General features: G+C 68.3%; 48 protein-coding genes and 1 riboswitch. Of the genes, 15 read left to right on the forward strand and 33 right to left on the reverse strand.

The features are described 5' to 3' along the window. A partial coding sequence (locus tag WAX14_RS09235) for a DUF2397 family protein (protein ID WP_422627785.1) occupies positions 1 to 674 on the reverse strand: 674 nt, incomplete at its 3' end. Positions 675 to 871: 197 nt separating this feature from the next. On the opposite strand from WAX14_RS09235, the gene WAX14_RS09240 reads away from it, so the two are divergent. The 3 genes from WAX14_RS09240 (at position 872) to WAX14_RS09250 (ending at position 3,668) form a co-directional block, all read left to right on the forward strand. Beyond that, positions 872 to 1,324, forward strand: a complete 453-nt coding sequence (locus WAX14_RS09240; protein WP_422627786.1) for a MaoC/PaaZ C-terminal domain-containing protein — start codon at positions 872 to 874, stop codon at positions 1,322 to 1,324. Positions 1,325 to 1,387: 63 nt separating this feature from the next. Further along, on the forward strand, positions 1,388 to 1,882 hold the full coding sequence (locus WAX14_RS09245) for a MarR family winged helix-turn-helix transcriptional regulator (protein ID WP_422627830.1): 495 nt from the start codon (positions 1,388 to 1,390) through the stop codon (positions 1,880 to 1,882). Next, positions 1,875 to 3,668 (forward strand): AMP-dependent synthetase/ligase, encoded by a 1,794-nt coding sequence (locus WAX14_RS09250; RefSeq protein ID WP_422627787.1) that lies wholly within the window; start codon positions 1,875 to 1,877, stop codon positions 3,666 to 3,668. The genes WAX14_RS09245 and WAX14_RS09250 overlap by 8 nt, the downstream gene beginning before the upstream one ends. Positions 3,669 to 3,751: 83 nt before the next feature. On the opposite strand, the gene malQ is transcribed toward WAX14_RS09250, so the two are convergent. Next, positions 3,752 to 5,872: a 4-alpha-glucanotransferase gene (gene malQ, locus WAX14_RS09255; RefSeq protein WP_422627831.1), complete on the reverse strand. Its 2,121-nt coding sequence runs from the start codon at positions 5,870 to 5,872 to the stop codon at positions 3,752 to 3,754. Positions 5,873 to 5,925: 53 nt separating this feature from the next. On the opposite strand from malQ, the gene WAX14_RS09260 reads away from it, so the two are divergent. Then, on the forward strand, positions 5,926 to 6,456 hold the full coding sequence (locus WAX14_RS09260) for an O-acetyl-ADP-ribose deacetylase (RefSeq protein WP_422627788.1): 531 nt from the start codon (positions 5,926 to 5,928) through the stop codon (positions 6,454 to 6,456). Between the two features lie 385 nt (positions 6,457 to 6,841). Further along, positions 6,842 to 7,834, forward strand: coding sequence for an alpha/beta hydrolase (locus WAX14_RS09265; protein ID WP_422627789.1), 993 nt, complete (start codon positions 6,842 to 6,844; stop codon positions 7,832 to 7,834). Positions 7,835 to 7,907: 73 nt separating this feature from the next. On the opposite strand, the gene WAX14_RS09270 is transcribed toward WAX14_RS09265, so the two are convergent. From WAX14_RS09270 to WAX14_RS09280, 3 genes are all read right to left on the reverse strand, one after another. Next, entirely contained in the window at positions 7,908 to 9,305 is a 1,398-nt protein-coding gene (locus WAX14_RS09270; protein ID WP_422627790.1) for a T3SS (YopN, CesT) and YbjN peptide-binding chaperone 1, read from the reverse strand. A 186-nt stretch (positions 9,306 to 9,491) separates the two neighbouring features. After that, positions 9,492 to 10,052: a LysM peptidoglycan-binding domain-containing protein gene (locus tag WAX14_RS09275; protein ID WP_422627791.1), complete on the reverse strand. Its 561-nt coding sequence runs from the start codon at positions 10,050 to 10,052 to the stop codon at positions 9,492 to 9,494. 196 nt (positions 10,053 to 10,248) lie between these two features. Continuing rightward, entirely contained in the window at positions 10,249 to 11,259 is a 1,011-nt protein-coding gene (locus tag WAX14_RS09280; protein WP_422627832.1) for an alpha/beta hydrolase, read from the reverse strand. Positions 11,260 to 11,477: 218 nt separating this feature from the next. Between WAX14_RS09280 and WAX14_RS09285 the strand changes: the two genes are divergently transcribed. Then, complete coding sequence (locus WAX14_RS09285) at positions 11,478 to 12,842, forward strand: WS/DGAT/MGAT family O-acyltransferase (protein WP_422627792.1); 1,365 nt, start codon at positions 11,478 to 11,480, stop codon at positions 12,840 to 12,842. 23 nt (positions 12,843 to 12,865) lie between these two features. On the opposite strand, the gene WAX14_RS09290 is transcribed toward WAX14_RS09285, so the two are convergent. The 4 genes from WAX14_RS09290 to WAX14_RS09305 form a co-directional block, all read right to left on the reverse strand. Further along, positions 12,866 to 13,606 (reverse strand): ABC transporter ATP-binding protein, encoded by a 741-nt coding sequence (locus tag WAX14_RS09290; protein WP_422627793.1) that lies wholly within the window; start codon positions 13,604 to 13,606, stop codon positions 12,866 to 12,868. Continuing rightward, positions 13,603 to 14,394 (reverse strand): ABC transporter permease, encoded by a 792-nt coding sequence (locus WAX14_RS09295; RefSeq protein WP_422627794.1) that lies wholly within the window; start codon positions 14,392 to 14,394, stop codon positions 13,603 to 13,605. Before WAX14_RS09295 ends, WAX14_RS09290 begins: the two co-directional genes overlap by 4 nt. Further along, positions 14,375 to 15,394, reverse strand: a complete 1,020-nt coding sequence (locus tag WAX14_RS09300) for an ABC transporter substrate-binding protein (protein ID WP_422627795.1) — start codon at positions 15,392 to 15,394, stop codon at positions 14,375 to 14,377. Before WAX14_RS09300 ends, WAX14_RS09295 begins: the two co-directional genes overlap by 20 nt. Beyond that, entirely contained in the window at positions 15,379 to 16,098 is a 720-nt protein-coding gene (locus tag WAX14_RS09305) for a TenA family protein (RefSeq protein WP_422627796.1), read from the reverse strand. The genes WAX14_RS09300 and WAX14_RS09305 overlap by 16 nt, the downstream gene beginning before the upstream one ends. Beyond that, positions 16,091 to 16,187: riboswitch (TPP riboswitch) on the reverse strand. Its footprint overlaps the gene before it by 8 nt. Before the next feature lie 279 nt (positions 16,188 to 16,466). On the opposite strand from WAX14_RS09305, the gene WAX14_RS09310 reads away from it, so the two are divergent. From WAX14_RS09310 to WAX14_RS09320, 3 genes are all read left to right on the forward strand, one after another. Then, positions 16,467 to 21,830 (forward strand): amino acid adenylation domain-containing protein, encoded by a 5,364-nt coding sequence (locus WAX14_RS09310; protein WP_422627797.1) that lies wholly within the window; start codon positions 16,467 to 16,469, stop codon positions 21,828 to 21,830. Then, entirely contained in the window at positions 21,831 to 26,189 is a 4,359-nt protein-coding gene (locus WAX14_RS09315) for a non-ribosomal peptide synthetase (protein ID WP_422627798.1), read from the forward strand. It abuts the gene before it with no gap. A gap of 83 nt (positions 26,190 to 26,272) precedes the next feature. Beyond that, on the forward strand, positions 26,273 to 27,814 hold the full coding sequence (locus WAX14_RS09320; RefSeq protein WP_422627799.1) for a carboxylesterase/lipase family protein: 1,542 nt from the start codon (positions 26,273 to 26,275) through the stop codon (positions 27,812 to 27,814). Between the two features lie 8 nt (positions 27,815 to 27,822). Here the strand turns inward: WAX14_RS09320 and WAX14_RS09325 are convergent, their stop codons facing one another. From WAX14_RS09325 to WAX14_RS09350, 6 genes are all read right to left on the reverse strand, one after another. Beyond that, positions 27,823 to 28,008 carry a rubredoxin gene (locus WAX14_RS09325; RefSeq protein WP_422627800.1) on the reverse strand — a complete coding sequence of 62 codons (186 nt, stop codon included), beginning with the start codon at positions 28,006 to 28,008 and terminating at the stop codon, positions 27,823 to 27,825. A gap of 1 nt (position 28,009) precedes the next feature. Next, positions 28,010 to 28,177 (reverse strand): rubredoxin, encoded by a 168-nt coding sequence (locus tag WAX14_RS09330; RefSeq protein ID WP_422627801.1) that lies wholly within the window; start codon positions 28,175 to 28,177, stop codon positions 28,010 to 28,012. Beyond that, positions 28,177 to 29,403 (reverse strand): alkane 1-monooxygenase, encoded by a 1,227-nt coding sequence (locus WAX14_RS09335; protein WP_422627802.1) that lies wholly within the window; start codon positions 29,401 to 29,403, stop codon positions 28,177 to 28,179. The genes WAX14_RS09330 and WAX14_RS09335 overlap by 1 nt, the downstream gene beginning before the upstream one ends. A gap of 218 nt (positions 29,404 to 29,621) precedes the next feature. Next, positions 29,622 to 29,906 carry a GNAT family N-acetyltransferase gene (locus WAX14_RS09340; protein WP_422627803.1) on the reverse strand — a complete coding sequence of 95 codons (285 nt, stop codon included), beginning with the start codon at positions 29,904 to 29,906 and terminating at the stop codon, positions 29,622 to 29,624. Beyond that, entirely contained in the window at positions 29,903 to 30,562 is a 660-nt protein-coding gene (locus WAX14_RS09345; protein ID WP_422627804.1) for a CG0192-related protein, read from the reverse strand. The genes WAX14_RS09340 and WAX14_RS09345 overlap by 4 nt, the downstream gene beginning before the upstream one ends. 34 nt (positions 30,563 to 30,596) lie before the next feature. Further along, a complete protein-coding gene (locus WAX14_RS09350) occupies positions 30,597 to 31,859 on the reverse strand; it encodes a DUF4185 domain-containing protein (RefSeq protein WP_422627805.1) in 1,263 nt (420 codons plus the stop codon). A gap of 190 nt (positions 31,860 to 32,049) precedes the next feature. Here WAX14_RS09350 and WAX14_RS09355 point away from each other — a divergent pair, with 190 nt between their 5' ends. Further along, complete coding sequence (locus tag WAX14_RS09355; protein ID WP_422627806.1) at positions 32,050 to 35,337, forward strand: arabinosyltransferase domain-containing protein; 3,288 nt, start codon at positions 32,050 to 32,052, stop codon at positions 35,335 to 35,337. A gap of 24 nt (positions 35,338 to 35,361) precedes the next feature. Here WAX14_RS09355 and WAX14_RS09360 read toward each other — a convergent pair whose 3' ends face one another. Genes WAX14_RS09360 through WAX14_RS09385 form a run of 6 tightly spaced genes read right to left on the reverse strand, consistent with a single transcriptional unit; the run spans position 35,362 to position 38,381 of the window. Next, positions 35,362 to 35,877 (reverse strand): hypothetical protein, encoded by a 516-nt coding sequence (locus WAX14_RS09360; RefSeq protein WP_422627807.1) that lies wholly within the window; start codon positions 35,875 to 35,877, stop codon positions 35,362 to 35,364. A 9-nt stretch (positions 35,878 to 35,886) separates the two neighbouring features. Then, the gene (locus WAX14_RS09365; protein ID WP_422627808.1) at positions 35,887 to 36,534 is read right to left on the reverse strand and encodes a Type 1 glutamine amidotransferase-like domain-containing protein; all 648 of its coding nucleotides are present in this window, start codon (positions 36,532 to 36,534) and stop codon (positions 35,887 to 35,889) included. 6 nt (positions 36,535 to 36,540) lie between these two features. Then, complete coding sequence (locus WAX14_RS09370; protein ID WP_422627809.1) at positions 36,541 to 37,389, reverse strand: maleylpyruvate isomerase family mycothiol-dependent enzyme; 849 nt, start codon at positions 37,387 to 37,389, stop codon at positions 36,541 to 36,543. After that, positions 37,386 to 37,826: an HIT family protein gene (locus tag WAX14_RS09375; protein ID WP_422627810.1), complete on the reverse strand. Its 441-nt coding sequence runs from the start codon at positions 37,824 to 37,826 to the stop codon at positions 37,386 to 37,388. The genes WAX14_RS09370 and WAX14_RS09375 overlap by 4 nt, the downstream gene beginning before the upstream one ends. A 10-nt stretch (positions 37,827 to 37,836) precedes the next feature. After that, positions 37,837 to 38,022 carry a hypothetical protein gene (locus WAX14_RS09380; protein ID WP_422627811.1) on the reverse strand — a complete coding sequence of 62 codons (186 nt, stop codon included), beginning with the start codon at positions 38,020 to 38,022 and terminating at the stop codon, positions 37,837 to 37,839. Next, positions 38,019 to 38,381, reverse strand: a complete 363-nt coding sequence (locus WAX14_RS09385; RefSeq protein WP_422627812.1) for a DUF488 domain-containing protein — start codon at positions 38,379 to 38,381, stop codon at positions 38,019 to 38,021. Before WAX14_RS09385 ends, WAX14_RS09380 begins: the two co-directional genes overlap by 4 nt. Positions 38,382 to 38,624: 243 nt before the next feature. Here WAX14_RS09385 and WAX14_RS09390 point away from each other — a divergent pair, with 243 nt between their 5' ends. Genes WAX14_RS09390 through WAX14_RS09400 form a run of 3 tightly spaced genes read left to right on the forward strand, consistent with a single transcriptional unit; the run spans position 38,625 to position 41,512 of the window. Further along, positions 38,625 to 39,752: a Re/Si-specific NAD(P)(+) transhydrogenase subunit alpha gene (locus WAX14_RS09390; protein ID WP_422627813.1), complete on the forward strand. Its 1,128-nt coding sequence runs from the start codon at positions 38,625 to 38,627 to the stop codon at positions 39,750 to 39,752. Beyond that, complete coding sequence (locus WAX14_RS09395) at positions 39,753 to 40,085, forward strand: NAD(P) transhydrogenase subunit alpha (RefSeq protein ID WP_422627814.1); 333 nt, start codon at positions 39,753 to 39,755, stop codon at positions 40,083 to 40,085. Beyond that, on the forward strand, positions 40,085 to 41,512 hold the full coding sequence (locus WAX14_RS09400; RefSeq protein ID WP_422627815.1) for an NAD(P)(+) transhydrogenase (Re/Si-specific) subunit beta: 1,428 nt from the start codon (positions 40,085 to 40,087) through the stop codon (positions 41,510 to 41,512). The genes WAX14_RS09395 and WAX14_RS09400 overlap by 1 nt, the downstream gene beginning before the upstream one ends. A gap of 63 nt (positions 41,513 to 41,575) precedes the next feature. Here the strand turns inward: WAX14_RS09400 and WAX14_RS09405 are convergent, their stop codons facing one another. Genes WAX14_RS09405 through WAX14_RS09425 form a run of 5 tightly spaced genes read right to left on the reverse strand, consistent with a single transcriptional unit; the run spans position 41,576 to position 46,203 of the window. Next, positions 41,576 to 42,256 (reverse strand): class II aldolase/adducin family protein, encoded by a 681-nt coding sequence (locus WAX14_RS09405; RefSeq protein ID WP_422627816.1) that lies wholly within the window; start codon positions 42,254 to 42,256, stop codon positions 41,576 to 41,578. Then, positions 42,253 to 43,203: a carbohydrate kinase family protein gene (locus WAX14_RS09410; RefSeq protein ID WP_422627817.1), complete on the reverse strand. Its 951-nt coding sequence runs from the start codon at positions 43,201 to 43,203 to the stop codon at positions 42,253 to 42,255. The genes WAX14_RS09405 and WAX14_RS09410 overlap by 4 nt, the downstream gene beginning before the upstream one ends. After that, positions 43,200 to 43,724 carry an SRPBCC family protein gene (locus WAX14_RS09415; RefSeq protein WP_422627818.1) on the reverse strand — a complete coding sequence of 175 codons (525 nt, stop codon included), beginning with the start codon at positions 43,722 to 43,724 and terminating at the stop codon, positions 43,200 to 43,202. Before WAX14_RS09415 ends, WAX14_RS09410 begins: the two co-directional genes overlap by 4 nt. Continuing rightward, positions 43,721 to 45,103, reverse strand: a complete 1,383-nt coding sequence (locus tag WAX14_RS09420; RefSeq protein ID WP_422627819.1) for a flavin monoamine oxidase family protein — start codon at positions 45,101 to 45,103, stop codon at positions 43,721 to 43,723. The genes WAX14_RS09415 and WAX14_RS09420 overlap by 4 nt, the downstream gene beginning before the upstream one ends. Next, positions 45,100 to 46,203, reverse strand: a complete 1,104-nt coding sequence (locus WAX14_RS09425; protein WP_422627820.1) for an alpha/beta hydrolase — start codon at positions 46,201 to 46,203, stop codon at positions 45,100 to 45,102. Before WAX14_RS09425 ends, WAX14_RS09420 begins: the two co-directional genes overlap by 4 nt. 101 nt (positions 46,204 to 46,304) lie before the next feature. On the opposite strand from WAX14_RS09425, the gene WAX14_RS09430 reads away from it, so the two are divergent. Beyond that, on the forward strand, positions 46,305 to 46,931 hold the full coding sequence (locus WAX14_RS09430) for a TetR/AcrR family transcriptional regulator (RefSeq protein ID WP_422627821.1): 627 nt from the start codon (positions 46,305 to 46,307) through the stop codon (positions 46,929 to 46,931). Positions 46,932 to 46,944: 13 nt separating this feature from the next. On the opposite strand, the gene WAX14_RS09435 is transcribed toward WAX14_RS09430, so the two are convergent. Genes WAX14_RS09435 through pdhA form a run of 4 tightly spaced genes read right to left on the reverse strand, consistent with a single transcriptional unit; the run spans position 46,945 to position 51,540 of the window. Then, positions 46,945 to 48,120 (reverse strand): MFS transporter, encoded by a 1,176-nt coding sequence (locus WAX14_RS09435; protein ID WP_422627822.1) that lies wholly within the window; start codon positions 48,118 to 48,120, stop codon positions 46,945 to 46,947. A gap of 48 nt (positions 48,121 to 48,168) precedes the next feature. Further along, positions 48,169 to 49,443: a dihydrolipoamide acetyltransferase family protein gene (locus WAX14_RS09440; protein ID WP_422627823.1), complete on the reverse strand. Its 1,275-nt coding sequence runs from the start codon at positions 49,441 to 49,443 to the stop codon at positions 48,169 to 48,171. A 13-nt stretch (positions 49,444 to 49,456) separates the two neighbouring features. Next, positions 49,457 to 50,440, reverse strand: a complete 984-nt coding sequence (locus tag WAX14_RS09445) for an alpha-ketoacid dehydrogenase subunit beta (protein ID WP_422627824.1) — start codon at positions 50,438 to 50,440, stop codon at positions 49,457 to 49,459. Beyond that, the gene (gene pdhA / locus WAX14_RS09450) at positions 50,437 to 51,540 is read right to left on the reverse strand and encodes a pyruvate dehydrogenase (acetyl-transferring) E1 component subunit alpha (protein WP_422627825.1); all 1,104 of its coding nucleotides are present in this window, start codon (positions 51,538 to 51,540) and stop codon (positions 50,437 to 50,439) included. Before pdhA ends, WAX14_RS09445 begins: the two co-directional genes overlap by 4 nt. 167 nt (positions 51,541 to 51,707) lie before the next feature. On the opposite strand from pdhA, the gene WAX14_RS09455 reads away from it, so the two are divergent. Continuing rightward, complete coding sequence (locus tag WAX14_RS09455) at positions 51,708 to 52,178, forward strand: Lrp/AsnC family transcriptional regulator (protein ID WP_422627826.1); 471 nt, start codon at positions 51,708 to 51,710, stop codon at positions 52,176 to 52,178. A gap of 76 nt (positions 52,179 to 52,254) precedes the next feature. On the opposite strand, the gene WAX14_RS09460 is transcribed toward WAX14_RS09455, so the two are convergent. From WAX14_RS09460 to WAX14_RS09470, 3 genes are all read right to left on the reverse strand, one after another. Then, positions 52,255 to 53,427 carry a thiolase family protein gene (locus WAX14_RS09460; RefSeq protein ID WP_422627827.1) on the reverse strand — a complete coding sequence of 391 codons (1,173 nt, stop codon included), beginning with the start codon at positions 53,425 to 53,427 and terminating at the stop codon, positions 52,255 to 52,257. Positions 53,428 to 53,517: 90 nt separating this feature from the next. Beyond that, positions 53,518 to 54,003 carry an acyl-CoA thioesterase gene (locus tag WAX14_RS09465; RefSeq protein ID WP_422627828.1) on the reverse strand — a complete coding sequence of 162 codons (486 nt, stop codon included), beginning with the start codon at positions 54,001 to 54,003 and terminating at the stop codon, positions 53,518 to 53,520. 89 nt (positions 54,004 to 54,092) lie between these two features. Next, positions 54,093 to 55,008 (reverse strand): benzoate/H(+) symporter BenE family transporter (locus WAX14_RS09470; protein ID WP_422627829.1); only part of this gene is annotated, 916 nt, incomplete at its 5' end.

The following is a 55,008-nucleotide window of genomic DNA, read 5'->3' on the forward strand; positions in this document are numbered from 1 at the left end:
GCGCCGGGCAGCGCGGCGAGCAGGGGATCGAGCGGGGCGAGCAGCGTGCCGAGTCGAGCCGCGATGACGGGGGTGTGCCGGGTGACATCACCGTCGAGCAGGTCGACGTAGTCGAGCAGCATCGTCTTGAGCCGGTCGAACTCGTCCTGCGACAGATCGAGTCGGGCCAGCACGTCCGCGAGATGCGCGTAGAAATCGGCGATGCTGTCGGTGAACGTCCGATGGTGCGTGAAGACGCTGGTGACGAGACCGGCCACCGTGTCCGGGTCGGTACGGGCCGCTCCGAGTGTGTCCGCGATGCGGGCGAGATCCGCGGCGATCAGGCCGAGCACCTCGCGGGCGACCTCGCGGGCACCGTCGTGTGCGGTCAGGACCGAGGTGACGTCGCGATGCACCCGGCCACCGAAGACGGTGACCCGGAACCGGTCCCGGTCGGTGTCCGTGCCGGTAACCGCCTGCGGACCCGCCGTCAGGTTGCCCCACTCGACGAGGCTGCGGCAGCGTTGCCCGACGATCTCCGGGGTCAACGGCCGGCCGGGGATACGGTCGGCGATGTCGGCGGCGGACAGATCGGCGACGAGCGTGTCGGCGAGGCACGCCACGATCGCGAGATAGTCGTCGGCGTTGTCGTCGGTGACGTGACGGAAGAGATCGCGGCGGCGGTTTTCGCCCATGCCGTGCCTACCTCCCACCCGTGCTCCTACGTCGAACCAGGCTAGCCGGGGTCCGCGGACTCGGACCACCCGGTGCGGGAAACCGTCCAACGGACGGTCGTGACCTGGATGCGCGGCGCGCAGGCCGGTGCGGTGATCCAATGGCGGGATCGGACCGCTGCCCATCGATCCGATCCCGACCGAGGAGAGAACAGTCCGTGAGTGCACCGCAGCCCCTGTTGTACGCCGAAGACCTGGTTGTCGGCGACCGGATCGGATTGGGGGTGCATACCGTCGGGGAGGGCGAACTGGTCGACTTCGCCCGTTCCTGGGATCCACAGTGGTTCCACACCGACCGCGACGCAGCGGAGTCGGGGCCGTTCGGCAGCCTCATCGCCAGCGGGATCCACACGCTCGCGGTCGCGCAGCGGCTGACGGTCGACGCTGCCTACGGGCGGTGGGCGGTGATCGCGGGCAGGCGTCTGAGGGAGGTTCGGTTTTTGAGCCCGGTGCTGCCGGGAACCACGCTGACCGGGACCTATGTGATCGACGCCGTGACACTCGACGACCGTGGCCGCGGACTGGTCGTCGCCACCTTCACACTCGTCGACGAGGCGGGGGCGGCCGTGCTCGACGGGACCGTCGAGTCGTATGTGCGGCGCCGCGGGTAGGCCGATTCGTGCTCTGCGCCACCGGAGGCTTACAGTTGCGCCGTGCAACAGAACTACTCTGCGGTGGGCGGGGTCGGTGACCAGGACACCGGAACCGGTCCGGATGCCGTCGGCGAGGTGTACGACGAATTCGTCAGCCTCGTCCGCTACCTGACCGTGGGGGAACGCGCGCACGACGGCGCGCTCAGCCTCGCGCAGCACTCCCTGCTCGGGTACATCGCCCGGCACCCCGGATGCCGCGCGACCGATGTCTCGGATGCCTTCGGTGTGAACCGGTCCACCGTGTCCCGCCAACTGCGCAGTTGCGTCGACGCCGGCTGGGTCGCGGCGGAACCTGGACCGACCCGGCTCGGCCATCCGCTGAACCTGACCGGCCGCGGTCGGACCGTTCTCGCGGAGACGGTCGGGCGCCGACACGACGAAGTCCGTGCAGGACTCGCCGGTTGGGACCAGGATGAACTCGACCGGTTCGTCCACCTGCTGCGCCGATTCCGTCGCGGTGTGGACACGATGTCCGCCGCTACGACCGACACGAACGATGGAGATGCCCGTGCGTGAGTACTCGACCCCAGCCCAGTTCACCGTCGGCGACGACGAATCCGTCGTCCGTACGGTCTTCGTGCACGCGGAGAAGACCCCGCACCGGGTCATGTTCTCGCGTCCCGAAGGTCCCGGCGAATGGGTGGCCGTGACCGCGAAACAGTTCGCCGAGCAGGTCGCGGGCGTCGCCAAGGGCCTGATCGCCTGCGGCGTGCAACCCGGCGATCGGATCGCGTTGCTCTCGGCCACCCGCTACGAGTGGTCGCTGCTGGACTACGCGATCTGGGCGGCCGGTGCGGTGTCGGTGCCGATCTACGACTCGTCGTCCACCGACCAGATCCGGTGGATCCTCCAGGATTCGGAGGCCGTCGTCGCCGTCGTCGAGTCGGCGCGTCACGAGGCATTGTTCGTGGATATGCCCGCGACGCTGCGCCGCATCGTGCAGATCGACGGCGGCGCGGTGGACACACTCATCGCCGAGGGCTCCGGCGTCGACGACATCGAGTTGACGGCGCGCCTGGATGGGATCCGTGCCGACGACCTGGCGTCGCTGGTCTACACCTCCGGCACGACCGGGCGGCCCAAGGGCTGTATCCTCACCCACTGCAATTTTCTGTCCGAGGTCCGCGCGATCCTCACCTCCCCGGTCGGCGCGGTCGCCAAGCCGGGTAATCGCGGCCTGACCTTCCTTCCGCTCGCCCACGTTCTGGCGCGGGCGGTGGCGCTGGCGCTGTTCGAATCCGGTACCGCACAGTCGCATTGGTCGGACTTCTCCACCGTGTCCGCGCAGTTCGAGCGATACTCGCCGAACATCATCCTCGGTGTGCCGCGAGTGTTCGAGAAGGTGCGAGACGCGGCCGCGGGCAAGGCATCCGCGGGCGGGAATTTCACGGCATCGATCTTCCGGTTCGCCGAGGAAACCGCCGTCGCCTACAGCGAATCACTCGACCGGGGCGGGCCGTCGCTGACCCTGAAGGCCAAGCACGCGATGGCCGACAAGCTCGTCTATGCGAAACTGCGGGCCGCGATGGGCAACGACTGCTGGTACGCGATCTCCGGAGGTGGCGCACTCAGCCCGACACTCGGGCACTTCTTCCGCGGTGTCGGCGTGCCGATCTACGAGGGCTACGGCCTGACCGAGTCCACGGCTGCACACAGCGTCAACGCACCCGGAGCACAGAAGATCGGTTCGGTCGGTCAGCCCATGGGCGGCAACAGCACCCGCATCGCCGAGGACGGCGAGATCGAGTTGCGCGGCGGGGTGATCTTCCAGGGCTACTGGCGCAACGAGAAGGCCACCGAGGAGGTGTTCCGCGACGGTTGGTTCCGCACCGGCGACCTCGGCGAAATCGACGACGACGGCTACGTGTCCATCACCGGGCGCAAGAAAGACCTCATCATCACCGCGGGTGGCAAGAACGTGGCACCCGGCCAGCTCGAGGATCGCATGCGCTCGCACATGCTGGTTTCGCAGGCCGTGGTGGTCGGTGACGGGCGCACCTACATCACCGCGCTGGTCACGGTCGATCCCGAGGTGTTCGACAACTGGAAGTCGGAGAACGGCAAGCCCGCAACAGCGACGATCGCGCAACTGCGGCACGATCCGTCGCTGCGCGACGCGATGCAGAGCATCGTCGACGACGCCAACTCGACCGTCTCACACGCCGAAGCGATCAAGAAGTTCGTGATCCTCGACCGCGACCTGACCGAGGCGACGGGCGAACTGACACCGACGCTGAAGATCAAGCGCAACATCGTCACCGAACGTTTCGCCGCGGACATCGAAAGCATGTACACCCGCTGATCCCGTGCACCGACGCGGGTCCACCCGAATGTGGGTGGGCCCGCGGCACTGTCGGATAGTGGGACCTGCCGTTGTGAGACAGTTCAGTCACGGAGCGCGGCGACGAGCGCGGCGAATCTCTCGTTGCCGGCGAGGTCGTCGAGCAGCACCGCCCGGCCGCGACCATCGGCCAGCGGTATCCGCCAGTTCGGGTACTCGTCGTCGGTACCCGGCTGGTTCTGGCTGCGTCGCTCACCGACCGCATCGGCGAGCGACACCGCCAGCAGCGCAGACGGACTCGCCGCGATCAGCCGATGCAGGGCCTCGACGGTCCGCGGGTCGTCGACGTGTCCCGCGGCGGGACCGGCAGGCAGCAGGCCGCGGTCGCGCGCAAGGCCGAGTACCGCGTCGCGTTCCCTCGCGGCGTCGGCGAGTTCGTCGTCCGGATCACGTTCGAGCAGACCGAGTTCCGAGCGCAACCGAACGTGGTCGCCGGCGAGATAACCCGCAGTCGGCGGCAGGTCGTGCGTGGTCACCGACGTCAGGCACAACTGTCGGTAGCTTTCGGGCGGACGCGGATCGTGCCCGTCCTTCTCGAACCACAGGATCGACGTGCCCGCGATTCCGCGACCGGCCAGATAGTGCTGCACCCAGCCTTCGAACACACCCAGGTCTTCGCCGATCACCACCGCGTCGGCGCGCTGCGCCTCCAGTACCAGAATCCCGACCAGTGCCTCGTGGTCGTACTGCACATAGGTGCCTTCGTCGGGCGAGCAGCCGTCCGGAATCCACCAGGTGCGGAACAACCCGAGGATGTGGTCGACGCGGATGCCGCCGGCGTGCCGGAGCGCCGCCCGCACCACATCCCGGAACGGCCGATATCCGAGTTCGGCGAGCCGATCCGGGCGCCACGGCGGCTGATTCCAATTCTGGCCGGACCTGTTGAAATCATCGGGAGGTGCGCCGACCGTCACTCCCGCGGCCAGCGCATCGTCGAGGGTCCAGGCGTCGGCACCGTGGCGGCGCACCCCTACCGCCAGGTCGTGCACGATACCGAGGTCCATGCCTGCCGTCCGCGCGGCCTGCTGGGCTGCCGCGAGTTGCTGGTCGCACAGCCATTGCAGCCAGCAGTAGAAGTCGATGCGGTCGGCGAGCTTCACGCGCAGTCGCGCGGTGTCCGGATGGTCCGGTGTCGGCGCTCGCTGCGCCCAGCGCTGCGGGTTGTCCCGGAACTTCTCGGCGAGGGCGCACCACAACGCGAAGTCGGCGAGCGGCTGCCCACCCGCGGTGCGGAAGGCCGCGAACGCGACCTGCCGGGCCTGCGATCGCGGAACCCGGTGCACATGTTCGAGCACATCGAGTTTCGCGCGCAAGGTCGTGTCGCGGTCGAGACGTTTTCCTTTGCGGTTCACACCGGCGAACTTTGCGGCGTACTCGGTGATCCGCTTGCGGTACTTGGCCGGAAGATACGCCACCTCGGGGATGTCCTCGACGCGCAGATACAGCGGATCGGAGAATCGTCGCGACGACGGCAGATACGGCGACGGTTCGACCGGGGGACGGGGATCCCCGGCGTGCACCGGGTTGATCAGCAGGAAGTCCGCGCAGTACCGGGACCCGGTCACCGCGGCAAGGTCCGCGAGATCCGCGAAGTCGCCCACGCCCCACGAACGGCTCGAACGCACCGAATAGACCTGTGCCGCAACACCCCATCGGCGTTTGCTCGAGAGTCGGTCCGCGCTCGCGAGCCGGGCGGGTGTCACCACGAGCGTCGCGGTGGCCGCGACGTCGTTGCTGCGTGCGTGGATCGTGTGCCAGCCCGGCGGAAGGTCCGGTACCACGAAGGTAGCCCGGCCGACGAGGCGGCCGTCGACCGTGCGCGGATCGACCCACACCTCGAGTTGTTCGGCCTCGAGTTCGGTGCCGTCCTCGGTGACCACCCACACCTCGACCGGGTCGCCGTGCGGCACGTGCACCGGGAAGGTCCGGCGGGTGCCCTGCACGACGACCAGCGACGGCGGCACCAGGCAGCGCCACGGCCGGTTCGGGACGTCGTCGAGCGAGGTGGTGATCTCCTCGTCCGAGGCGGCCGGAACGTCCAGGGCCGCGAGTACCGCCTGCAGCGTGTGGTCGCCGACATAGTGTTCCTGTCCGTCCCAGCCGCGGTACGAGCAGGACACGCCGGAACGTTCGGCCAGTTCGCGGAGCTTCGCCGTCGCCGTCACACGTGGGATCATGCCAGGAAAGGATTCGTCCGTCAGCGCGGGAGGAGCGGATCATGCCTGCGGTCGACGTCGTCTCGGGTGACATCACCTTGATCGTCGCGGATGCCATTGTCAACGCCGCGAACTCCTCGCTGCTCGGTGGGGGCGGTGTGGACGGCGCGATCCATCGCGCCGGTGGTCCCGATGTTCTCGCGGCCTGTCGACAGTTGCGTGCCGTCACCCTGCCGGACGGGCTCCCCGCAGGTGATGCCGTGGCCACCACCGCGGGCCTGCTACCCGCTCGATGGGTGATCCACGCCGTCGGCCCGGTGTATTCCGACCGCGAGGACAGGTCGCCGATCCTGCGCTCGGCGTATACCCGGAGTCTGTTCGTCGCCGATGGGCTCGGCGCCCACACGGTGAGCTTCCCGCTGATCTCGTCCGGTGCCTACGGCTGGCCCGTCGACGACGCCGCCCGCCAGGCGGTCGCGGCGATCCGGGCGTCGATCACTGGGGTGGAGCGGGCCGTGATGGTCGCATTCGACGCGGTCGCGGAGGATGCGTTGCGACGCGCGGTGGCAGCGGACGGCGCGCCCCGGAGCTGAATCGACGTCGGCTGCCTCGCCGCGGTTCCGGGTATGTCGACATTCGGAATCATATTGGAGGAAAATGATATTCGGACGACGATGTTCGTCATCGAGTGCATCGTAAAGGATTACATGTCGCCGGACGGACAAGTCGTCATTCCGGCACCGCGTCCGCCGTCTGATTGAGGGGTGCGTGATGCCGAAATCAACCCAATACAAGAAACTCTCATAGAACTCTCATGATTCGGAACGCCGAGACATTCGACACAGCTTTCCTTTGCTAACGAGAGTGATCGTCGCGTCGATATCACCGACGATCGTATGACCGTGTGAATCGCATCGACACCGGTAGGGAATACCGCCCGCCGAGGTGCGGTATTTCGTGTGCAAGGGAGAATTGTCGATGCCCATCGTCCGAGAAGGAAAGAGGATTCGTCGGAATCCGGTGGCGGTCGCCCTGGTGGCGGTACTCGCGATCATGGGAGCACTGTTCGCGGTTCCGGCCGCGTCGGCCGGTCCAGCGGCTCCGCGGACGATGGCGCCCGGAGAATACGGCGAACTGTGGGTACCGTCGTCGATGGGCGAGATCAAGGTGCAAGTGCAGTGGGCGGCGCGCGGCGGGAGTGCATCGTTGTACCTGCTCGACGGTCTGCGCGCCCGCAACGACCGCAACGCGTGGAGTTTCGAAACCAATGCGATGGAACAATTCGCCCACGACAACGTCACCGTGGTCATGCCGGTCGGCGGTGAAGCGAGCTTCTACTCCGACTGGTACTTTCCGAGCAACTTCAACATGCAGCCGTTCACCTACCGGTGGGAAACCTTCCTCACCCGCGAATTGCCGGACTATCTGGCGCGCTTCGGCGTCGATCGGGCGAACACCGGGATTCTGGGGATATCGATGGGTGGTACGGCCGCGATGACGATCGCCGCGCACCACCGCGACCAGTTCCGCTTCGCGGGATCGCTGTCGGGCTACCTGAACACCACGGCCCCCGGAATGCGCGAGGCCATCCGCCTGGCCATGCTGGATGCCGGTTTGTACAACTCCGATTCCATGTGGGGATTCCCGTGGGACCCGGCGTGGCTGCGCAACGACCCGTTCGTGTCCGCTCCCCAACTGCACGGCATGTCGCTCTACGTCTCGGCGGGCAACGGTGTCCCCGGTGTGTACGACCGCCCATCGGATCTGACGGGATACTGGAACACGGCGAACGGCATGGGGCTGGAGGTCTTGTCGATGGCCACCACCCGCGCGTTCCAGGCTCGCCTCGCCACGCTCGGGGTACCAGCCCAGTTCCGATTCCACAACACGGGCACCCATTCGTGGCCGTACTGGTCGGCGGAGTTGTGGCAGGCGCGACCGCAGATTCTCGATACTCTCGGCGCGTGGTGATCGGGTCGGAGCCGAATCGCCGGCGGGAAGCAATGCTCCCGCCGGCCGGGCCGCACAGACGCTGCTACACGTCCTAGTCGAACAAGGTGGGCTCGTCCGGTTCGTCGAACAGCGCGGGCTGGTCCGGGACCGCCGGACCAGCCGGTCGGTCGGGCTTCGCGGCCGGTCGACGAGGCGCCTCCTCGCCGGAACCGTCGAGGTAGTGGAGTGCCGCGGTGAGCGAGCGGCCGGTCAGCTCCCACTCGAGGGCGCGAGCATCGGCAGCCTCCACACCGTCGTCGTCGCCGGCCGCGGCGCGCTCGAGCGCTTCACATTCCCACCCGACCTGCTGCTCGACGGACAAAGCCAGGAACCGTTGGAGTTCGTTCGATTCGTTGTCGCCGATCGCCGCGACCGTCGTCACCTGGATCTCCAGCACCCCCTGCTGGTGGAAGTCGCGCAAGGCCAGCAGCGCCAGTGGCAGATCGCCCTCCGACTCCGGTGTCCACGGCGGATTCGCCTCGTCCGGCCCGCAGACGTGGTCGGGTTCGCGCAGAAGCTCACCGCCGAGATGCGACGCGAACTCGACGTCCAGGGTCTCGAGGAACTCGGCCATCCGATCGAGACCCGACAGAAGGTGCGCGGGCACGAACGGTGTGCTCGGCAGATGCAGCGCGACCGCGACCCGATCCTCGACCAGCACGAACTTCAGGTGCGGCCAACGGCGGTTGAGATCGGCAACGACCTCTGCAGCGCGGGTGCGGCCGGTGATGGAATGCACGATCGGTGCGAACAGATCTACCGTTCCCGAACCCTGGCCGATACCGACGAACAACAACACCCCGGCCACGCGCAGCACGAGATCGCCATCGTCGTCCCAGGGCGGTGACGACCCGATTCGCCGCTGCACGGTCGACTCGACGAGCTCGCGCAGGTGGTCCTCACCGGCGGCTTCGAGGACAACCGGCAGGGGAGCGACAGCGGGCGTCTCACGCATCGGCTCGACCGGCGCGAACTCCGGGGTGTGGCCGGCTCCGAATGGTTCGATGCGCAGAAACAGCGGATGTGGAACTCCCCAGATCTCGCGCAGCGCCCGCACCGACACCACCGCCAGTTCGTCCGACCACGTGTTGGGGCGATCCATCCAATACGCGGGTGATCCGCCGTCCTCCGGGGTATCGGGGCCGCGCGTCGGCTCCTGCAGACCCAACTCGGCGAGCAGCACGCGATCGGAGGCGCTCAAGTGACGGTCGCCGTCGAGGTGCACGTCGGACGGCACCTCGCAGCGCACCTGCCCGCCGTCCCACGCATAGAACTGCACACACGGCCCGGCGGGACCCGCGGATTCCTCCGCCAACGGTTCGAGCACCAAGCCGTCACCATCGTGCATCGACGCCACGTGGTCGGCCAGGCGCACCCGGAAATCCCTCCAGGCGCGCTCGACATCGCGATCGAACCGGGTCTCGTCCCGCTCCTGTGGCGTACCCGGCATGATCCGCCTCCCTTCCGTCGGCATTGTCCGAACCTGTACGTCTTTCTTTCGAGGACGTGCCGGAAAGACTAGCGGCAGGTGCCGACACACGACGGGTGGCGCAGGCGACCGGTGACGCACAACGCTCGGCTGGGATATTCCCAGCCGAGCGTTCGTACGTGGCAGTCGCCCCGTGTGGAGCTGTGCTTACGGGATGGTGAGAACCTGGCCCGGCTGGATCAGATCCGGATTCGGGATCCCGTTCGCGTCGGCGATGCGCTGGTACTGGTTGCCGTCGCCGTAGACCTGCTCGGCGATGGCCCACAGGCTGTCGCCCGGGGCGACGGTGTGGGTGCGCGGGGCAGGCGGGGCCGGGGGAGCAGGCTCGGCCGGGGCGGGGGCAGGCTCCGCCGGAGCCGCCGGAGCCTCGGCCTGCGCGACGGCGGTATCGGTGGCCCAGACCGCTCGGTCACCGGCGTACAGCACGACGTTGCGGTCGTCCTGCACGGTCAACCGCACACCGGAGTTGCCGCTGGTCTGCGACGCCCACACCGGTTCGTTGTTCTCCTTGTAGACAACGAAGTTGCCGTCTTCCTGAACATCGGCGCGCACGGCACCGGAGCCGTTGGTCATGGCAGCCCAGACGGCCTTGCCTCCCTCGGACAGCACGAGGTTGCCGTCCTGCTGCAGCGTGAGGGTGTAAGCACCGTTGTCGGACTTGAGTTCCTGGCCTACGCCGAGGCTCTGGCCTGCGTTGAGAGAGCTCACCGCTGTCCCTTTCGGATCGATGAATCAGGGTCGGCAACCGCCGGGGACGGTTACCGAGACGAACAGTACAGAGCGGTGGGCCGCAGTGTGGATTCGACACGCATCAGGCGTGTTTCGGTGGTGTTCGTGACAGGTGGTGTTCGTGACAGGTGGTGTTCGTGACAGGTGATGTTCGGTCGGCGCCCCGGTGGGACGATCAGCTCAGGCTCCGCACGAAGGCGCCGATCTCGGCGACCGCGCGGGCCGCCTCGGGCACCAGCGCCGCCGCAGCCTGAAACACATGCACCTGCCGCTCCCAGATCTGTAGTTCGCACGGTACGCCGGCGGACCCGAGTCGCCGCGCCATCAGTTCGGCGTCGGCGAACGTCATCTCGTGCGATCCGGTCTGGATCAGGGCCGGAGGCATGCCGGTCAGATCGGCATCGACAGGGGACCCGGCGGGTGCGTGGCCGCCACCCCGGGCCGCGTCCACCCGGTCGATGAGAGCGGCCAGCGCGGGCACAGCACGCCGCGGAAACAGCGAACAGCAGCGGGAATTCGGATGATCGAGCTTTCCGGCCGGGTCCAGATCGGTCAACGGTGACAACGCGACGACCCCGGCCGGGCGACCCAGTCCCCGACGCAGCGACTCGACGGCCACCGAGAACGCGAGGAACCCGCCCGCAGAATCGCCGGCTATCACGATCCGTTCGATCGGCCGTCCCTGATCGAGGAGCCAGCGGAGCCCCGCGACCCCGTCCTCGACGGCGTGCCGGACCGGATGGCCGGGCAGCATGCGATAGCCCACATTGAGCACCGGGGCGCCGGTGGTCGCCGAAATCCGCGAAGCCAGTTGCCGGTGCGTACCCGGACCACAGCACAGGAAGGCGCCGCCGTGCAGATACAGGATCGCCGTCTGTCGGCTCGGCGCCGACATGTCGACCCCGGGTGCGGCAAGGTACTCCGCCGGACAGGACGGCAACCGCACCGGACGCCGACGGACACCGGGCACCCGCGCGAGCGGAAACGCCAAGTGCTCGACGAGGGCGGCGGGCCACGGAAACGCGGGTGCCAGGGCCCATGCGTCGATCGCGGGACGGACCGTGCGCCGCACCGAGGTGGACAGGAGTCGCGATGCGAGGCTGACGCCGTCGAACTCGCGAACACGTACCGGGAGAGCTGTGCCGGATCGAGGTGGACGCTCGCCGAACGGTCGTGCGGTACTCATCTGTGCGGTACTCATCTGTGCGGTACTCATCTGTGCAGTACCTACCAGTGCGGTACTCATCACCGGCCTCCTCGGTCGCCGTCGCTGTTCGCTCGCCCCTTCCCCAGTGGAGACGTTTGTTCGACTCAGGTTTCCCGACCGTACGTCGGTCGTACCATTGCGCGCACAGTCGTAACTGGATAGAGATCCTCGCGAAAGGGGCAATGCAGGTGGGAATCATGCCCGTTACGGATTCGATATTCCTGTTCGCCGAGTCCAGGGACCACCCGATGCATGTCGGGTCCGTCCAGTTGTACACCCCGCCTGCGGATGCCGGGCCCGACTACGTCGCCGATCTGTACGCCCGGATGGTGGCGTCGACCGACGTCGACCCACTGTTCCGCAAGCGGCCCGGTGATCCTGCCGCGACCGTGGGACACCTCTGGTGGACCGAGGACCGCGAGATCGACCTGGACTATCACGTGCGGCACTCGGCGCTGCCCGCGCCGGGCCGGTTGCGCGAACTGTTCGCGTTGGTCTCCCGGCTGCACAGCGCCCTGCTCGACCGTCGCCGGCCGCTGTGGGAGATGCACCTGATCGAGGGACTCTCGGACGGCCGGTTCGCGTGGTATTCGAAGGTGCACCACTCACTGCTCGACGGGGTGTCGGCGCTGCAAGTGCTGCAGCGCACGCTGACGGCGGACCCCGAGGACGACGAGCCGCACGTCCCGTGGCACCTGTCGCGCCGCGGTGCCCTCGCCGGAACGAGCAGCGGGTCGTCCGGGTCGCTGCTCGGATCGGCCCGGTCGCTGGCCGGTGATCTCGTCGGTGCGGTTCCGGCGGCATTGCGGATCGGGCGGCTCGCCCTCGGGCCGCACAACGTCGCGTTGCCGTATCAGGCACCCCGCACGATGTTCAACGTCCCGATCGGCGGCGCGCGCCGGTTCGCCGCGCAGTCCTGGAGCCGCGAACGCATCGAGCGAGCGCGACGCGCGGCCGGTGTGACCGGCAACGACGTCGTTCTCGCGTTGTGCGCCGGCGCGTTGCGCGCGTACCTGATCGAACGCGATGCGCTGCCCGACGATCCGCTGATCGCGATGGTGCCGGTGTCGTTGCGGCCGAAGGACCGGCCGGGCAGCGCCGGCAACAGCGTCGGGGTGACTTTGTGCAACCTCGGTACCGACCACGCCGACCCACTGGACCGGCTCGCCGCCATCGCCGGATCGATGGCCGAAGGAAAAAGCCTGTTCGGCGGTATGACGATGCTGCAGGCACTGGCCTGGTCGGGGCTGACGATCTCGCCGCTCGGACTTGCCTCGGTACCCGGATTCGTCCGTCTCACCCCGCCACCCTTCAACCTCATCATCTCGAACGTGCCAGGACCACGGGAGACGTTGTATTGGAGTGGATCCCGGCTCGACGGGATTTTCCCGACCTCGGTCGTCATGGACGGTCAGGCATTGAACATCACCGTGACCAACACCGCCGAAACAGTAGATTTCGGTGTCGTCGGCTGCCGTCGCACGGTTCCGAGTCTGCAACGGATCGTGCTGCATCTCCACGATTCCCTCTTCGAACTCGAAGCGGCGCTGCAGTTGTCGTGATCCACCCCCGCTCCAGATCGGGTTCACGCGTCGGCGTGCAACACGCCGACAAGTTCCCGTTCCACGGCGACGAAATCCGGCTCGGTCAGCGTCGCGAGAGTGCGCGGTCGGGGCAGCGGGACACGCACCTCGTGCCGGATCCGGGCCGGACGCGGCGACAGGACCAGCACCCGATCCGACAGCAGCACCGCCTCGCGCACGTCGTGAGTGATCATCAGGACGGTCCAGCGGTCGCGCATCCACACATCCTGCAACCACACCTGCATGTCGGTGCGGGTGAGGGAATCCAGCGCCCCGAACGGTTCGTCGAGCAGCAGCACATCGCGGCCCTGTACAACAGTGCGGGCCAGGGCCGCACGCTGCCGCATCCCACCCGAGAGGTCCCCGGGGCGGGCATCCTCGAACCCGGAGAGCCCGAAGGCAGGGAACAACTCGGCGGCCCGCGCCCGCGCGTCGGCCCGCGAAAGGCCCTGTACCTCCAGGCCGAGCGCGCAGTTGTCGAGGACACTGCGCCACGGGAACAACAGATCCTTCTGCGGCATCAACGCGGCGCGGCCCGGTGCGGCCGTCGCGCCGCCGACCGTGACGGTGCCGCTGTCGGCGGTGTCGAGACCGGCAACGAGACCGAAGAGCGTCGACTTCCCGGACCCGCTCGGTCCGATGACGGAAACGAATTCTCCTCCGGCCACATCGAAGTCGATACCACCCAAGACCTGGAGGCCATCGAAGGCGCGGTTGAGGGCGACGGCGGACACGGCACTCAACTGCGACTCCCGGCGGTCAGGGCCCACGGCGCGACGATCCGCTCGACCACGAAGGTGATCAGGTACAACGCCAACGACAGCGCGGCGGTGACGAGCACCGCGGCGAGCACCAGATCGGTGCGGAACGAGTTCTTCTGGATGCTCATGTAGATGCCCAGTCCGGAAGTGGCGCCGACATATTCGGCGAACACGGCGCCCACCACCGCATACGTGATGCCGATGCGCAGCGACGTGAAGAACCGGGGCAGCGCCGACGGCAACCGCACATACCGGAACACCTGGCGCCGGGACGCTCCCATACTGCGCAACAACGCCCCCGCCTCGCGGTCGGTGGCAGCGAACCCCTCGATCAACCCGATCGCCATCGGGAAGAACGTCGCCAGCGCGATCACCAGGATCTTCGGCAGCAACCCGAACCCGAACCAGATGATCATCAGCGGCGCGATCGCGATGATCGGCAGGGTCTGCGACACCACGAACAACGGCACCAGGGCGCGGCGCAGCCACGGCGAGAAATCCACCACGATCGCCAGCGTCCACGCGACCACGAGGGACACCGCGAACCCGACGAGCGTCACCTGCAGGGTCGACCACGTGTGGGCGGCCAAGTCGTCGCGGTGTTCCCAACCCTGCGCGAGGACCCGGAACGGGGAGGGCAACACCTGCGGGCGGATGCCGGAGACCGTGACATACACCTGCCAGAGCGCCACGAGCGTGAGCACGACCACCGCGGCCGGGGCGGCGGTGCGGATCCACCGGGTCGACGGATCAGGATGTGGAGTAGGCATCGGTGAAGTACGTCGACCAGTCCGGTTCCTCGGTCAACGGCGTGCCGTCGGGTCCGGCGAGCAACCCCTTCTCGTACAGGAACCGCGAGTAGCCGGTCCATCGTTCCAGGGTCTGGGCGCCGACGTTGCCGTTCTCGTCGCGCAGGTAGTCCGCCGACAGCATCCGTTGGCTCTCGTAGACGAGCGCCTCGTCCTCGAAGGCGCCGGGATTGGCATCGATCAGGGCCTTCGCCGCGCGGTCGGGATCCTCGGCGGCGATCTCGTAGCCGCGCTGCACAGCGCGCACGAACGCGCGGGCCTGCTCGGGGTGCGCGGCCAGCCAGCCTTCGTTGCCGCTGATCAGGATGGCGTAGGCGTCGGGAAACCCGTAGTCCGTGTAGCTGAAGTACCGCATGGGCAGGCCGCGGTGTTCCGCTTCGATACCCTCCCACGCCAGATAGGACGCCGTGAAATCCGCGGTGCCCGAGTACACCGCCTCGTACGCGGACGTGCCGAGAACGACGGACGTGAACTCGCCGGTGCCGCCGTCGTCGCGGATGACCTGACGCAGGGTTTCCTCGTCGCCGGGGTCGGCGAATCCGGCGTAGATGTGACCGTCGAGATCCTTCGGGCTCGCGAGATCGGTGCGGTCCGCCCGGACGGCGATGCCGGTCGCCCAGTGTTGCAGGGGGGCGAGCACCGAGACGGTGCGTGAGCCGGCGGCGCGGGCGAAGGTGGTCATCCCCTGCGTCGAGATGCCGAACTCGGCATTGCCCGCGTCGACGAGGGTGTCCGGCGTCGTGTTGTTGTAGGGCAGGAACTCCACGTCGAGTCCGGCGTCGTCGAACAACCCCTCCTGCATCGCCACGAACAGGCCGGTGTGGTTGGTGTTCGGGGTCCAGTCGAGGGCGAAGCGGATCGACTCGCCCGAGGGGGCGGGGGAGCAGGCCGGGAGCAGCGCGAGCGCGGTGACGGCGACCAGCAGGGCGGTGAGGCGGCGCAGGGTCACGACGCCGGCCATTCCTGCCGGTGCAGGGCCGTATCCCAGAACATCAGTTCGTAGCGGGTCGCCACGGTGAACGCATAGACCATCGCGGCCCGGTCGGTGTCGGTCGCGGCGACCGCCGCCGCGTCGACGAGTTCGCGGGCGGTTGCGACCGAGGCGTGGAATTCGGGAGCGTCGTATGTCGTGACCCATTGGGCATAGGGGTGCTGCGGGTCTGCGGCGAGAACGTCGGCGGCCCGCGCGGCGAGGCCGCGGCCAACCTCGGCGTAGATCCAGAAGCACGGCAGCACGGCCGCGGCCCCCACGGCGTACGGTTCGGTCGCGACCGTCGCGGTGAGATACGACACGTAGCCAAGGCACGCGGGGGACGGGGCGGCGACGCCGTCACCGGCGGGGAGCACCCCCCCGGTGAGCAACCCGCGGTGCAGGGCCGATTCCTCCGTGGCGGCCGTGGCGGCGCTCGACGCCCAGAAGGCGGCGGTCGCGGGGTCGGGGGCCTTGGCGGCGAGCAGCGCGAGTGCCTTCGCGTAGCCGGCCAGGTACAGCGCGTCCTGTTCGATGTAGAAGCGGAACGCGTCGAGCGGGAGCGTCCCGTCACCGAGTTTGCGGAGGAACTCGAGGTCGTCGATCGCCTTGCGCACCGTGTCGGTGTGCTGCCACATCCGGTCGGTGAAGCGGTCGGTTGTCGATACTTGTGAAACGTCAACGGGCACAGACATGCCGGGACATCCCTTCGTCAGCATTACCTGATCAGGTTCGACGGGTGTGATCTCAGCCCCGCTCGTGCGGAGCACCCCGTGTCGGACGAACGCGACCATAGCAGGTGCCCTGGGCGGGACGTATCCGGGGTCGCCGCTATACACCCGCGCGTGGCAGCCTCGGCGGAGCCACACTGCAACTGGTTCCGCGGATAGAAAACACGCTGTATGTTTGGCGATCGTCAGCACGGTCGCCGGTTCGGAGTACGCCGACGAGTCTGTGCGACGACCATGCTGCGAGACCTCCCGGCTCGCGCTCGGGCGGTCGCGGGACGGTGTCGACAGCGGCTCCGCCTGCGCACAGCGAATTGGGAAAGGTGGACGACGGGATGCGGGACGTCGAGGATTCCGGACGGTCGGAACTCGAGAATTTGCCGCGATTGATCGCGAAAGTTGTCTCGCGTGACCCGGAACGGGTGGCGCTTGTTCGCGACGGTGCCGTCGTCACCTACGCCGGCCTCAACGCGGAACTGGCGGCACTCGGTGCCGCGATGGGCGACGCGATCGGTCCCGATGCGCTCGTTCCCGTCGTGCTCACCGGGCTGCTGCCCGGGCTCGCCGACACGGGTCCGGACGATGTCGCCGCCGCCCTCGCCGAACTGTCCGAGGACCTCGCCGCGTTCGCGGGCGAGGAACCGGGCCCGGAGCTGGTGCGGCCGGACACCCTGCCCGCAGCCTTCGCCGCGCAGGCTGCCGCGACACCCGACGCCGTTGCCGTCGAGTTCGACGGCGTCGAGTACACCTACGCCGAGCTTGCCGGCCGGTCTCGGCGGCTCGCTCGCCTGCTCGTCGACTCCGGCGTCGGCCCCGGGGTCACCGTTGCCGTGGCACTGCGCCGGTCCTTCGATCTGATCGTCGCCGTGTACGCGGTGCTCGAAGCCGGGGGCGCGTACGTACCGATCGATCCCGATCATCCCGCCGATCGCTTGACGTACATCCTCGACGTCGCCGAACCCGCCGTCCTACTCACCGGGACCACCGTGCCGGTACCCGCTGCCGCGGGGATCGAGGTGCTCGACCTGTCGACGCTGGATCTCGGGTCCGCATTGCCCGAGCCGCTCACCGACGTCGACCGCCGACGTCCACTGCGCGCCGCCGACACCGCGTACGTCATCTTCACCTCCGGATCCACCGGCAGGCCGAAGGGCGTCGCGGTCACCCATGAGGCGATCACGACGAACCTGCGTTGGCGGCAGGAGTGGTATCGGCTCACGTCAGCCGATGTGGTCCTGCACAAGACTCCCGTCACATTCGATGTCTCGGTGTGGGAGTTGTTCTGGCCGCTGCAGGCCGGAGCGCGACTGGTCGTCGCCGCACCCGGTGGCCATCGGGACCCGCGTTACCTGGCAGAACTCGTCCGCGACCGGGCCGTCACCGTCGTGCATTTCGTGCCGTCGATGCTCGCGGTGTTCGCCGCCGAGGCCGAACTCGATTCGCTCACCACGCTTCGGTACCTGTTCGCGTCGGGCGAAGCGCTGCCGCCCCATATCGCTGTGCTGGTCCGTGAACTGCTGCCCGCGGTGGCGGTCCACAATCTGTACGGCCCCACCGAGGCTGCCGTCGATGTGACCCACCACGAAGTCGGCGACGCCGATGTCGACTCGGTACCGATCGGTGCGCCGATCGCCGACACCGACCTGTTGATCCTCGACAGTGCTCTGAACTGGGTGCCCACCGGGGCGCAAGGCGAATTGTATCTCGCCGGAACACAACTGGCCCGCTGCTACGTCGCCCGGCCGGATCTGACCGCGGAGCGGTTCGTCGCCAATCCGTACGGAGTCCCCGGCGAACGCATGTACCGGACAGGCGATCTCGTCTCGCGGTCCCGGACAGACGAACTGGAATACTTGGGGCGCAGCGATTTTCAGGTCAAGATCCGTGGGTTGCGTGTCGAACTCGGCGAGATCGAAGCGACCCTCACCCGTCAGGACGGCATCGCACAGGCCGCGGTGCGCGTGCACGGCGACGACGCGCTCGGCGATCGCCTCGTCGCGTATGTGCGACTGCGGTCCGGGGCATCGTGGGACGAGGACGCACTCGGTGCGGCGCTCGCCGCGACCTTGCCGAACTACATGATCCCCACCACGTACTGCGTGCTCGACGAGTTTCCGCTCACCGCCAGCGGCAAACTCGACCGCGCTGCGTTGCCTGCACCGGAAATCCCGACGACGACCGAGGGCGGTCGACCGGAAACTGCCACCGAATCGGTGGTGGCCACGGTGTTCGCGGAGATGCTCGGCCGTGATCGAGTCGGCGTCGACGACGACTTCTTCGCGCTCGGCGGCAATTCGCTCGCCGCGGTCCGCGCCGCCTCCCGCATCTCGGCTCGACTCGGCCGGCCACTGTCGGTCCAGGACTTCTTCGACGCGCCGACCGTCAGCGGGATCGCCCGACTGGTGGATCGGACGAACGCCGGCGACCGGTTCCAGATGTCGCCGGCCGTCGGTCCGCGGCCGTACCCGGTGCCACTGGCTCCCGCTCAAACCAGGTTGTGGATCCTCGATCGGCTCGATCCGGGTTCGGCGCTGTACAACATGCCGCTGGTGGTCCGCCTGACCGGTGACCTCGATGTCGGCGCGTTGCAGCAGGCAGTCGGCGATCTCGTGGAACGGCACGAGGTGTTGCGCACCGTCTACCCGGAAGTCGACTGCGCAGGCACCCAACTGGTACTTCCGGTCGGTGCCGCCCAGCGGGCCGTGCCGATCGAGGCGGTGGCCGCGGACGAGGTTGCGATCCGGATCGATGCGCTGGCGGCCGAGGGTTTCGACATTGCCGAATCCGCCCCGGTGCGCACACACCTGTTGCGGGTGGCGGACGACGATCACGTTCTCGTCGTCGTCGTCCACCACATCGCCGGCGACGGGTTCTCGGCGGGCCCACTCACCCGCGACCTGATGCGCGCCTACAGTGCCCGGATTGCCGGAGATGCGCCCGAAGGGCTCCCACTGCCGGTGCAGTATGTGGATTACGCACTGTGGCAACGTGATCGCCTCGGTGACGTCGACGACGCGGATTCGCTGATCGCAGCCCAACTCGGCTACTGGCGCAGGGAACTGACGGGACTGCAGGACCGGCTCGAGCTGCCGACGGATCGGCCCCGGCCCGCTGTGCCGTCGCAGGCCGGTGCCGCGGTACCGGTCGAGATTCCGGCGGACGTCCACCGTGCGGTGATCGACGTGGCTCGCGCGACCGGCACCACTGAATTCATGGTGGTGCACGCGGCGCTCGCGGTTCTCCTTGCACGCCTGTCCGGCAGCACCGATATCGCCGTGGGGACCCCGTCCGCGGGCCGCGGCGACGCGAACCTCGACGAGCTCGTCGGCATGTTCGTCAACACGCTGGTGCTGCGCACACCGATCGACGCGGCCGAGTCCTTCGCGCAGTTGCTGACGCGCGTCCGCACCATCGACCTGGGAGCGTTCGATCATCAGGACGTGCCGTTCGACTGCGTCGTCGACGATCTCGTGCCGACGCGCTCGCCCGCATACCACCCGATGTTCCAGGTGATGCTCGCATTCCAGAATCTCGCGTCGACGCCGCTCGAACTGCCGTCGTTGACGGTCGCCACCATGGACATTCCCACCCGGCGGGCGAAGTTCGACCTCCAGGTCACGCTCGCCGAGCGCTTCGGCGACGAACGTGAGCCCGACGGCATCGTCGGTGAGATCGCCTATGCGACAGATCTCTTCGGAGAAGGCACGGTCGCGGTGTTCGCGCGACGCCTCGTGCGGATCCTCGCCGAAGCCACCGCCGATCCCGACCGTGCCGTCGGCGACCACCGGCTGCTGGACCGGGCCGAGCTGGGCACCGTCTTGGGACGCTGGAACTCGACGGATCGGCAGGTCCCCGCGGTCACGGTGCGGCGCCTGCTCGACGCACAGACCGCCCGCACCCCGCATCTGCAGGCCGTGGTCGACGACGAGAATGTGCTGACCTATGCGGACTTCGCCGCACGGGTACACCGGTTGGCCCGCCGGCTCATCGCTGCCGGGGTCGGCCCGGAACGCGCCGTCGTCGTTGTCGCGCCCCGCTCGACCGAACTGCTGGTCGCCGTCCACGCGATCCTGCACGCGGGTGGCGTGTACGTTCCGGTCGATCCGGAACAGCCTTACGCACGTACCGGACGAATGCTCGACGCCGTGCGGCCCGTGGTCGTTCTCGTCGGCGCCGGGGTGGAGTACAGCGGCGAGGATCACGCGGTGCCCGTGATGCGGATCGACGACGCCACGGACCTGAGTGCCGCGCCGCTGCACGACGCCGAGTTGCTCGCGCCACTACGCCCCGAGAACACCGCCTACATTCTGTTCACCTCGGGCTCGACCGGGGAACCCAAGGGCGTCGCCGTTCCGCATCGGGCGGTGGTCAACCAGGTGCTGTGGATCGCGGACATCTTCCGGATCAGTGTGGCCGACACCGTTCTGTGGAAGACGCCGGCGACATTCGATGTTTCGGTGTGGGAAATGTTCGCGCCCTTGGCTTCCGGGGCCCGGGTGGTGGTCGCTGCGCCGGATGCACATCGTGATGCGCGGCAACTCGCCGACATCATCGGCCGACGCGCGGTCACGTTGACCTCGTTCGTGCCGTCGATGCTGTCCGTATTCGCGGCGACCGTGCCCGATCCTGGGCTGTTGCGGACGTTGCGCGCGGTCGCGGTGGCAGGTGAAGCCTTGCCCGCGGCCACCGTCGCATCGTTCCGGGCGGTGTCCCGTGCCGCGGTGCACAATCTGTACGGGCCCACCGAATTCACGGTGCATGCGACCGCGGCGCTGGTTCCGCCGTTGCCGTATCTGGCGTCGCGCCCGGTCCCGATGGGCCGGCCCGTGTGGAACACCCGTGCGGTGGTGCTCGACTCGCGCCTGCATCCCGTCCCGGTGGGAGTGGCGGGGGAACTGTACCTGTCCGGTGTGCAGGAGGCGCGGGGATACCACGGGCGGCCGGACCTGACGGCCGAGCGGTTCGTCGCGGATCGGTTCGGGCTGCCAGGGTCTCGCCTCTACCGCACCGGCGACTACGTGCGGTGGACCCCGGAGGGGCAACTACTCCACTTGGGGCGTACCGATGACCAGGTGAAGATCCGCGGTGTCCGCATCGAGCTCGGCGATATCGAAGCGGCGCTGTTGAACCGATCGGAGGTCGCGCAGGCGGTCGTGACGGTTCAGCACATCCCTGCCGGTGATCGGCTCGTCGCGTACATCGTCGCGACGTCCACAGATGTGGACGTCACGGTGCTGCGCGGGGCACTCGTCCGTGTCCTGCCCGCTCATCTGGTACCGGACACGATCGTGGTCGTCGATGCCTTCCCGGTGCGGGAGTCGGGCAAACTGGATCGCGCGGCACTGCCCGCGCCGGTCGTCGAGGCCCGCGAATTCGTGGCACCGGGCAGCGACGCGGAGCAGCTCGTGGCGGATGTGTTCGCCGCTGTTCTCGGTGTGGATGCGGTCGGTGCACAGGACGACTTCTTCGTTCTGGGCGGGAATTCGTTGACGGCCACGCAGGTGGCAGCGCGCCTCGCCGACGTCCTCGCCGTGGAGGTGACCGTTCGGTCGTTGTTCGACACCCGCACCGTTACCGGTTTCGCGACTCTTCTCGAAGATGCTGTGGCGCAACGAAATACGGGCTCTCTCGATGCTTCTCGCGGGCCCGTTGCCGGGCCGAGGCCGGATGTGCTCCCGCTGTCTTGGTCCCAATCGTGAATGTGGTTCCTGAACCGGTTCGACACCGAATCGGGACTGCACAATATTCCGCTGGCGGTCCGGTTGTCCGGGGTTCTCGACACGGACGCCCTGTACGCCGCGTTCTGTGACGTCGTGGCGCGGCACGAGGTGCTGCGTACCGTCTATCCCGAATGGGACGGCGCCGGCCGTCAGGTCGTGCTCACGGGTGAGCAGGCACGGCCGCACCTGCCGGTCGTCGATGTCCCCGCCGACCGCCTCGACGAGGAGCTCACTGCCCTCGTCGGAGTGGGATTCGACGTCACAGCCGAGATTCCCGTGCGTGCACGGCTACTGCGTACCGGCGACCACGACTACGTGCTCGCGGTCGTGGTCCATCACATTGCCGCAGACGGTTTCTCGGTCGCCCCCCTGGTCCGCGACCTCGCCGCCGCCTACACCGCCCGGGTCGCGGGGCAGGCACCGGACTGGGAACCGCTGCCCGTGCAGTACGCGGACTACGCGCTGTGGCAGCGTGCGGTGCTCGGCGACGAGGACGATCCCGAATCGAGCCATCGGCGCAAGCTGACCTACTGGCAGGAGCGGCTCGACGGCCTGCCCGCCCAACTCGAGCTTCCGAGTGACCGACGCCGTCCGGCCGCAGGTTCCGGTCGTGGCGGTCGGGTTCACACGACCATCCCGTCCGGCACCCGCGCCGCGCTCGATGCGCTGGCCGAAAACTCCGGTGCGACACCGTTCATGGTGGTGCACGCGGCACTGGCACTGCTGCTGTCCCGGTTGTCCGGCTCCACCGACATCGCCGTCGGCAGTCCCCTGGCCGGGCGCGGGCACCCGGTGCTCGACGATCTCGTCGGCATGTTCGTCAACACGGTGGTGCTCCGCACGGAGATCGATCCCGCGGAATCGTTCACCGAGTTCCTGTCCCGGGTTCGGGACGTCGATCTCGGCGCGCACGCCAACTCCGAGGTGCCGTTCGAGCGACTCGTCGAACTGCTGGAACCGGAACGATCACCGGGGCGTCATCCGCTGTTCCAGGTTGCGCTGGCGTACCAGAATTTCGAGCGGACCGAACTCGCGCTGCCCGATCTGACCGTCGTCGAACTACCGGTCGAGACGAACCTGTCGAAGTTCGACCTGCAGTTCGCGATCGGGGAGGACACCGACGGATCGGGTGCGCTGTCGCTGGTGATCGGCTATGCCACCGACCTGTTCGACGCCGCGACCGTCACGGTGCTGGGGGAGCGACTCGTGCGGATCCTCGACGCGGTCACGGCCCTGCCCGCCCGGGCGGTCGGCGACGTCGAGATCCTTGCGCCCGGCGAACGGGCCGGTGTGCTCACGTCGGGTCGACGGATCGGGTTGCGGCCGCAGACCCTGGCGGAGTTGCTCGACGCGGCGGCCGCCGATCCGACCGCGGTGGCGGTGGTGAGCGGCGACGTCGCGCTGACCTACGGTGATCTCGACGCTGCCGCGCGCCGATGGGCCGGCGTTCTCCGTGCCCACGGCATCGGCCGCGGTGATCTGGTGCTCGTCGCACTGCCCCGTTCCGCCGAGTCGATCCTCGCGATGTGGGCGGTCACGCGATGCGGCGCCGGGTTCGTCCCCGTCGACGTCGACCATCCCGCGGATCGGCTCGCGCACGTCGTCGCGGATTCCGGTGCGCGGGTGGGGTTGACCCTCGACCGGCATCGTTCGGGCCTGCCGGCGGGCCCGCAATGGCTCGCGCTCGATGGCTCGGGCATCGATACATTCTCCGCTGCACCGGAATTCGAACCCGATGCGGGCGAATTCCCGGTGGTTCATCCGGCGGACGTCGCCTACGTGATCTACACCTCCGGCTCGACCGGCACGCCGAAGGGCGTCACCGTCACCCACACCGGCCTGTACAACCTGTGCGTGGAGGTACGCGAACGGTATCGGCTCGATGCACGGTCGCGGGTGCTGCACGTCGCCTCACCCAGCTTCGACGCCTCGGTCCTCGAGCAGCTCTTCGCGCTGTCGGTCGGCGCTACCGCCGTCGTCGCGTCCGCGCACCAGTACGGGGGGTTCGTGCTCGCCGAGTTGATGCGCGATCGGGCCGTCACCCACGCGTTTCTCACCCCCTCGGTCGCCGCGACCGTCGACCCCGACGACCTCGACGAGTGTCGAGTGCTCGTCACCGGCGGGGAAGCGGTGACCGGCGACGTGATCCGGCGGTGGTCGGTCGGCGGACGCGCCGTGTTCAACGCGTACGGACCCACCGAGGCGACGATCATGACGCACACCGCGGGTCCGTTGACGCCGGAAGCGCCGGTGACGCTGGGGTATCCCGTGCGCGGAGCCGGACACCAGGTGCTCGATTCGCGGATGCGGCCCGTGCCCGTCGGGGTCGCCGGAGAGCTGTACCTGGCCGGTGACGCCGTCGCCCGCGGCTATCACCGCCGGTCCGCGCTCACCGCGGCGCGGTTCGTCGCCAACCCGCACGACGGCTGGGGAGAGCGGCTGTATCGTACCGGCGACGTGGTGAGCCGTACCGCCACTGGGGAACTCGTCTACCACGGACGCTCGGACTTCCAGGTGAAGATCCACGGATTGCGCGTCGAACTCGGGGAGATCGACGCCACGGTCGTGTCACACGACTCGGTCGCCGCGGCCGTGACCGTGGGGCGCGACACGGCACCTCGACTGGTGTCGTACGTCGTGCCCGCCGATACAGACGAGTTCGACGAACAGGCGCTGCTGCGGTCCGTCTCGTCGACGCTTCCCGCGCACATGGTGCCGTCGGCGATCGTGGTACTCGACTCGCTTCCGCTCAGCCCGTCCGGGAAGCTGGATCGGCGAGCACTACCGGCTCCCGCCGTCACGGCGCGCCCGTTCCGGGCGCCGTCGACCCGGTACGAACAGGGCGTCGCCGACATCTACCGGCAACTGCTCGGCGTCGAGACGGTCGGTGCGGACGACGACTTCTTCGATCTCGGTGGGCATTCGCTGCTGATCCTGTCGCTGGCCACCGCCGTCACCGAGCGTTTCGACGTGCAGATCACGGTGCCGCAGTTGTTCGAGCACGCACCGGTCTACAAACTTGCGCGGCTGATCGAGTCCGGATCGCCGGACGCAACGTCGGCTGCCGAGTGGAGTGGTGATCTCGATCTGGCCGCGGACATCGTCCCGGACGGCGTCCCGGCGGCGCGACCGGACGGTCGGCGGGTACTGCTGACCGGAGCCACCGGATTCCTCGGCCGCTACCTGCTGCGGGATCTGCTCGCACACAGCGGAATGCGGGTGTGGTGCCTGGTACGGACGAGTTCCGAGGCGGAGGGACTGGATCGCATCGAGGCGGGACTCCGCGCATTCGGATTGTGGCGCGAATACTACCGCGGCCGGATCGTGGTGGTACCGGGCGATCTCGGGCAGCCCCGATTCGGGTTGTCCGACACCGAGTTCGACGACCTCGCGCGCAGCGTCGATGTCGTCGTGCACAACGGTGCCCGGGTCAACCACATCGAGCCGTACAGCAGAATGCGTGCGGCGAATGTGTCCGGCACCGAAGAGGTCCCGCGTCTGGCGGTCACCGGAACGGTCAAGCCGGTCCATTTCGTCTCCACCGGATCGGTGCTCACCGACACCGCCCTGCCCGCGTCTGCGGACGGGACGCCGCGGTTGATCGGTGAGGACGATCGGCTGCCGTCCGAGCGGGTCATGGACTCGGGGTATGTGCGCAGCAAGTGGGTGGCCGAGGAGCTCGTCGCGGTCGCGCGCCGCCGCGGCATTCCGGTCTCGATCTATCGCCCGGGACTGATCAGCGGAGACACCGTGTCCGGTGCTGCCGGCACCGACGACGCGTTCTGGAATGTCGTCCGCGCCATGGTCGCGCTGCGCATGGTGCCTGCGTCGGCGGTCGGATCGGTCGCGCTCGCCCCGGTGACCTATGTCGCCTCGGCGCTCGTCGCGCTCGCACTCGATCCGTCGACGGTCGGTGGCAACTTCCATCTCGTGAACCGGCGTCGTGTCGCCGCAGACGACCTCGTCGCGCGGTTGCGGGCGCACGGGTTCGAGTTGCGGCCTGTGTCCGACGAGGTGTTCGCGGCGACGCTCATCGAAACCTCGCAGACGCTGACCGAACGCGGCGACGACCGGCTCACCCGCGCGATGCTGGTCGCGGGAGAGTTCGCGCAGGGGCTGTCCGAGGCCGAGGACTTCGACGACGGCAACGCGCGCCGTGCGCTCGCCGATGGCGGTATCGAATGCCCGGTGGTCGACGACGAGGTGCTGGCCTGGTACGTGACCTACTTCGCGCACATCGGATTCCTCGAGCCGCTCGACGACGCGCTGGTGGCGACGGTCGAGATCGCGGAGGGGCCGGCGGTCGGGGACGCGGTCGCGGACGGCTCCGGCATCTAGACCGACGACCATGCGCCGCCCGATGCTGCTCCGCACGTGCAGATAGTTGGTACCTTGGCAGTTCGTCGGCAACGGGAGGTCGTGTGGAACCGGAGACACTGACCGTCGACTGCACGTACGGTTCGGCGCGCGGCTACCGGGACGGTTCGGTATTCGTGTGGAAGGGACTTCCGTACGCCGCTCCGACCGCCGGCGATCGGCGATTCCGGTCGCCGGAGCCGCCGGAGCCGTGGAGCGGCGTACGCGACTGCCGCAATTTCGGTCCGGTCGCACCGCAGAGCCGGAACAATCCGGTCCCGATCGACCTCGGCCAGACGATCGGCGAGGACTGCCTGTCGCTGAATATCTGGGCGCCCGAGCAGGACGGTGTGCCGCGTCCGGTGATGGTGTGGATACACGGTGGCGCCTACGTTCTCGGCTATTCCGGCCAGAAGATCTACGACGGCAGGCGACTGTGTGAGTCCGGCGACGTCGTGGTCGTGACGATCAACTATCGGCTCGGTGCACTCGGATTCCTCGATCTGTCGTCGTTCTCGACGGCAGATTCGACGTTCGAATCCAATGTGGGTCTGCGCGATCAGATTGCGGCGCTCGAGTGGGTGCGCGAGTGCATCTCGGCATTCGGTGGCGATCCGGCACGGGTCACCGTGTTCGGGGAGTCGTCCGGCGGCGGTTCGATCACGACGTTGATGACGGTGCCACGCGCCGAAGGATTGTTCCACGCGGCTATCGCGCAGTCGCCACCGGCGACGTCGGCGTACGGGCGTGAGCGTTCCGCGACGGTCGCGGAACGGTTCCTCGAGATTCTCGATGTCCCAAGGTCGCGGGTGTCGTCACTGCGTGACCTTCCGTATGAACAACTTGCCATGGCCGGAGACGATCTCGCGCGGGAGATTCCGATCAAGGTGCCCGGCACACTGGCGCTGGCGCCGGTCGTCGACCGGGATCTCGTGCCGAAGTATCCGGTGGCGGCGTTCCAGAAGGGTCTGTCGCACCGGATCCCGCTGATCATCGGATCGAACCGGGACGAACCGTCGATCTTCCGGTGGATGAAGTCTCCACTCATGCCGGTCGACGACATCGCGGTGCAGGGCATGTTCGCGGCCTTGGCCGCGGACGGTGTCGAGTTGTCACCCGAGCGGATCGACGAGATCGTCGCGGCGTATCCGGCCGCGACGAAGCCGAGCGGGGCGATGGCCCTGTCGCGGGATGCCGGTTTCCGGATGCCGGTGCTGTGGATCGCGGACGCGCACAGCGTGCACTCCCCGACGTGGGTGTACCGGTTCGATCACGCGACGCCAATCCTCCGGGCCGCTCGGATCGGGGCCGGGCACGCCACCGAACTCCCTTATGTGTTCGGCAATTTCGGTACGCTCGACCATGATCCGACCTTCTGGCTCGGCGGGCGGAAGTCCGCGACCGAACTGTCGGGCCGGATCGGGCGTCGTTGGACGGCGTTCGCGCACCACGGTGTGCCCGCTGCGCTCGACGGGTCCAGGCATTGGGCGCCGTACACAGCCGACTCTCGCATGACCCTCGTGCTCGACGCGGTCGATTCCGTCGTCCCGGACCCGGACGGGCATCTGCGGGAGATGTGGGGCGACCGGGTCATGGGATTCAGCTAGCGAAATTTCTAGCGCCGGACGATCTCGATCATGTCGAAGTCGGCCTTGGCGGCCCCGCAGTCGGGGCATGACCAGTCGTCGGGCAGGTCGTCCCAGCGGGTGCCCGGTTCGATGCCTTCGTCGGGCCAGCCGAGCGCTTCGTCGTACTCGAAACCGCAGACGAGGCAGCGAAACAGTCGGTAGTCGGTAGCCATGTCAGTTGCCTCTCGGTTCGAAGTCGATCTTCTCGCGGACGCCGCAGTCCGGGCAGCACCAGTCGTCGGGGACGGTCGCCCATGCGGTGCCGGCCGGAAACCCTTCGTGCGGTGCGCCGGTGGCTTCGTCGTACACGTAGTCGCAGACCGGGCATTCGTACGCGGACATCAGCGTGCCTCGCCGTATCGGGCGAGGATCTTCTCGCGTTTACGCGGCTGGATGTTGATGCGAGACAGATCGCCGTCGTAGTGGTCGAGGACCCGGTGGTCCATCACCGTGCGCCACAGCGGCGGAAAGTAGGTCAGGCCGATCATGCTCGCGTAGCCGCTGGGCAGATTCGGGGCACCGTCCATGCTGCGGAGCGTCTGGTAGCGGCGGGTCGGGTTCGCGTGATGGTCACTGTGGCGTTGCAGGTGGTACAGGAAGATGTTCGTCACGATGTGATCGGAGTTCCAGCTGTGCTCCGGGGTGCACCGCTCGTAGCGGCCGGATTCGGTTCTGCGACGCAGTAATCCGTAGTGTTCGAGGTAGTTCACCGATTCGAGCAGAGAGAAGCCGTACACGGCCTGGATGATCAGGAACGGCAGCACCACCGGGCCGAACGCGACGGTGAGGACGGTGAACAGGGCGACCGACATCAGCCATGCGGTGAGTACATCGTTTCGGAAAGTCCACGGGCCCTTGCCGAGTCGTTCCAGGCGGGTCTTCTCGAGATTCCACGACGATGTCACGCCACCCCATACGCTGCGCGGTAGGAATGCCCAGAACGATTCGCCGAAGCGGGCGCTGGCCGGGTCCTCGGGGGTGGAGACCCGGACGTGATGGCCGCGGTTGTGCTCGATGTAGAAGTGGCCGTAAAAGGTCTGGGCCAGGGCGATCCGCGACAGTCGGCGTTCGAGTTGTTCCTTCTTGTGGCCGAGTTCGTGGGCGGTGTTGATGCCGACGCCACCCATCACTCCGATGCTGATCGCCAGACCGATCTTCGAGACGAGTCCGAGGCCGCCGTCGAGGCCGAGCCATCCGAGGTCGTCGGCCGACCACAGATAGCACGCGAACACGAGGCTGACGATCTGGAACGGGATGTAGGCGTAGGTGCAGTACCGGTAGTAGCGGTCTGCGGCGAGACGTTCCATCGCTTCGTCGGGTGGGTTCTGGCCGTCGGGGCCGAAGAATCGGTCCAGGATCGGCAACAGTACATAGACCAGCAGCGGTCCGATCCACCACCAGATCGGGGCGACTGCGGCCGCGCCGATCTGTCCGAACGCCCATACCAGCGCGGTCGCGACGAAGATCGCTGTCGGCGGGACCAGCCCGAGCAGCCACAGATAGCGTTTCCGGTCGTGCCACTGCTGTGCAGGTGCCGGCTGTGGCCGGTCGATGTCGCGCGTCGTCACCGTGTCCTCCTTTGATATGACCTGAGTCTGATATGACCTGAGTCACCCTGTAATGGACGTTACGCGTCATGCGATCCACTGTCTAGACATTTCGTAAAATTTGTAAACTTCGATCTGCGCAGAATGTGGAGAATGTGCAGAATATGGACAGCCACCCACGTCCGCCGGGACGTGGGTGGCTGTCCATTCGATCTGCGGTTGTGCGCCGCTGGGTGGAGTCAGTTGCGGTACTCGGGATGCTCGGCGACAAACTTCTCGACGTACGAGCACGAGGTGCCGACCTTCAGGCCCTCGGCGCGGGTTGCGTCCAGGGCCTGGCGCACGACATCGCCGGCGACGCCCTTGCCGCGGAATTCTGGCTCGGTGACCGTGTGGTCGAAGTCGCGCACGTCGTCGACCTGGGTGTAGTCGGCGTGCCCCGCGAGCGCGTCGCCGATGTAGAGGACGAACCGCGACTGCTGGGGAAGATGCTCGACGCGACGGATTTCGTTGTTCTTGCTCATGGATTCACCCTACCGACGTGGGGGCGCACCACCGCGAGCATCGCGGGGGTGCGCTGGCCGCGCCACGTTCCGGTGAGCACTTTGGGCTCCCCTGGGGGCCCAAAGTGCACACCGATCGTCCGCACCACGGTCACCTCTACCGTGCCCGCCGACACCGTGCCCGCCGACACCGCAGTCGCCGTCGCGTTGCTCGAGTGCGTGAGAGAGTCGATCGACGGCACCGGCGCTCCGAGTGTTCCGCTGCCTGCGACCTGCACCTGCCCAGTGCTGGCCACGCCGGTATCGGCGTCGACCAGTTCGGCCGCGCCGCCACCGGTCGCGATCGTGGTGACCAGCGCGCCGATGTACACCGGGTCGGCGCACGCGTCGTACACCCAGCGGGGTCCGAGCACCGAATGGTCCATCGTCGCGACGAGGGAGTCCTCGGCGCCGGCGAGGGGAGCACCGCGATAGGTCAACGGCACCTGCAGGGTCCGGCCGTCCGTGGTGGCCAGCAGGTGGGTTTCGATTCCGACTTCACCGTCCGGGTCGTCGAACCGGTACGTCCCGATGCGTTCGAGGCCGGCGGGGTTGCCGGCCCACGGTTGTGTCGGCACCCAGGCTGCGAGGATCTCCGACTTCGACGGCGACAGCTGTGCGTGGTGGATGAGGGCCATGCGGTGACGATACGGGCGAAGACGATACGGGCGGTCACGCAGGCTGCGGGCTCACCGGCGTCGGCAGCCCCACCGGCTTCTGCAGCCCCACAGCATCGAGGTCGGTGCGCAGCAGCACGACGTTGTAGTCGGACCAGGTGCTGGCCAGGAAGTACAGATCCTTGCCCGACGACCACGGGTGGATGTATGCGCCGTACACACTCGGCACGTCCCTGCTGCTCACCAGCACCGTCGGTTCGCTCCAGCCGGATTCGAGCGATGCGGAGGTTCGCGCGACGATCGAATTCGTCGCATCGGTGTACAACGCGACGAAACCGCCGAGATGGTCGTTGTAGGCGACGGACAGTTCGCTGACCGGACCGGGAATCACGACACCGGCCGCTTTCGGGTCGGTCGGCGCCCAGACCGCGAGGCCGTCCCAGTATTCGTAGGCGAGCGGGTCGAGCAATGATTCGGGCCGGACGCGAGCCAGGTGGGCGGCGCCGCTGCGCCCGGACGGCGTGCCGAACCGGTACACCCAGCCGTCGTGTTCGACGAATGCGCCCATCTGGAAGTTGGTGTTGCCGCTGAGCGGTTCGTTCAGTCGTGCGGTGAGCGGATGGACCGTCCAATTCTCGCCGTTGTCCGTCGACGAGGCGAGCGCGGAGAAGTTCGTGTGCCACTCGCCGGGTGCACCCCAACTGCGCACCGACATGAAGTCGAGGTATTGGACACCGCCGATCGCGATACCGGCGGTGGGAATCGTGGTGATCTCCACGCCGTTGACCTTTCGGCTCTCGATCAGCTCCCGGGCGTGGTTCGGGCGATCGAGTGGAGCGCTGTCGATGCTCATGCCGTTGCCGAGGTTGCGGTCGCTGCTGCGGAACAGGATGTTGCTGCGCCAATCGCCGACGAGCCCGCACAGTGGATTGCGGTTGAACCCGAAGGTGTCCCCGAACGCCGTGAGGACCTCCCCGTCCCCGTTGTCCCACATGATGCCGAGATCGGTGCCGAGTACCGAGAATCGGGACACGGTCTCGTTAGTGCCCATCAGCCCGGTCAGGTGCGACACCGCGGTGGTCGTGCCCTTCAGCTCGGGCAGTCGGCCGTCCTGTCCGTTGAGCCACGGAATCGGCGTCACGCCGGCTTGTGAGCTCCCGGGCATGGTGCTGCCAGTGCCGGGCATGGCGCTGCCGGTGCCGCTGCCGGGTGGGCACGCGGCGTGCGCGGTTCCGGCTCCTCCGAGCACGAATACGCAGGTCGCGGTCAGTACCACGGGCAGCGTGAGCGCCAGGCGATGTCGCAGGGATGTGGGCATGGGGACCTCCCGGGGACCGTCCTGACGGTGATGCCGTGTATTCGATGCCGCGTCAACGTAACAGCAGTAACACCAGTCCCTTGTGCCACTTCGGTAACAGATCGGCCGCTTTCGGGACCCGACCTCGGTTCCGTGTACACCCGATGGGCGACGGCGTCCGGCGCCCTGGATCTGGCTATGCTCGCCTGTCGTGACCGAAACCGACGCTGCCGCCGGACCGTCGACCACCTCCGGCAGGAGCCGGGACCGCGCCGGGACCTCCCGGCCGCGCATCAGGCCCGCGCGGATCCGCCTGATCGCGATCGTCGGTGGGGTGGTCGGGATTCTTGCCGCACTCGCCATCCCGTTCCTGCCCGTCCACCAGACCGAGGCGACGATCTCGTGGCCGCAGGACGGCTCGCTCGCCGGAGTCACGGCGCCGCTCGTGTCCTACAGTCCGATCGAACTGGACGTCACCGTCCCGTGCGCGACGGTCCGGGAACTGGCCGACGCGGGCGGCGGGGTACTGGTCTCGACCGCACCCGTCGGGGCGGCCGCGCCGGACCGATGGGCGCTGTCGGCGCGGGTGATCGCAGGCGACGACCCCGACCCACGGTTCGAGGTGGTCGCGCGGAACACGATCCAGCTGTCCGAACCCGTCGCGGCACTCACCGGAGCGGACTGCGCGGTGACCGTGTCCTCGACGCCGACCAGGACGGTCGTCGCGGTGACCGGCCCGGAGACCACCGTGCCGGAGCGGGTCGTCGACCGCGACCTGCGTCCACAGATGGTCGGGGTGTTCTCCGACCTCGAGGGCACTGCACCCGAGGGACTACGAGTGGCCGCGACCCTCGACACCCGGTTCACGACGTCACCGACGCCGGTGAAACTCGCGGCGATGCTGGTGGCGATCCTGGCGACCGCGCTGGCATTGTGGTCGCTGCACCGGATCGACGCGGCCGACGGCCGCCGCACCCGCCGGTTCCTGCCGTCGTCCTGGTGGTCGCTGCGTCGGATCGACGCGGTCGTCGTCGGTGTGCTGGTGCTGTGGCACGTGATCGGTGCGAACACCTCCGACGACGGCTACCAGCTCGGCATGGCCAGGGCCGCCGGTGAAGCCGGATACATGGCGAACTACTTCCGCTGGTTCGGGGTGCCCGAAGCCCCGTTCGGCACCCCCTTCTACGACGTCCTCGCGTGGATGACGCACGTGTCGACGGCGAGCATCTGGATGCGCCTGCCCGCACTGGCCGCTGGGGTGCTGGCGTGGTGGGTGCTCAGCCGGGAAGTCGCACCCCGACTCGGCGCCGCAGCCAGACGAACCTCGGTGCCGCTGTGGACCGGAGCCCTGGTCTTCCTCGCGTTCTGGCTGCCGTTCAACAACGGCCTGCGGCCGGAACCGATCGTCGCCGCGGGCGTGCTGCTGACCTGGTGTTCGGTCGAGCGCGCCGTCGCGACCCGCCGGCTGCTGCCCGCGGCCGCCGCGATCCTGATCGGTGCCGTCACCGTCACCGCCGGTCCGTCCGGGGTCATCTGCTTCGCGGCGCTGATCTCCGGGGCACGCCCGATTGCGAAGATCATCGCCGACCGGGCTCGGACGGCCGGCTACGCTGCGCAACTGCTGCCGTTGGTCACCGCCGGGACGGTGGTGCTCGTTGCGGCGTTCGCGGACCAGTCGTTCGCTGCGGTGCGGGAGATGCAGCACGTGCACGTCATCCCGCCGGACGAGCCGTGGTTCAACGAATACCTGCGCTATCAGTGGCTGTTCCAGGACACGACCGACGGTTCACTCGCGCGGCGATTCGCGGTGTTCACGATGCTTCTGTGCCTGCTGACCCTGGTGGTGGCATTGCTACGGCGCGGACGGATTCCCGGTGCGGCGCTCGGGCCGACCCGACGCATCGCCGGCATCACGATCGGTGCGATGGCCCTGACGACGTTGCTGCCCACCAAGTGGACCCATCACTTCGGCATCTACGCCGGCCTGGCGGGCGCCGTGGCGGTCGCGGCATCGATCGCGGTGGCACCGACGGTTCTGCGGTCCCGGCGCAACCGGGCACTGTTCGCCGCAGCGGTCACCGGTGTGGTCGCGCTGTCGTTCGCCGGACGCAACGACTGGTGGTACGTGTCGAGCTACGGCGTGCCCTGGTTCGACAAGGCGCCGTCGATCGCCGGTCACGGTTTCGCGGTCGCGTTCCTCGCGCTGGCCGTGCTGCTGCTCGCGGTGGCCGCCTGGTTCCACATCCATCCGGCGGCCTCCGTTCGCACCGACGCACCCTCCCGGGTGTGGTCGATTCCGCCGCTGACCGTCGCGGCGGCCGCGCTGGTGGTGTTCGAAGTGCTCTCCCTCGCCAAGGGTGCGGTAGCGCAGTACCCCGCATATTCGGTGGCCCGTTCCAACATCGACGCACTCGCCGGTTCGCCCTGCGGTCTGGCGAACGACGTACTTCTCGAAACCGACCCCAATGCCTCGATGCTGCAGCCGCTTTCCGGGGACATCGGTGCGGCGCTCGCGGAAAACGGCAGCCAGGGGTTCGTCCCGAGCGGTGTGGCGGGGGACCTCACACCGGATGCCGAGGAGGTCGCCTCCGGGACCGCCAACGCCGTCGACCGTACCGGCGCCGACCAGAACACGACCGGCAGCACCGCCGGGACCGGCGGTGGGTTCGGCGGCGAGGGCATCAACGGCAGTACCGTCGCCCTGCCCTTCGGTCTCGACCCGGCGACCACCCCGGTGCTCGGTAGCTACGGCGCAGACGGTGTCGCCACCGTGACCACCGAGTGGTACCGGCTACCCGACCCGGACGGTTCGGGTTCCCGCGGGGACCTGGTGTCGATCTCGGCAGCCGGGCCGATCCGGTCGGTGGACGCGGACGGAATCGAAACCTACGGGCAGGACCTGGTTCTCGAATACGGCACCCGAACCCCGGACGGCGTCGTCGCGCTGGGATCGGTGCTGCCGCTCGACATCGGTCCGGTCCCGTCGTGGCGGAACCTGCGGGTACCGCTCGACGTTCTGCCGCGGGACTCCGACGTGGTCCGGATCGTCGCGACCGACCACGACATCCGACCCGAGCAGTGGCTGGCGTTCACCCCGCCGCGGGTTCCGCAGACCAAAACCCTGCAGGAGGTGCTCGGCCGTGACACCCCGGTCCTGCTGGATTGGGCGGTCGGGTTGAACTTCCCCTGCCAGCACCAGATGCTGCACGCGAACGGCGTCGCCGAGGTTCCGGAGTACCGGATTTCCCCGGATCGGCCGCTGGCCGTGGTGACCGGTCTGTGGCAGGACCACTACGGCGGCGGACCGCTCGGGTGGACGCAGTTGCTGCTGGGTGCGCGAACGATCCCGTCCTATCTGAACCACGACTGGGGACGCGATTGGGGTTCGATCGAGCAGTTCGTCCCGATCGACCGTACGGCAGGCCCGGCGCAGATCCACACGACCACCGTGACCCGATCGGGTTGGTGGACACCGGGACCGATCAACATCACGTCCTGACCGGTCCCGGTACCGGAATCCCGGTCAGGAAGCCGGCGTCGCCGGGGGATGCGCGGCCCGCACGGCGTCGACGAACCGGCGTTTCTCGGTGACGTAGCGGTCCCGGAACGCGTCGATGTCGTCGGTGCCGTCGCTCGACGACGCGGTGAGGAACCCGAAGGTGGACTCGGCGGCGGTGAGCACGGGATCCGGTGCGGTCAACCGCATTTCGTTGACGATCGCGTCGAGGTCGACGATGCCGCGCGCGATCGCCCGCAGATGCGGATCGTCGCAGTGCAGTGCCTCGTCGAGGTTGACGTCGGCGAGGGCGGATCGGTCCAGTTCGAACAGATGGTTGTGGACCGTGTCCGCGGTGTGGAGGAACCGTACGTGCAGGGCACGGTCGGTCGCGCGTAGCGCCGGGGTAGGTATCGGATGATGCTCCGATTTCCGGCCGGCGCGGGTGGCGACGACCCCGAGCAGGACACCGACGATCAGCGCCGCGGGCGGCGCCCACCAGGGTGCGGTACCAGCGGTGAGCAGATCCGACAGCGACTCCATCGTCGGATGTTAGCAGTGGGAAGTACCGGTTCCTGCCGATGTGTCCACGACGATCGCCTCGTCGTCGGTCAGCGCCCGGAACTCGATGTGGCTACGTGTCAGGAGATCCACGGCGCGGCTGCTGCCGCCGTCGTCGAGCAGCGACCCACCGGCGTGCGGCACGATCGCGAAATCCACCAGACCCAGACCGTCCCACTGCGGAGCGATCCCGCACGTCGGCAGGACCTCGCCCGGATCGTCGGAGAACTCGATGCCGCGCAGCGTGGATGTCACCACGCACGCCCCGGCACTGTAGCCCGCGTATGCGAGCGACCCGGATCGCAGGAGATCGGTGAGCACGGTGTCGCCGCCGGATCGTGCCAGCTGCGCCCGCAACACGAACGTGTTGCCACCGCGCACCCACGCCGACCGGAATTCGGAGATCCTGGCGCGCAACGACTCCGGCGCCCCGATATGGTCGCGTAGGTCCACCTCGACGGGATCGAAGCCGAGGTCGCGCAGCGGACCGAACTCGCTGACCACCGCGGATCGCCGGGCGTGGGCCGACCAGGCATCGGCCGCGTTGCCGATGACCGCGATCGGCCCGGGCGGGCCGGTGACACGCAGCAGCGCCGCCGGGTCGGCACCGAACCGATAGGACGACAGGAACAGTCGCATCCGAGATCAGACGGTGAACGCGAGACGGTCGACGATACGCCGGCCCACGACGGCATCCCCGCCGAGAGTGATCTCGTCGAGATGATCGAACGCGCGGACGCGCCCGCCGGCCAGCCGCACGAACAATCCCGAATCCAGGGTGATCGTGCTGGTCGCAGGCTTGGACAGCTCGGGAACCAGCGCGGCCCGGCCGTGGACCTCCACCTGCAGGACGCGGGCGAGTGGACCGGTCAGCTCGAACGTGATGCGCGACCCGTCCGGGGCCTGGCCCAGCTTGCCGACGATATATGCCAGCGACGCGACGATCTCGGTGATCGCGAGCTCGGCGCGGGCACCGCCCTCGTCACCCGGTGCCCCGAGCGCATCCCGGACGTCGAGTTCGTGCATCCAGCAATCGAATACGCGGATCCGCATGAACCGCCCGTAGGTCGCCGGTCCGGCCGGGGTCTGCGCGGGGGCATCGAACCAGTCCTGGGTCATCGTGGCGAGCTGATCGCGGCGCCGCGCGACGATCCGCCGGTACCGGTCGAGGACGTCGGCGCCGGGTGTGCCGCGCAGCGACTCCACCCACCGCTCGTTGAGCGCGCCGATCTCGTTGCGCACGTGCCCGAGAGCGTGCACGTCGATGTCGACGTGGGGGACCTGCTCGCCCGCGAGGATCGATTCGGTACCGATCAGGTGCGCGACGATATCCTTGACCGTCCAGCCCGGCAGTGTCGACGGGGTGAACCAGATGTCGCCGTCGATGCCGGTCAGTAGGTCGTCGATGACCGCGAACTGCTCGAACAGCAGCGAACGGACCTGCGCCACCGGAAATTCCGGGGTGGTAAATTCGGAACTCGAGTCGATGCTCATCGGGGGTCCTCCGCTTCCAATCGGTCCAGTCCGGTGCGAATCTGGGCTGCGATCGCATCCGGATCGTGGGGGCGGCGACGGACGAGCCTCGCCGCCAGGAGCACGGTGTCGCCGCGCCAGCGCGGTAGCACGTGCAGGTGTGCGTGGCCGACGGTCTGGAACGCGGCCCGACCGTCGTTGAGCACCAGATTCGTGCCGTCGGGTGCGAGATCCGAACGGGTCAGTGCCCGCGAGAGGCGCTGCGCGGTGCGGAACATCGCGGCACCGTCGGCCGGGGCGAGTTGGTCGAGTCGCGCCGCGTGGGTCCGCGGCACCACCAGGGTGTGCCCGCGCGCGAGCGGGCGGACATCGAGGAAAGCCACTACGGTCTCGTCCTCGAACACCCGCGTCGCCGGTGCCGCGCCGGTCGCGATGTCGCAGAACACGCACGATTCCACGAGTGTCAGCCTAGTGCTGCGACAAGCGTGGGCGAGGATCGGTGGGGTCGGTGGCCGCGGGTCCGTCGGCGCCGCCGCACCGGGGGCACGCCTCGTCGGGATCCTCGAGGAACAGCCCACACTCCGGGCATACCCGGTCGAGCCAGCACACCGGGTCGCCGCCGGTGTCGTGACCCGATCCGGCGCCGACCATCATGCGTCCTTCAGGTGCTCGGCGAGGACGACGGCCCCGCTGTGGTCGAGGTCGCGCGTCGCGGTGAGCAACACCAGGGGGCGGCCCTCGGCGAGGTGATCGAGCCGGGCGACGGCTTCTCGTCCGGCCGCGGTGGTCAGTTCGTGGATGTATCGGGTGCGGAATTCGGAGAACTGTGCGGCGTCGTGCGCGTACCACTTGCGTAGGTTCGTCGACGGGGCCAGATCCTTGGCCCACTCGTCGTAGTGGAACGCGTCCTTGCGTAGTCCGCGCGGCCACAAACGATCGACCAGCACGCGGAATGCGTCTTCGTCTCCGGGGTGATCGTAAACGCGCTCGATATCGACTGTGCGACGTGACATCCGGGTCCTCCTTCGTTTCCGCTCACGACCGGCAGACGGGACACGTGAAGTGAGCTGCATCACAATTCTTGCACCGCTTTCCAGTTCGGACTCGATTCAGACGAATCGAGCCGCTTGCAGTGTCGTCGCCACCACGGTAGGTCTGGCTACGCTCATCGGCCCGGCACGAATCGCCGCGGCCTCGATGGACGCAGCCCGCCGCCCTCGCGGTGCGGCCCTCATTCGAAGCAGGAGTCAGGGGAATTGGATACCGAAGGATTGAGCACGGGAAGTGAGGCACAGCGTCGTCCGACCGTCGGCGTCGTTCGCGAATCGAACGACGACGAGCGTCGCGTCGCGCTGGTCCCGAAGATCGTTCCGTCACTGATCGGCAAGGGACTCGACGTGATCGTCGAGGCCGGTGCCGGTGAGGCGGCTCTGATTCCCGACGAGTTGTATGTCGAGGCGGGTGCCTCGATCGGTGATGCGTGGGCCGCCGATGTGGTGGTCAAGGTCGCGCCGCCGTCGGATGCGGAGGTCGCCCGGTTGGCGTCGGGTCAGGTGCTGGTCGGGTTCCTGGCGCCGCGGAATGCGGAGAACCAGATCGGTGCGTTGGCCGCGGCCGGGGTGCAGGCGTTCGCGGTGGAGTCGATCCCGCGGATTTCGCGGGCCCAGGTGATGGACGCACTGTCGTCGCAGGGCAACGTCTCGGGGTACAAGTCGGTGCTGGTCGCGGCGTCGGAGTCGACGCGGTTCTTCCCGATGCTCACCACCGCCGCGGGCACCGTGAAGCCCGCGACCGTTCTGGTGCTCGGTGTCGGTGTCGCCGGCCTGCAGGCGTTGGCGACGGCGAAGCGTCTCGGGGGCCGCACCACCGGCTACGACGTGCGTCCCGAGGTCGCGGACCAGGTCCGGTCGGTCGGTGCGCAGTGGCTGGATCTGGGGATCGACGCGGCCGGTGAGGGCGGCTACGCCCGTGAACTCACCGACGCCGAACGCGCGCAGCAGCAGCAGGCTCTCGAGGAGGCGATCAAGGGCTTCGACGTGGTCATCACGACCGCGTTGGTGCCGGGTCGGCCCGCGCCGCGCCTGGTCACCGCCGCCGCGGTCGCCGGGATGAAGCCGGGCAGTGTCGTGGTCGACCTGGCCGGGGAGACCGGTGGCAACTGCGAGCTGACCGAACCCGGGCAGACCGTCGTCAAGCACGGCGTGACGATCTGCTCGCCGCTGAACCTGCCCGCGACGATGCCCGAGCATGCGTCCGAGCTGTATTCGAAGAATGTCGCCGCCCTGCTCGAGTTGATGCTCGACGACACCGGTGCGTTGGCGCCGGATTTCTCCGACGAGATCCTCGACGGCGCGTGCGTGACTCGTGCGAAGGAGAACGCGTAGATGTACACCGAACTGCTCGCGAACATCGCGATCCTGGTGTTGGCCGGGTTCGTCGGGTTCGCTGTCATCTCCAAGGTGCCGAACACGCTGCACACGCCGTTGATGTCGGGTACCAACGCCATTCACGGCATCGTCGTGCTCGGCGCTCTGGTCGTGCTCGGGCATCTGCCCGGCGACGCGCACTGGGGAATCAAGATCATTCTGTTCGTCGCTCTGGTTTTCGGCACCCTGAACGTGGTCGGTGGTTTCGTGGTGACCGACCGGATGCTCGGGATGTTCAAGCGTAAGGACGCTCCGAAGGCGTCGGCGGAGTCGAAGGGAGCTGACGCCTGATGACGTATCTCGTCTCGGTCCTGTACATCATCGCTTTCGCGATGTTCATCTACGGTCTGTCGGGGTTGACCGGCCCGAAGACCGCGGTGCGCGGCAACTACATCGCCGCGGTCGGTATGGGTATCGCGGTGATCGCGGTGCTCATCGATGTTCGTGACACCGACAACTGGGGTTTGATCGTCGGGGGTCTGGCCGTCGGTGTCATCCTCGGGGTTCCGCCGGCGTTGAAGACGAAGATGACGGCGATGCCGCAGCTGGTGGCGTTGTTCAACGGTGTCGGTGGTGGCACCGTCGCGTTGATCGCGTGGGCCGAATATCTCGAGTCGAGCAGTTTCACCACGCTCGAGGACCAGCCGACCGTGGTGATGATCGTCGGATCGTTGTTCGCCGCGATCATCGGGTCGATTTCGTTTTGGGGTTCGCTCGTTGCGTTCGCGAAGTTGCAGGAACTGCTCAACAAGAATCTCGAGCGCACGCTGGTGTCGGCGGCGAAGCTGTTCCAGTTGGCCAACATGGTGCTGGTGGTCGCGTCGATCGCCATTGCGATCTACATCGGGATCAGCGCGGACGGTGAACCGCTGGCGTCGTGGTGGATCCTGCTGTTGCTGATCGTCGCGGGCCTGATGGGATTGTTCGTGGTGTTGCCGATCGGCGGCGCGGACATGCCTGTGGTGATTTCGCTGCTCAATGCGCTGACCGGGTTGTCGGCGGCGGCTGCGGGTCTGGCCCTGAACAACCAGGCGATGATTGTGGCGGGCATGATCGTCGGTGCGTCCGGCACCATCTTGACCAACCTGATGGCCAAGGCGATGAACCGGTCGATTCCGGCGATCGTGTTCGGTGCGTTCGGTGGTGGCGGCGACGACGGCGCTGCGGGCGGCTCGGCTGCCGGTGGCACCGTGAAGGCGACGTCGGCGTCGGATGCCGCGATCCAGATGGCGTATGCGAATCAGGTGATCGTGGTGCCCGGGTACGGGTTGGCGGTGGCGCAGGCGCAGCACGCGGTCAAGGAGATGGCGGCGTTGCTCGAGGAGCGCGGTGTCGAGGTCAAGTATGCGATCCATCCGGTTGCGGGCCGGATGCCCGGTCACATGAACGTGTTGTTGGCCGAGGCCGATGTCGAATACGAGGCGATGAAGGAGATGGACGATATCAACGGTGAGTTCTCGCGCACCGATGTCACCATCGTGATCGGCGCGAACGACGTCACGAACCCGGCGGCGCGCAATGATTCGTCGAGCCCGATCTACGGCATGCCGATTTTGAATGTGGATCAGTCGAGGTCGGTGATCGTGCTCAAGCGGTCGATGTCGTCGGGGTATGCGGGTATCGACAATCCGTTGTTCACGGCGGATCAGACGTCGATGCTGTTCGGCGACGCGAAGAAGATGGTCGGCGAGGTCACCGAGGAACTCAAGGTTCTCTGACCTCCACCCACCACGAAGGTGGCCTTCGTGCGGCTGGGCCGCACGAAGGCCACCTTCGGTCGTTCACGATTCGGCCGTCCGACCGTGATCGACCGGGCGGGTCTGCCCGTATCCGGTGCGGACGGCCTCCTCGACCACCGCCTGAAGCTGCTCGTCCGTCATCGGCCGCGGCGTCGCGACCGCCGCCGCCCGCAGGTACACCCGGCACAACCATTCGAGCAGGACCGCGTTGCCGAGTGCCTGCTGCAGCGACGAGCCGACTGCCACGGTTCCGTGATGTGCCAGAATCGCCGCCCGCGTGTGCCGCAGCGCCGCGCGGGTCGCCGCGGTGAGCTCCTCGGTGCCGAACGGAGCGAACGGCACCAGCGTCAACTTCCCGCCGAGCAGCAATTGCTGATAGTGCACGACGGGGAGTTCGTCCGTCACCAGCGAGAGCGCCACCGCGGCCTCCGAATGCGCGTGCACCACGGCCGTCGCATCGGAATCCCGGTAGACGCCGAGGTGGATGCCCAGTTCCGAGGTCGGCTGGAGACGACCGCTGTGATGGCGGCCGTCGAGACCGACAACGGTCACGTCGTCGGCCGTCGCCGTGGCCAGCGTGACACCGGTGGCCGTGAGGGCCACCAGGTCGCCGACCCGCACGCTGACGTTCCCGGCGGTGCCAAGAACGAGGCGTTGCCGCGCCAGTTCCCGGCTGGTCGCGGCCACCTCCTCTCGTGCCCGGTCGAGCTCGTCCCCGCTCAACTCGGTGCGCCTTCCTGGTCGCGGATGAATGCCTGCACGACGGCCAGGTTGAAATCGCCGTGATCGCTGCCCAGCCCGCCGGCGACCTGGGCGGCGGTGGCGTTGCCGAGACGGGCAGCGCCCACCGGGTCCAGGCCGAGCGAGATGCCGCGGAGGAAGCCCGCCGAGAACGAGTCACCGCAGCCGGTGGTGTCGACGACGTCGACCGGGTAGGTCGGAACCTCGGTGATGCCGTCGGCCGTCGCGATGACGGTGGGCTTCGCACCGGCCGTCGCGACCACGCAGCGGGCGCCCCGCTCGACCAGCCGGCGGCAGCCCTCGTGCAGGTCGGTCGTGGCGGTCCAGCCGAGTACCTGCTCGTCGTTGGGCATGAGGTAGTCGATGTGCGGCAGTGCCGCCTCGAAGTACGCGAGGGCCTCCGGCAGACCCGCGGCCAGGCTGTCCGCGGAGGTGACGGCACCGTTCGCGCGGGCTCGGGAGAGCAGTTGCGCTGCGACCTCGCCGCCGTAGAACTCGGGTGCACCGAGATGCACGATCTCGGCGTCGTCCAGCGCGTCCCACGGAACATGCTGCGCCAGAAACATGTTGGCGCCGACCACGTGGAACGCGGGACGCGAGCCGTCCGGGCGGATCGGCAGCACCGACGCCGACGTCTGCGCGTCGGATGTCCGGTGCAGCAGGGAGGTGTCGACGCCGTCGCGTTCGAGCAGCGAGACGAGCAGGGTGCCGAGGGTGTCGTTACCGATGACGCCGGCCGAACGGACCGCCGCCCCGAGCTTGGAGAGCACGAGGCCGGTGGCCGCCGCAGTACCCGCGGCGGTCATCGTGATCTGTTCCACCAGCGCACCGCCCTGGCCTTCGGGGATCTCCGTCACTGGACGGACGAGGGTGTCGAGAACGTGTGCGCCGACGACGAGGGCGCGCACCTGGTTCGAATCCGTGGTCAACTGTTCGCCTTACCTGTGGGAGCGGGGTGATTCGGCATGGGTCGAGGGGTGTCCGGATCGGTGCGTTCGGACAGGACGACCGCCTCGAGCGCCCGCATCGAACGGTCGAAGTCGGCGACCATCCCCGTGCGGAGGATGCGATGCGCCAGGGCGCCGAGCGGTCGCGGTGTGAGGTCGAAGTGGAACTCGTACGTCATCGACGTCGCCGCGCCACCGCTGAGCGGTGCGAATCGGAAGATGTTGACCACGTCGCGCAGCGGAGCGAATCCGGTTCCCGAGTCGATCCGCAGCCTGGTCGGCTCGAGGTCGCGCACCGTCCAGGTGGCGTGGGTCGTCAGCGGACCCAGCGAGGCGACCGTCTCGGTGTACTGCCCGCCGACCTCGGCGTGACCGTGGTGGGTGTGGACCTCGTGCACGCTGGTGACCCAGTCGGCGTAGCGGCTGGTGTCGCTGGTGACGGCCCACACCTCTTCCGGGGTCACCACCAGGTTCCGGTGTGCGCGGATCACGAATTCACTCATACTGTGTTCCCTTCGGCGGCAAGGACTTCGGCTGCCGCGTTCGTGCCGGAGCGGACGGCCCCGTCCATGTATCCGTTCCAATAGTCGACGTGCTCGGCGCCGGCCCAGTGCACCCGCCCGAACGGGACGTCACGCCAGCGTCCGAGGCCGGTGAGGGTGCCCGGGGTGAGGACCGAGGTCGGGCCGCCGCGTGTCCATTCCTCACTGGTCCAGTCCTTCTCGATGCAGGCGGTCGGGTGCAGGGCGCGTGGCCCGAGTGCCGTGGCGAACGCGCGGAGCACCGCCCCGCGCCGCTGCGCGGGCGGTTTCGGCGCCCACCTGCGCCACTGGTCCGCCCCGACGAATCCCATCAGGACGCCGGGGCCGCCGTCGGGCGGTGAGTTGTCGAACATGGAGCAGACCGGGAACGAGGCATCGCGGAACAGGGCCTGCCCGGACAGACCCTCGGTGCGCCAGAACGGTTCCGGATACACCGCTTCGAACTTGGCGAGCGTGCCGAAGTTCATCCGCTGGAAGAGCGCCTCCTGCTGTGCCGGGAGCAGCGGGTCCCAGGCGATGCGGGTGGCGAGCACCGGCGGCACCGCCACCACCATGCGATTCGCCGTCCACCGGTCGGTGTCGGTGTGCACGACCACCTCCGGGCCGGTCTGGTCGATGCGGCGGACCGGGGAGCCCAGGGTGACGTACTCGCCCAACTCCTCGGCGAGGCGCAGCGACACCCGTTGCGGACCACCGACGAAGCGCGCGTCCTGGGCGACTCCGGTGACGCCCATCATCCGCTCGATGGTGCCGGGGGTGTATTCGTTGCCGGCGCCGGCGACATACCAGAGGCCGAACAGTGTCGACGCATCGACGGCGGTCCCGCCGAACGCCGAGCCGAGCAGGATGTCGAGCAACTCGACGCCACCGTCGGTGACGGCGCCGCGACGGCACCAGGTCGCGAACGTTTGAGAATCCAGCGCGAGCGCGTCGGGGGCACGCCACGGTTCGTCGACCGGGATCGTGCGCGCCGCCCGGCCGATCCGGGCGATGAGCGCCCCGACGTCGAGCAGGGCGGACGGATCCGGCGGCACACCGTTGCTGAACCGCCGCGTCGTCCCGTTCTTGACGTAGACGTTGGCGCCGGTGTCGTACGCGGGGAACGTCTCGACTCCGAGTTCGCCGGCCAGCGACAGGATGTGGTCCTGCGTCGGGCCGACGAACTGGCCCCCCGCCTCGACGACGTGCCCGTCGCCGAGATCGTGGTCGACGGTGCGGCCGCCGACGCGGTCCCGTGCCTCGAGAACCTGCACGGTGTGGCCTGCGGCGCGCAGCGTTCGTGCCGCGGTGAGTCCGGCGAGTCCGGCGCCGACGACGAGGACGTCTCTACGGTTCGTCAACGTCCGCCTCCGATCGTCGCGGGAACGGAGGATCGGAGCCCCAGCCGTACGGCCCCGGCAGCCTCGGCGAGCACAGAGGTGGCCACCTGGCCGACACCGGTCGCGTTCACCAATCCGTGCACGATGCCCGGGTGTCGTCGCATCCCGACCTGGACACCGGCCTCCCGCATGCGCCGTGCGTACGCCTCGCCTTCGTCGCGCAGCACGTCGAACCAGGCGGTGACCACGTAGGCGGGTGGCAGACCGGACAGATCATCGGCGAGCAGCGGCGACACCAGCGGGTCGAGGGCCTGCGCCGGGTCGGTCAGGTAGTGGTTCCGATACCAGTCCATCTGCGCCTCGGTCAGGAAGAGGCCCTCGCCGAACAGCTCGTAGGAGCGGTGCTTCGAACCGAGATCGGTGACGGGCATGAACAACAGTTGGAAATCGGGCACTCGACGGTCGGGTCGCGTGCGGCGTTCGACGGTGGTGGCCAGTGCTACCACCGCGGCCAGGTTTCCGCCGGCGCTCTCGCCGCCGACACCGACGGCGGTGGGGTCGACACCGAGGTCGTCGGCGTGGGCGATCGCGTGGTCGAACGCGGCGATCGCGTCGTTCACTCCGGCAGGGAAGGGGTGTTCCGGGGCCAGTCGGTAGTCCACCGACAGCACGGCGACGGTGGCGTTGGCGGCAAGGAAGCGGGACACCGAGTCGGCGGAGCCGAGCCCGCCGAGGACGAATCCGCCGCCGTGGAAGTAGACGAGGACTGGCAGGGGAGTGTCGGCGTGGTGGTGCGGGCGGTAGAGGCGGGCCGGAATCGGTCCGTCCGCGCCAGTGATCGTCAGGTCCCGGACCTCGCCGATCTCGACGTTGCCGCCGACGATCCACGCCTCACGGTCGAGTTGTGCCCGTCCTTCCGGCAGGGGGAGTTTCTCGAAGGTCGTGCCGGCGGCCAGTGTCATCAACCGCAGTCCGAGCTGAACCTCGGTGTCGAGTTCGGCGTCGTCGATGCGGAGCGGGCGACCGCCGAGGAGGCGTTGTGCGGGACGGGGAAGGGCGGACACGGCGCGTAACACCGCTCGGGCGAGCCGGTCGGTGGGGTGGGGTCTCGACGAAGTCATCCGTCTCCTTGCGTGAGTGCTCGTCGTGGTCGTGGAGCAGATGCTAGGGCAAAGTCTGGCCGAATGACCAGACTTTTCGCGAGACGGTATCGTCGCAGTTCATGACCGCCGGACGACGTACGCACTACACGCGGGGTCGTGAGCGACGCGACGACCTGATCAACGCCGCCGTCCGGACGATCGCGCGCCGTGGACTCGAACGCGTGACCTTTCGCGCCGTCGCCGAGGAAGCCGGTTTCCCACCGTCGACGACCAGCTACTTCTTCGACTCCGTGGACGACGTGATCGACGCGGCGATCACCCGCGTCGCAGATATCGTCACTGCCAAGGTCGCGACACTTCTCGACGCCAGCCGGTCCGGGGAACTCGACGCCGCCGAGCTCGCCGAGGCGATGATCGACATGGTGTCCGGGCAGGACAGCGACGATTCCGTCGCCCAGTTCGATGCCTACCTTGCAGCGCGGCGCCGACCGGAGCTCGCCGATCCGGTGCACCGCATCATGCGCAGCCTCGAGGAGTCGACCGAGAACGCGCTGAGGGTGCTCGGCGTCGAGGACCCGGTGATCGCCGCGCAGCAGTTCATCGCTCTCATCGACGGGTTCACCCTGCACGAAATCGCCCGGCCTGGCCGCGCCGAGACCCGGGAGGCGCTGCGCGACCTGCTGGTCCGGGTCCTCGGCTCCTATGTCCCTGGTTCCGGAGGTGTCGCTGGTTCCGGAGGCCGCTGAGACACCGACCGGCCTACCCGGAACGCCCGCGCACACGCGTTGCGCGGGCGTTCTCGCGTACCTGCGGGGCCATCACCGCCGCACCCAGCACACATGCCAGCGGCACCACCATCGCCGCGGTCAGCGACGTCGCCTCCGACAACCAGCCGATGCACGCCGGACCGGCCAGGAAACCGATGTACCCCATCCCGACGACCCGAGACATGTTCGCGCCCGGCGAGCCGGTCGTCATGTTCCCGGCCGCGGTGAACAACTGCGGAACCGCCCCGGCCAACCCCACTCCGAACAGTCCCCATCCCACCAGCGTCAGTGGCAGCCACGGCGAGACGATCACCGCACCCATCCCGACAGCGGCGACCAGCGCGCCGTACCGCACCAGCGCCACCGGCCCGATGCGCGTCGCGACGCGGTCCGCAGTGAACCGGCCGATCGTCATCGTCGCCGAGAACACCCCGAACGCGAGTGCCGCCACCGAATCGGGGCTGCCCAGATGCTCCTTGACCTGCAGGACGCTCCAATCGTTCGCGACACCCTCACACAGCATCAACACGAACGCCAACCCGCCGAGCAGCACCACCCGCCGCGAATAGCCGCCGCGCGGTGCCGCGCCGTCGTGATCTTTTCGACGAGGCACCCGCACCAACTGCCCGGACGCGACCGCGACCACCACCAGCCCCGCCGCGCCCGCAACAGCGAGTGACATCGCCGGCGCCCACCCGGCGGCGAGCATTGCCGCCCCGACCAATGATCCGGCGACGCCACCCACGCTGAACAACCCGTGGAACGCCGCCATGATCGGCCGGCGATACCGCTGCTCGACGACGACCGCCTGCGAATTCATCGACACGTCCAGGGCGCCGTTCGCGAAACCGAACAGCACCAGAGCGATCGCGAGCTGCCATGTCTGCGACGCCAGCCCGGGACCGACCGCCGCGACCGCAAGGGCGGCTCCGGCGACCGTGGTGGTGCGGTCGCTGCCGAACCGGTCGGCGAGCCGCCCGGTTGCCTGCATACCGCCGATCGCGCCGACGGCGAGCATCAACAACAGGGTGCCCAGCGTCGCGTTGCCGATCCCGGCGCGCTCCTGGACGGCGGGGATGTGCACCACCCACACCGCGAGCAGGAACCCGTTGATTCCGAAGACGGCGAAGACGGCTGCTCGTGCGCGGCGAGTGTCGGGAGCAATCATGGCCCCGCACGTTACTGCGCTCGTCCGGACTCTCGCCGAGAGTGCAGGTCAACGTCCGAGCAATGCGGGTACCGGATCGCGGAGGACATCGCCGATGGCTGCGAGGGCGCGCCCGGCTTGTTCGCCGTCGACGAGTCGGTGGTCGAACGACAGCGACAACGTGACCACGCGGCGTACGACGAGGACGTCGTCGACCACCCACGGCCGCGGCGCGATCGCCCCGACCGCGAGGATCGCGGCCTCGCCGGGCACGAGGATCGGGGTGCCGGTGTCGATGCCGAACACTCCGACGTTCGTGATCGAGATCGTGCCGCCGGTCAGATCGGCGGGGGTTGCACGGCCGGCGCGGGCGGTCGTCGTGACCGTCCGGATCGCCTCGGCCAGATCCGGCAGCGACAGTGCCTGTGCGCCCCGGACGACCGGAACCAGCAGGCCCTCGTCGGTGGCGGTCGCGATACCCAGGTTCACGTGGCCGCGGGTCGCGATCTCGGCGGCGTCCTCATCCCATGACGCGTTGAGGATCGGTTGGTCCGCGACGGCGCGCAGCAGCGCGGCCGCGACGATCGTCAGGGCGGTCGGGTGCTTTCCGGCGAACGACGGGTGCGCGCGCAATCGCTCGACGAGATCGACGGTCGCGGTGACATCGCAGGTGAGGAACACCGTCGCGTGCGGTGCGGTGAACGCGCTGCGGGTCACGGCGTCGGCGGTGCGTTTGCGTACCCCGGTGATCGGCACCCGCTGTTCGTGGTCGGTGTCGGCGCGTGCGGCGCGGTCGGCGGTCCGCCGGACATCCGAGCGGGTGACGACCCCGCCCTTTCCGGTTCCGGTCACGGTGGTGAGGTCGATGCCGAGACGTTTGGCCTCGCGCCGCGCGGACGGTTTCGCATCGGGGCGGTGTGGTTCGGTGTGCAGGTGTGGTTCGGTGTGTTCTACCGTCGGCTCGGCCGGTGGCCGGGTGCGTGCGGCGCGCCTGCTCACCGGTGCGGCACCGGGGCCGTAGCCGACGAGCACGGGAGTGTGCGATGTGTGCGATGCAGCGGTGCTCGGGGTGTCCGGGCCGTCGGGGGCGCCGTCGGTGGTCACCGCGATCCGGATGATCGGTGTCCCGACCGGCACCGTCGAGCCGGGTTCGGCGAGCAGCTCGGCGACCGTTCCCGCGAACGGCGAGGGCAACTCCACCACCGCCTTCGCTGTCTCCACCTCCGCAACGACCTGGTTGAGCTCGACGCGGTCGCCGACACCGACCGTCCAGGACACGAGATCCGCCTCGGTCAATCCTTCACCGAGATCCGGCAATTGGAATTCCTTGACGGACTGGCTCATTCGCAGTATCCCTTCAGGCCGCGAGGCTCCGGTCGACGGCATCGAGGATACGGTCGGGGTCCGGCAGGTGGTGTGTCTCGAGCTTCGCCGGCGGATACGGGATGTCGAATCCGCCGACACGCAGCACCGGCGCCTCCAGTTGATAGAAGCACCGCTCGGCGATCTGCGCGGCGATTTCGGCGCCGAGCCCGCAGGTGACCGGTGCTTCCTGCGCGATCACCAGTCGGCCGGTGCGGCGCACCGACGCCTCGACGGTGCCGACGTCGAGTGGAGACAGTGACCGCAGATCGAGCACCTCGAGTGAATGTCCTTCGTCCGCAGCGATGTCCGCGGCCTGGAGTGCCGTGGTCAGCATCGCGCCGAACGTCACGAGCGTGACGTCGGTACCCGACCGGGTGACGCGCGCCCGGTCCAACGGCAGTTCCGGCGGGGTGTCGAGATCGACCTCGCCGCGGTCCCAGTACCGGTGCTTCGGCTCGAGGAAGATCACCGGATCGTCCAACGCCACGGCCTGCTGGATCATCCAGTAGGCGTCCGATGGGGTGCCCGGACTGACGACGCGCAGGCCCGCGGTGTGCGTGAAATACACCTCGGGGGATTCGGAATGATGTTCGACGGCACCGATCCCGCCGCCGTACGGGATGCGGATCGTCAGCGGGGCGGTGACCGCGCCCGCGGTGCGGTAGTGGATCTTCGCGACCTGCGAGACGATCTGGTCGAAGGCGGGATAGACGAACCCGTCGAACTGGATCTCGCACACCGGCCGGTATCCGCGCAGCGCCATGCCGAAAGCGGTTCCCACGATGCCGGATTCGGCGAGCGGGGTGTCGAAGACGCGGTTGTCGCCGAAGTCCTTCTGCAGGGTATCGGTGACGCGGAAGACGCCACCGAGCCGGCCGACGTCCTCACCCATGATCACGACCTTCCGGTCGTGTTCGAGCGCGCGGCGCAACCCGGCACCCAGAGCGGCACCGAGAGCCATCGTGGTGGTGGTCATGACCGTGCCTCCTCGTGTGATGCGGTCTCGAATCCTTCGAGGTACTCGGCGTAGCGGGCGCGTTCAGCGGTAAGTACCGGATGGTCGGTGGCGTAGACGTTGTCGAACATGGTGAGCGGATCGGGGTCCGGCGCGGTCAACGCGCCGGTGCGCAGGCGATGCGCGGCGTCGTCGGCATCCTCCTGCACCGCGGCGAGGTCGCTGTCGTCGGCGAAGCCCTCGCGGTCGAGCAGTAGCCGCATCCGGGTCAGCGGATCCCGGGCCTTCCATTCCTCCAATTCGGCGGGTGCCCGGTAGCGGGTCGGGTCGTCGGAGGTGGTGTGCGGGCCCATCCGGTAGGTGAGTGCCTCGATGAAGGTCGGGCCGCCGCCGTCGCGGGCGCGCCGGGCGGCCTGCCGGGTGACGGCGAGGACCGCGAGAACGTCGTTGCCGTCGACCTGCACGGCAGGCATGCCGAATCCGGCGGCGCGGAGGGCCAGCGGCACCGGGCTCTGCACCTGCACCGGGGCACTGATCGCCCAGTGGTTGTTCTGGCAGAAGAACACCACTCCGGCGCTCCAACTCACCGCGAAACCGAGCGCTTCGGAGATGTCGCCTTGGCTGGTGGCACCGTCACCAAAGTAGGCGACGGTCGCGATCTCAGCGCCGTCGAGGTGGGCGCCCATCGCGTAGCCGGTCGCGTGCAGGCCCTGTGATCCGACGACGATCGCCGGGTTGGTGGTGTTGACGGTCGACGGATCCCAGCCGGAATGCGCGCAGCCCCGCCACATCCGTGTCATGTCCGCGGGGTCGACGCCGCGACACCAGGCGACGCCGTGCTCGCGGTAGCTGGTGAAGACATAGTCGTCGGGCTCGAGCGCGTGCGCGGATCCGACCTGTGCGGCCTCCTGCCCGAGCAGGGGAGCCCACAGGCCGAGTTCACCCTGGCGTTGCAGAGCGGTGGCTTCGGTGTCGATGCGCCGCACCACGACGAGGTCGCGGTAGAGGGCGCGCAGCTCGTCGGGGCCGACATCGGCGACGAGCGCGGAGTATTCCGGGTTGTGTACTCGTCGGCCGTCCGGCTGGATCAGCTGGACCGGGTAGGCAATCTTGTCGACCACCGTGACCACCTCGCTGGGGTCGGCTCGGGCACCCTTGTGGGGTGAATCCGGGCGTTCCTATGTTGTACTTCACATCATCCACGTCGGGGACAACTGCGCAATCGAACTGGCCAGGACTGTGCAGAATGCACGGTTTCGCGCGATCGCACTCCGTCATACTGCGAAACATGACCAGTCTGGATGCGACCGATGCCCGGCTGCTGCTCGAACTCGCTCGCACGCCGCGGGCCACCGGCGTGGAACTGGCGGCACGGCTCGGGTTGTCACGCAACACTGTTCAGGCGCGGCTCGCGCGCTGGGAGGCGGACGGGGTGCTCGCACCGTTCGAGCGGCGTGTCGATCCGCGTGCGCTGGGCTATCCGCTCGCCGCGTACGTCGCGACGCGGGTGGATCAGCATCGGCTCGACAGTGTCGTCGCGGCGCTGGCGGAAATCCCGGAGGTCACCGAGGTCTACGGGATGACCGGGCAGACCGACCTGTCGGTGAAGGTGGTCGCGACCGATGCCGACGACCTGTACCGGTTGGCCGGGCAGATCCTCGAGATTCCGGGTGTCGAGCGCACCAACATGGCGTTGGTGATGCGGGAATTGGTGGCGCAGCGCACCGCGCCGCTGCTGCGGCGGTTGTCGCAGACCTGATCCCGCGCGGCTCAGCGGCGGCCGGGGCGGCGACATTGATGGAATATGCCACCGCCCACGGACCTTCGGTGTGCCGTCAGAGGATCTCGTAGATGGTCGCGTTGGCGGTGCCGCCGCCCTCGCACATCGTCTGCAAACCGTAGCGACCACCGGTGCGACGCAGGTGGTGGATCAGGGTCGCGGCGAGTCGTCCGCCGGATCCGCCGAGCGGGTGGCCGAGCGCGATCGCGCCGCCGAGCGGATTCAGCTTCTCGAGCGACGCGCCGGTCTCACGCTGCCACGCCAGCGGCACCGACGCGAACGCCTCGTTGACCTCGAACGCGTCGATGTCGTCGATCGACAGACCCGACTTCTTCAGGGCCAGGGCCGTCGCGGGGATGGGGCCGGTGAGCATCTTGACCGGGTCGTCGCCGGTGACGACGGCGGTGTGGACGCGGGCGAGCGGGGTCAGACCCAGGGCCTTCGCCTTCTCCGAGGTGGTGACGAGCAGACCGGATGCACCGTCGGAGATCTGTGAGGCGTTGCCCGCGGTGACGACGCCGTTCTCGCGGAACGGTGCCTTGAGTCCGGCGAGCTTGTCGACGGTGGAACCGCGGCGGATGCCCTCGTCGGAGTCGATCACGGTGCCGTCGGGAAGGGTGACCGCAGCGGTCTCGCCGACGAACAGACCCTCGTCCTGCGCGCGGGCGGCACGCTCGTGCGATTGCACCGAGTACTCGTCGAGTTCGGTGCGGGAGATGCCCCACTGCTCGGCGATGATCTCGGCGCCGACACCCTGGTTGAAGCGGCCGTTGAAACCGGGGGCGGTGAGTTCGGTGGCGTAGCGTTCGCGGGCCGGACCGCCCATCTGGCCGGTGCCCTCGGGGGCGGAGGAACCGAGCGGAATGGCGGACATGATCTCGACACCGCCTGCGACCACGAAATCGGCCTGACCGGAGATCACCGCGGCGGCAGCGGTGGAGATGGTCTGCTGCGACGAGCCGCACTGGCGGTCGACGGTGAAGCCGGGAACGGATTCGGGCCAGCCTGCGCCGAGCACGGCCATGCGGCCGATGTTGCCGGACTGCATGCCGACGGATTGGACGGTGCCCCAATGCACGTCGTCGACGAGGGCCGGATCGATTCCGCTCCGCTCGGCGATCGCGCGCAGGATATGGGCGGACAGTTCGACGGCGTGGACCCCGGACAGGCCACCGCCGCGCTTGCCGATGGGAGTGCGTACAGCTTCGACGATTACTGCGTCACGCATGTTTTCGGATCGCTTTCCTCGATGAGACCATGGTGTCGAGGAGTCTAATCCGTTAGATGAATATCCTGCCAAGCGGATGCTTGGTCGTGGTCAGGGTGCCCGGCGTTCCGGTGCCTTCTTGACCAGCTGGATCACCGCTTTGCGGACCTCGTCCGGAACCGGCACCGGGCGGCGCGTGCGCGCATCGACATAGACGTGAACGAAACGGCCGGTCGCGGCCGGCGTCAGCGCGCCGTCCGAGCCCTCCCGGAAGATCGCCAGCTGGTAGGTGATGCTGCGGGAGCCCAGCCGGTCGACAGCAATGCCCACCTGCAATCGATCCGGGAACGACAGCTCCGCGAGATAGCGACTCGACGTCTCGGCGACCACACCGATCGCTTCGAGCTCGCGGATATCCACACCCGTCGTCGCCATCAGCCAACCGTTGACCGCGGAATCGAAATACGAGTAGTAGGTGACGCTGTTGACGTGACCGTAGTGGTCGTTGTCGGCCCAGCGCGTCTGCATCGGCCACAGCGCCGGAAACCGGGCCGGGTCGGGCTGCGCATCTGGAGTCGTCGGCTGTCGGTTGGTCACTAGATCATTGTGTCAGGAAGCACGTCTCTTCACCTGAAGAGAGAACCGCGAGGTACGGACGGGCCGAATCGTTACCGCATCAAGACCTGTCAGGTCTTGGAATTCGTCCGTCCGAACGACACGGTGGCGCGCACGACGAGACCCGCCACCAGCGCCCAGAACGCGGCGCCGATACCGAACACACTCAGGCCGGACGCTGCGACCAGGAACGTCACGACCGCGGCCTCACGTCCGTCCTCGGTGCGCAACGACGACGCGAGCGCGCCACCCAAAGTCGCCAGCAGCGCCAAACCGGCGACCGTTTCGACGACACCTACCGGGGCGAGTGCGACCAGCGCTGCCACAGCCGTCGAGAACAGGGCGAGTGCCAGATACGACCAGCCCGCCGCCCACGCCGCCACCCATCGGCGGTCCGGGTCCGGATCGGCCTCGGGAGCCGCGGACAACGCGGCACTGATGGCCGCGAGATTGATGGCATGCCCGCCGGACGGGGCGCCGAGTATCGTTCCGAATCCGGTCACCGTCATCACCGCACGCCACGGCGTTCGGTACCCGAACGACGACAGGACCGCCGTCCCCGGGATGTTCTGCGACGCCATGGTGACGATGTACAGCGGCAACGCGATACCGAGCAGCGCCTGCCAGGTCCACGCCGGCGCGGTGACGGTGATCGACGGCAGCAGATCCGGCAGCGCCGGAGCGGTACCCGATCGCACCAGGTCGACCCCGATCACGACCGCGGCTGTTGCGAACGCGGCCGGCACCGCCCACCGCGGCCGCAGGCGCAGCACGATCAGCCAGGTCAGCGCGACCGGGGCGATGGCCGCCGGATCGGCGACCAGTGACGTCACCGGGGCGAGGCACAGCGGCACCAGGACACCGGCGAGCATGGCCTGTGCCAGTGAGGTCGGGATCGCCGCGATGACCCGACCCAGGTGGGGTGACAAACCGGTGGCGACGACGGCAACGCCGACAGCCACGAATGCGCCGATCGCCGCGGGCCAG

It is taken from the genome of Rhodococcus sp. (in: high G+C Gram-positive bacteria), assembly GCF_049299235.1.
In the GTDB taxonomy this organism is placed as follows: Bacteria; Actinomycetota; Actinomycetes; order Mycobacteriales; family Mycobacteriaceae; genus Rhodococcus.

What these genes read in the sequence shown, in the direction of transcription:
- WAX14_RS09270 (WP_422627790.1), bottom strand. Translation starts at nt 9,305, where the DNA reads ATGCCGGGTACGCCACAGGAGCGGGACGAGACCCGGTTCGATCGCGAT.
- WAX14_RS09350 (WP_422627805.1), bottom strand. Translation starts at nt 31,859, where the DNA reads ATGCCCACATCCCTGCGACATCGCCTGGCGCTCACGCTGCCCGTGGTA.
- WAX14_RS09260 (WP_422627788.1), top strand. Translation starts at nt 5,926, where the DNA reads ATGCCTGCGGTCGACGTCGTCTCGGGTGACATCACCTTGATCGTCGCG.
- WAX14_RS09460 (WP_422627827.1), bottom strand. Translation starts at nt 53,427, where the DNA reads ATGCGTGACGCAGTAATCGTCGAAGCTGTACGCACTCCCATCGGCAAG.
- WAX14_RS09330 (WP_422627801.1), bottom strand. Translation starts at nt 28,177, where the DNA reads ATGTCCGCGTACGAATGCCCGGTCTGCGACTACGTGTACGACGAAGCC.
- WAX14_RS09345 (WP_422627804.1), bottom strand. Translation starts at nt 30,562, where the DNA reads ATGGCCCTCATCCACCACGCACAGCTGTCGCCGTCGAAGTCGGAGATC.
- WAX14_RS09310 (WP_422627797.1), top strand. Translation starts at nt 16,467, where the DNA reads ATGCGGGACGTCGAGGATTCCGGACGGTCGGAACTCGAGAATTTGCCG.
- WAX14_RS09445 (WP_422627824.1), bottom strand. Translation starts at nt 50,440, where the DNA reads ATGACCACCACCACGATGGCTCTCGGTGCCGCTCTGGGTGCCGGGTTG.
- WAX14_RS09400 (WP_422627815.1), top strand. Translation starts at nt 40,085, where the DNA reads ATGACGTATCTCGTCTCGGTCCTGTACATCATCGCTTTCGCGATGTTC.
- WAX14_RS09455 (WP_422627826.1), top strand. Translation starts at nt 51,708, where the DNA reads ATGACCAGTCTGGATGCGACCGATGCCCGGCTGCTGCTCGAACTCGCT.
- WAX14_RS09340 (WP_422627803.1), bottom strand. Translation starts at nt 29,906, where the DNA reads ATGAGCAAGAACAACGAAATCCGTCGCGTCGAGCATCTTCCCCAGCAG.
- WAX14_RS09430 (WP_422627821.1), top strand. Translation starts at nt 46,305, where the DNA reads ATGACCGCCGGACGACGTACGCACTACACGCGGGGTCGTGAGCGACGC.
- WAX14_RS09360 (WP_422627807.1), bottom strand. Translation starts at nt 35,877, where the DNA reads ATGGAGTCGCTGTCGGATCTGCTCACCGCTGGTACCGCACCCTGGTGG.
- WAX14_RS09280 (WP_422627832.1), bottom strand. Translation starts at nt 11,259, where the DNA reads ATGAGTACCGCACGACCGTTCGGCGAGCGTCCACCTCGATCCGGCACA.
- WAX14_RS09370 (WP_422627809.1), bottom strand. Translation starts at nt 37,389, where the DNA reads ATGAGCATCGACTCGAGTTCCGAATTTACCACCCCGGAATTTCCGGTG.
- WAX14_RS09325 (WP_422627800.1), bottom strand. Translation starts at nt 28,008, where the DNA reads ATGGCTACCGACTACCGACTGTTTCGCTGCCTCGTCTGCGGTTTCGAG.
- WAX14_RS09285 (WP_422627792.1), top strand. Translation starts at nt 11,478, where the DNA reads ATGCCCGTTACGGATTCGATATTCCTGTTCGCCGAGTCCAGGGACCAC.
- WAX14_RS09385 (WP_422627812.1), bottom strand. Translation starts at nt 38,381, where the DNA reads ATGTCACGTCGCACAGTCGATATCGAGCGCGTTTACGATCACCCCGGA.
- WAX14_RS09395 (WP_422627814.1), top strand. Translation starts at nt 39,753, where the DNA reads ATGTACACCGAACTGCTCGCGAACATCGCGATCCTGGTGTTGGCCGGG.
- WAX14_RS09380 (WP_422627811.1), bottom strand. Translation starts at nt 38,022, where the DNA reads ATGATGGTCGGCGCCGGATCGGGTCACGACACCGGCGGCGACCCGGTG.
- WAX14_RS09435 (WP_422627822.1), bottom strand. Translation starts at nt 48,120, where the DNA reads ATGATTGCTCCCGACACTCGCCGCGCACGAGCAGCCGTCTTCGCCGTC.
- WAX14_RS09365 (WP_422627808.1), bottom strand. Translation starts at nt 36,534, where the DNA reads ATGCGACTGTTCCTGTCGTCCTATCGGTTCGGTGCCGACCCGGCGGCG.
- WAX14_RS09265 (WP_422627789.1), top strand. Translation starts at nt 6,842, where the DNA reads ATGCCCATCGTCCGAGAAGGAAAGAGGATTCGTCGGAATCCGGTGGCG.
- WAX14_RS09295 (WP_422627794.1), bottom strand. Translation starts at nt 14,394, where the DNA reads ATGCCTACTCCACATCCTGATCCGTCGACCCGGTGGATCCGCACCGCC.
- WAX14_RS09305 (WP_422627796.1), bottom strand. Translation starts at nt 16,098, where the DNA reads ATGTCTGTGCCCGTTGACGTTTCACAAGTATCGACAACCGACCGCTTC.
- WAX14_RS09315 (WP_422627798.1), top strand. Translation starts at nt 21,831, where the DNA reads ATGTGGTTCCTGAACCGGTTCGACACCGAATCGGGACTGCACAATATT.
- WAX14_RS09300 (WP_422627795.1), bottom strand. Translation starts at nt 15,394, where the DNA reads ATGGCCGGCGTCGTGACCCTGCGCCGCCTCACCGCCCTGCTGGTCGCC.
- WAX14_RS09415 (WP_422627818.1), bottom strand. Translation starts at nt 43,724, where the DNA reads ATGAGTGAATTCGTGATCCGCGCACACCGGAACCTGGTGGTGACCCCG.
- WAX14_RS09425 (WP_422627820.1), bottom strand. Translation starts at nt 46,203, where the DNA reads ATGACTTCGTCGAGACCCCACCCCACCGACCGGCTCGCCCGAGCGGTG.
- WAX14_RS09440 (WP_422627823.1), bottom strand. Translation starts at nt 49,443, where the DNA reads ATGAGCCAGTCCGTCAAGGAATTCCAATTGCCGGATCTCGGTGAAGGA.